The 56592-nt window shown below is 74.4% G+C and carries 48 protein-coding genes and 1 pseudogene (1 of these 49 cut by a window edge); 25 read left to right on the top strand and 24 right to left on the bottom strand.

From position 1 onward, the window contains the following. A protein-coding gene (locus OH807_RS06755; protein WP_406195116.1) for a DUF5753 domain-containing protein crosses the window boundary here: on the bottom strand, positions 1-194 show its 5' portion. 289 nt of this gene lie to the left of the window's left edge; only the first 194 of its 483 coding nucleotides appear in the window; it begins with the start codon at positions 192-194; its stop codon lies off the left edge, out of view. On the opposite strand from OH807_RS06755, the gene OH807_RS06750 reads away from it, so the two are divergent. After that, positions 108-458 (top strand): ATP-binding protein, encoded by a 351-nt coding sequence (locus tag OH807_RS06750; RefSeq protein WP_406195113.1) that lies wholly within the window; start codon positions 108-110, stop codon positions 456-458. The genes OH807_RS06755 and OH807_RS06750 overlap by 87 nt on opposite strands. Before the next feature lie 82 nt (positions 459-540). Here the strand turns inward: OH807_RS06750 and OH807_RS06745 are convergent, their stop codons facing one another. Together OH807_RS06745 and OH807_RS06740 are read right to left on the bottom strand one after the other, a co-directional pair. After that, on the bottom strand, positions 541-1920 hold the full coding sequence (locus tag OH807_RS06745; protein ID WP_406195109.1) for an MFS transporter: 1380 nt from the start codon (positions 1918-1920) through the stop codon (positions 541-543). Continuing rightward, positions 1917-2720 (bottom strand): glycerophosphodiester phosphodiesterase, encoded by an 804-nt coding sequence (locus OH807_RS06740; protein ID WP_406195107.1) that lies wholly within the window; start codon positions 2718-2720, stop codon positions 1917-1919. The genes OH807_RS06745 and OH807_RS06740 overlap by 4 nt, the downstream gene beginning before the upstream one ends. Positions 2721-3505: 785 nt before the next feature. Between OH807_RS06740 and OH807_RS06735 the strand changes: the two genes are divergently transcribed. Next, positions 3506-5593 (top strand): transglycosylase domain-containing protein, encoded by a 2088-nt coding sequence (locus tag OH807_RS06735; protein ID WP_406195105.1) that lies wholly within the window; start codon positions 3506-3508, stop codon positions 5591-5593. Positions 5594-5599: 6 nt separating this feature from the next. Here the strand turns inward: OH807_RS06735 and OH807_RS06730 are convergent, their stop codons facing one another. The 3 genes from OH807_RS06730 to OH807_RS06720 are packed head-to-tail and all read right to left on the bottom strand — an operon-like array spanning position 5600 to position 9839. After that, positions 5600-6604: an ROK family protein gene (locus OH807_RS06730; RefSeq protein WP_406195103.1), complete on the bottom strand. Its 1005-nt coding sequence runs from the start codon at positions 6602-6604 to the stop codon at positions 5600-5602. Beyond that, positions 6601-8799 carry a beta-galactosidase gene (locus OH807_RS06725; RefSeq protein ID WP_406195101.1) on the bottom strand — a complete coding sequence of 733 codons (2199 nt, stop codon included), beginning with the start codon at positions 8797-8799 and terminating at the stop codon, positions 6601-6603. The genes OH807_RS06730 and OH807_RS06725 overlap by 4 nt, the downstream gene beginning before the upstream one ends. After that, on the bottom strand, positions 8796-9839 hold the full coding sequence (locus OH807_RS06720; RefSeq protein ID WP_406195099.1) for a zinc-binding dehydrogenase: 1044 nt from the start codon (positions 9837-9839) through the stop codon (positions 8796-8798). The genes OH807_RS06725 and OH807_RS06720 overlap by 4 nt, the downstream gene beginning before the upstream one ends. Before the next feature lie 132 nt (positions 9840-9971). Here OH807_RS06720 and OH807_RS06715 point away from each other — a divergent pair, with 132 nt between their 5' ends. Next, complete coding sequence (locus OH807_RS06715) at positions 9972-10787, top strand: SDR family oxidoreductase (RefSeq protein ID WP_406195097.1); 816 nt, start codon at positions 9972-9974, stop codon at positions 10785-10787. A gap of 34 nt (positions 10788-10821) precedes the next feature. Here OH807_RS06715 and OH807_RS06710 read toward each other — a convergent pair whose 3' ends face one another. The 3 genes from OH807_RS06710 to OH807_RS06700 are packed head-to-tail and all read right to left on the bottom strand — an operon-like array spanning position 10822 to position 14988. Next, positions 10822-12090, bottom strand: a complete 1269-nt coding sequence (locus OH807_RS06710; RefSeq protein WP_406195095.1) for a hypothetical protein — start codon at positions 12088-12090, stop codon at positions 10822-10824. 31 nt (positions 12091-12121) lie between these two features. Further along, entirely contained in the window at positions 12122-13030 is a 909-nt protein-coding gene (locus tag OH807_RS06705; protein ID WP_406195093.1) for an inositol monophosphatase family protein, read from the bottom strand. Beyond that, positions 13027-14988, bottom strand: a complete 1962-nt coding sequence (locus OH807_RS06700; RefSeq protein ID WP_406195090.1) for an aminotransferase class III-fold pyridoxal phosphate-dependent enzyme — start codon at positions 14986-14988, stop codon at positions 13027-13029. Before OH807_RS06700 ends, OH807_RS06705 begins: the two co-directional genes overlap by 4 nt. 214 nt (positions 14989-15202) lie before the next feature. On the opposite strand from OH807_RS06700, the gene OH807_RS06695 reads away from it, so the two are divergent. The 3 genes from OH807_RS06695 to OH807_RS06685 are packed head-to-tail and all read left to right on the top strand — an operon-like array spanning position 15203 to position 17693. Beyond that, positions 15203-16093 (top strand): PfkB family carbohydrate kinase, encoded by an 891-nt coding sequence (locus OH807_RS06695; RefSeq protein ID WP_406195087.1) that lies wholly within the window; start codon positions 15203-15205, stop codon positions 16091-16093. Next, positions 16090-16809 carry an HAD family hydrolase gene (locus OH807_RS06690; protein WP_406195085.1) on the top strand — a complete coding sequence of 240 codons (720 nt, stop codon included), beginning with the start codon at positions 16090-16092 and terminating at the stop codon, positions 16807-16809. Before OH807_RS06695 ends, OH807_RS06690 begins: the two co-directional genes overlap by 4 nt. Next, positions 16806-17693, top strand: a complete 888-nt coding sequence (locus OH807_RS06685; RefSeq protein ID WP_406195082.1) for a glycosyltransferase — start codon at positions 16806-16808, stop codon at positions 17691-17693. Before OH807_RS06690 ends, OH807_RS06685 begins: the two co-directional genes overlap by 4 nt. A 59-nt stretch (positions 17694-17752) precedes the next feature. Here the strand turns inward: OH807_RS06685 and pntB are convergent, their stop codons facing one another. The 3 genes from pntB to OH807_RS06670 all read right to left on the bottom strand — a co-directional run bounded on the left by pntB (position 17753) and on the right by OH807_RS06670 (position 21928). After that, the gene (gene pntB, locus OH807_RS06680; RefSeq protein WP_406195079.1) at positions 17753-19219 is read right to left on the bottom strand and encodes a Re/Si-specific NAD(P)(+) transhydrogenase subunit beta; all 1467 of its coding nucleotides are present in this window, start codon (positions 19217-19219) and stop codon (positions 17753-17755) included. 5 nt (positions 19220-19224) lie between these two features. Next, entirely contained in the window at positions 19225-20793 is a 1569-nt protein-coding gene (locus OH807_RS06675) for a Re/Si-specific NAD(P)(+) transhydrogenase subunit alpha (RefSeq protein ID WP_406195075.1), read from the bottom strand. A 526-nt stretch (positions 20794-21319) separates the two neighbouring features. Continuing rightward, the gene (locus OH807_RS06670) at positions 21320-21928 is read right to left on the bottom strand and encodes a hypothetical protein (RefSeq protein ID WP_406195072.1); all 609 of its coding nucleotides are present in this window, start codon (positions 21926-21928) and stop codon (positions 21320-21322) included. A 228-nt stretch (positions 21929-22156) separates the two neighbouring features. On the opposite strand from OH807_RS06670, the gene OH807_RS06665 reads away from it, so the two are divergent. Then, a complete protein-coding gene (locus OH807_RS06665) occupies positions 22157-22681 on the top strand; it encodes a hypothetical protein (protein WP_406195069.1) in 525 nt (174 codons plus the stop codon). 180 nt (positions 22682-22861) lie between these two features. Beyond that, complete coding sequence (locus tag OH807_RS06660) at positions 22862-24067, top strand: PAS domain-containing protein (RefSeq protein ID WP_406195066.1); 1206 nt, start codon at positions 22862-22864, stop codon at positions 24065-24067. Positions 24068-24122: 55 nt separating this feature from the next. Here the strand turns inward: OH807_RS06660 and OH807_RS06655 are convergent, their stop codons facing one another. The 3 genes from OH807_RS06655 to OH807_RS06645 form a co-directional block, all read right to left on the bottom strand. Then, the gene (locus OH807_RS06655) at positions 24123-24896 is read right to left on the bottom strand and encodes an FAD:protein FMN transferase (RefSeq protein WP_406210760.1); all 774 of its coding nucleotides are present in this window, start codon (positions 24894-24896) and stop codon (positions 24123-24125) included. A gap of 30 nt (positions 24897-24926) precedes the next feature. Next, on the bottom strand, positions 24927-25427 hold the full coding sequence (locus tag OH807_RS06650) for an FMN-binding protein (RefSeq protein ID WP_406195064.1): 501 nt from the start codon (positions 25425-25427) through the stop codon (positions 24927-24929). Between the two features lie 144 nt (positions 25428-25571). After that, positions 25572-27014 carry a ferric reductase-like transmembrane domain-containing protein gene (locus OH807_RS06645; RefSeq protein WP_406210757.1) on the bottom strand — a complete coding sequence of 481 codons (1443 nt, stop codon included), beginning with the start codon at positions 27012-27014 and terminating at the stop codon, positions 25572-25574. 192 nt (positions 27015-27206) lie between these two features. On the opposite strand from OH807_RS06645, the gene OH807_RS06640 reads away from it, so the two are divergent. The 3 genes and pseudogenes from OH807_RS06640 to OH807_RS06630 all read left to right on the top strand — a co-directional run. Continuing rightward, positions 27207-27923 (top strand): response regulator transcription factor, encoded by a 717-nt coding sequence (locus OH807_RS06640; RefSeq protein WP_406195061.1) that lies wholly within the window; start codon positions 27207-27209, stop codon positions 27921-27923. Positions 27924-27952: 29 nt separating this feature from the next. After that, positions 27953-29440: a sensor histidine kinase gene (locus OH807_RS06635; protein WP_406210754.1), complete on the top strand. Its 1488-nt coding sequence runs from the start codon at positions 27953-27955 to the stop codon at positions 29438-29440. A gap of 97 nt (positions 29441-29537) precedes the next feature. Further along, positions 29538-29738, top strand: a pseudogene (locus OH807_RS06630) (multidrug ABC transporter permease); the annotation flags it as partial. A gap of 173 nt (positions 29739-29911) precedes the next feature. Here the strand turns inward: OH807_RS06630 and OH807_RS06625 are convergent. The 3 genes from OH807_RS06625 to OH807_RS06615 form a co-directional block, all read right to left on the bottom strand. Beyond that, on the bottom strand, positions 29912-30301 hold the full coding sequence (locus OH807_RS06625; protein ID WP_406194293.1) for a transglycosylase family protein: 390 nt from the start codon (positions 30299-30301) through the stop codon (positions 29912-29914). Positions 30302-30782: 481 nt separating this feature from the next. Continuing rightward, on the bottom strand, positions 30783-31511 hold the full coding sequence (locus OH807_RS06620) for a Sua5/YciO/YrdC/YwlC family protein (protein ID WP_406195057.1): 729 nt from the start codon (positions 31509-31511) through the stop codon (positions 30783-30785). Continuing rightward, on the bottom strand, positions 31508-32926 hold the full coding sequence (locus OH807_RS06615; RefSeq protein WP_406195055.1) for a 2-isopropylmalate synthase: 1419 nt from the start codon (positions 32924-32926) through the stop codon (positions 31508-31510). The genes OH807_RS06620 and OH807_RS06615 overlap by 4 nt, the downstream gene beginning before the upstream one ends. A gap of 847 nt (positions 32927-33773) precedes the next feature. Between OH807_RS06615 and OH807_RS06610 the strand changes: the two genes are divergently transcribed. Beyond that, a complete protein-coding gene (locus OH807_RS06610) occupies positions 33774-34685 on the top strand; it encodes a hypothetical protein (RefSeq protein ID WP_406195052.1) in 912 nt (303 codons plus the stop codon). Positions 34686-34725: 40 nt separating this feature from the next. On the opposite strand, the gene OH807_RS06605 is transcribed toward OH807_RS06610, so the two are convergent. Further along, a complete protein-coding gene (locus OH807_RS06605; RefSeq protein ID WP_406195049.1) occupies positions 34726-36423 on the bottom strand; it encodes a serine/threonine-protein kinase in 1698 nt (565 codons plus the stop codon). A gap of 315 nt (positions 36424-36738) precedes the next feature. Here OH807_RS06605 and OH807_RS06600 point away from each other — a divergent pair, with 315 nt between their 5' ends. The 3 genes from OH807_RS06600 (at position 36739) to OH807_RS06590 (ending at position 40161) form a co-directional block, all read left to right on the top strand. Beyond that, positions 36739-37293, top strand: a complete 555-nt coding sequence (locus OH807_RS06600) for a TetR/AcrR family transcriptional regulator (RefSeq protein WP_406210751.1) — start codon at positions 36739-36741, stop codon at positions 37291-37293. 380 nt (positions 37294-37673) lie between these two features. Continuing rightward, on the top strand, positions 37674-38846 hold the full coding sequence (locus OH807_RS06595) for an agmatine/peptidylarginine deiminase (RefSeq protein WP_406195047.1): 1173 nt from the start codon (positions 37674-37676) through the stop codon (positions 38844-38846). A gap of 109 nt (positions 38847-38955) precedes the next feature. Continuing rightward, the gene (locus OH807_RS06590) at positions 38956-40161 is read left to right on the top strand and encodes an agmatine/peptidylarginine deiminase (protein ID WP_406195044.1); all 1206 of its coding nucleotides are present in this window, start codon (positions 38956-38958) and stop codon (positions 40159-40161) included. Positions 40162-40527: 366 nt separating this feature from the next. On the opposite strand, the gene tatA is transcribed toward OH807_RS06590, so the two are convergent. After that, positions 40528-40833: a Sec-independent protein translocase subunit TatA gene (gene tatA, locus OH807_RS06585; RefSeq protein WP_406195042.1), complete on the bottom strand. Its 306-nt coding sequence runs from the start codon at positions 40831-40833 to the stop codon at positions 40528-40530. 73 nt (positions 40834-40906) lie between these two features. Further along, the gene (locus OH807_RS06580; RefSeq protein WP_406195040.1) at positions 40907-41515 is read right to left on the bottom strand and encodes a TetR/AcrR family transcriptional regulator; all 609 of its coding nucleotides are present in this window, start codon (positions 41513-41515) and stop codon (positions 40907-40909) included. Positions 41516-41781: 266 nt separating this feature from the next. On the opposite strand from OH807_RS06580, the gene OH807_RS06575 reads away from it, so the two are divergent. From OH807_RS06575 to OH807_RS06540, 8 genes are all read left to right on the top strand, one after another. After that, the gene (locus OH807_RS06575) at positions 41782-42954 is read left to right on the top strand and encodes an agmatine deiminase family protein (protein ID WP_406195038.1); all 1173 of its coding nucleotides are present in this window, start codon (positions 41782-41784) and stop codon (positions 42952-42954) included. A 92-nt stretch (positions 42955-43046) separates the two neighbouring features. After that, positions 43047-44060 carry an agmatine/peptidylarginine deiminase gene (locus OH807_RS06570; protein ID WP_406195036.1) on the top strand — a complete coding sequence of 338 codons (1014 nt, stop codon included), beginning with the start codon at positions 43047-43049 and terminating at the stop codon, positions 44058-44060. Between the two features lie 168 nt (positions 44061-44228). Next, on the top strand, positions 44229-45905 hold the full coding sequence (locus OH807_RS06565; RefSeq protein WP_406195034.1) for an ABC transporter substrate-binding protein: 1677 nt from the start codon (positions 44229-44231) through the stop codon (positions 45903-45905). Beyond that, complete coding sequence (locus OH807_RS06560; RefSeq protein ID WP_406195031.1) at positions 45902-46861, top strand: ABC transporter permease; 960 nt, start codon at positions 45902-45904, stop codon at positions 46859-46861. Before OH807_RS06565 ends, OH807_RS06560 begins: the two co-directional genes overlap by 4 nt. After that, on the top strand, positions 46858-47712 hold the full coding sequence (locus OH807_RS06555; protein WP_406195029.1) for an ABC transporter permease: 855 nt from the start codon (positions 46858-46860) through the stop codon (positions 47710-47712). Before OH807_RS06560 ends, OH807_RS06555 begins: the two co-directional genes overlap by 4 nt. Next, complete coding sequence (locus tag OH807_RS06550; protein WP_406195027.1) at positions 47709-48686, top strand: ABC transporter ATP-binding protein; 978 nt, start codon at positions 47709-47711, stop codon at positions 48684-48686. The genes OH807_RS06555 and OH807_RS06550 overlap by 4 nt, the downstream gene beginning before the upstream one ends. Before the next feature lie 43 nt (positions 48687-48729). Beyond that, positions 48730-49527: an ABC transporter ATP-binding protein gene (locus tag OH807_RS06545; protein ID WP_406195024.1), complete on the top strand. Its 798-nt coding sequence runs from the start codon at positions 48730-48732 to the stop codon at positions 49525-49527. Between the two features lie 195 nt (positions 49528-49722). Further along, complete coding sequence (locus OH807_RS06540; protein WP_406195022.1) at positions 49723-50913, top strand: agmatine deiminase family protein; 1191 nt, start codon at positions 49723-49725, stop codon at positions 50911-50913. Between the two features lie 5 nt (positions 50914-50918). Here OH807_RS06540 and OH807_RS06535 read toward each other — a convergent pair whose 3' ends face one another. Then, positions 50919-51644 carry a TetR/AcrR family transcriptional regulator gene (locus OH807_RS06535; protein ID WP_406195018.1) on the bottom strand — a complete coding sequence of 242 codons (726 nt, stop codon included), beginning with the start codon at positions 51642-51644 and terminating at the stop codon, positions 50919-50921. A 158-nt stretch (positions 51645-51802) separates the two neighbouring features. On the opposite strand from OH807_RS06535, the gene OH807_RS06530 reads away from it, so the two are divergent. Next, the gene (locus OH807_RS06530) at positions 51803-53020 is read left to right on the top strand and encodes an agmatine/peptidylarginine deiminase (RefSeq protein ID WP_406195015.1); all 1218 of its coding nucleotides are present in this window, start codon (positions 51803-51805) and stop codon (positions 53018-53020) included. Between the two features lie 115 nt (positions 53021-53135). On the opposite strand, the gene OH807_RS06525 is transcribed toward OH807_RS06530, so the two are convergent. Continuing rightward, a complete protein-coding gene (locus OH807_RS06525) occupies positions 53136-54743 on the bottom strand; it encodes a ricin-type beta-trefoil lectin domain protein (RefSeq protein ID WP_406195013.1) in 1608 nt (535 codons plus the stop codon). A gap of 91 nt (positions 54744-54834) precedes the next feature. Continuing rightward, positions 54835-55332: a gluconokinase gene (locus OH807_RS06520; protein WP_406210748.1), complete on the bottom strand. Its 498-nt coding sequence runs from the start codon at positions 55330-55332 to the stop codon at positions 54835-54837. 199 nt (positions 55333-55531) lie between these two features. Between OH807_RS06520 and OH807_RS06515 the strand changes: the two genes are divergently transcribed. Continuing rightward, positions 55532-56497 (top strand): 2-hydroxyacid dehydrogenase, encoded by a 966-nt coding sequence (locus OH807_RS06515; protein ID WP_406195012.1) that lies wholly within the window; start codon positions 55532-55534, stop codon positions 56495-56497. Positions 56498-56592: the final 95 nt, after the last annotated feature.

Here is a 56592-nt window from a genome sequence, read left to right as displayed (position 1 = left end):
TGCATGCCCTTGCGGCCGCCGAACTGCATCCGCAGAACTGCTTCGTGCACAACGGCGACGTAGTTGGGCGGATCGTCACCGGTGAGCACTTGCCGGCGTTCCGTCCGATGAGCGAGTCGCAGGCCGACCTCATGCTCGGGCAGCGGTGGGAACACCGCCCGGAATACGGCGAGGGCGTGGTCCGAGGTCTGCAACAGCCCTGGAACGTGGACGGTGTCGGTGGTGCGGAGTCGCTTCGCGCGTGCTTCGAGCTCGTCCTCTGGATCGCCGACGGCCACTGCTGGCTGGCCGTTTCCGACCCGGGGGCCGGCCGGCCCGTCCTCGTCGACCCGCGCCCGCAGGAGTGCGGCGGGCGGGGTCTGTTGCTGGTCGACGCGCTCTGCGACATCTGGGCCGTCGTGCCCCGGCGGACCTGCGGCAAGTCCGTGGTCGCGGGGGTCAGACTCCACGCGGCCTGACGAAACGTCAAAAACAATCGGCTGCACCGCCGGAGGGGACGGTGCAGCCGCTCGTGGTGCTCGCTGTCGTGGGCGAAGGGCGCTACAGGCGTTCGGGGACGGGGTTGCCGACGGCCTCGATGGCGCGGCGCAGCGGCACCTTCGTCAGCAGGGCGAAGCCGATCACGAAGAACACCAGCAGGGAGATGATCGCCGAGCGGTAGCTGCCGGTGATCTGGTAGGCGAGGCCGAAGACCAGCGGGCCCATCCAGCTGGTGCCACGGTCGCTGACCTTGTAGAGGCTGAAGTACTCGGCCTCCCGGCCGGCCGGGATGAGGTGGGAGAACAGCGAGCGGGAGAGCGCCTGGCTGCCGCCCAGTACCAGGCCGATCATGCAGGCCAGGGCGAAGAACCAGACGGGCTGGTGGGCGGGCATCAGGTACCCGAGGGCGAGGGTGATCACCCAGCCGACCAGTGAGCCGAGGACGGTCCGCTTGGCGCCGTACCGGCGGGCGATCCGGCCGAGCAGCAGCGCGCCGCCGATCGCGACGATCTGGACCATGAGCACGGCGGCGACCAGCGAGGTCTGGTCCATGCCGAGCTCCTCGCTGCCGAAGAGCGAGGCCTGCGAGACGACGGTCTGGATGCCGTCGTTGTAGCAGAGGAAGGCGCCCAGGTAGAGCAGCGTGAGCGGGTACTGGCGCATGCCGCGCAGGGTGCGGGCGAGTTCGCGCAGGCTGCTGGTGGTGGGCCGGCCCGGCTCGGCCGCGGCGCGTTCGGGTGCCACCCCGGCCCGGGAGGGCAGCCGCAGCAGCGGGACTATGGTGAACAGCGCCCACCAGAGGCCGGCCGAGGCCAGGCAGATCCGCACGGCCGTGCCGGAGGAGACGCCGAGTGCGTCGTGGCCCTCGAACAGCGCCAGGTTGGCGATCAGCAGCAGGCCGCCGCCCGCGTACCCGTACGCCCAGCCCTTGGAGGAGACGGCGTCGCGCTCGTCGGGGGCGGCCAGACCCGGCAGGTAGGCGTAGGAGAGCGCGACCGACACCGCGTAGGCGATGTTCGCGACCACCAGCAGTGCGCCGCCGAGGAGGTAGCGGTCGCCGCCGAGGAAGAACATCCCCATCGTGGCGGTCGCGCCGACGTAGGCGAAGCCGCACATCAGCTCCTTGTGCCGCCCGGTGCGGTCCGCGATCGTCCCGGTCAGCAGCATCACCGCGACCGAGAGCAGCACGGAGAAGGAGACCGTGTACGGGAAGAACGACCCCGCGCGGACCGAGAGGCCGAGCGGGTGCACATTGCCGGCCGGGTCGGCGGCGTCCTTGGCGATCGACGTCAGGTACGGCCCGAGGAACACCGTCAGGACGGTGGCGGAGAAGGCGGCGTTCGCCCAGTCGTTGATGTACCAGCCGAACTGCATCCGGCGCAGGGCGCGGTCGTCGGTGGTGCCCGCCAGGTGGTCCGGCGGGTGGGCGGTGGTGGTCATGAGGCTCCTGCCACGGTGTCGGAGCCGGTGCTGCTGTCGGTCCAGCAGCCGCGCTCGCCGAGGACGTCCCGCAGGACGTCGATGCGATCGGCCATGATGCCATCCACACCGAGGTCGAGGAGAGCCCGGATCCGGGTGGGATCGTCCACGGTCCAGACGTGCACCGGCAGGCCGAGGCGGTGGGCGGCGCGGACGAAGGCCCGGTCGACGACCGGGACGCCCCGGTGACGCTCCGGCACCTGCGCGCACACCCCGGCGAACGGCGCCCCGCGCCCCCGCAGCAGCGGTCCGGCCAGCGAGCGCAGCCGCAGCCGGGCCACCTCGCGCGGGCCGAGCGAGGTGGCCAGCCGGGGGCCGGCGGCGGCGCGGACGGCCGCGAGGCGGCTGTCGGAGAAGCCGCCGACGCAGACCCGGTCCCAGGCGTTCGTCCGGCGGACGGCCTCGACCAGCGGTCCGACGGCCGGGGCGGCCTTGACGTCGATGTTGAAGCGGGCCGCCGGGAACGCGTCGAGCAGTTCCTCCAGCAGCGGCACCGGCTCGGTGCCGCCGATCCGGGCCTGCCGGACGGTGGCCCAGGGCAGTTCGGCCACCGCCCCGGTGCGGTCGGTGACCCGGTCGAGGCGCGAGTCGTGGAAGGCCACCAGCACGCCGTCGCTCGTGGCGTGGACGTCCGTTTCGAGGTAGCGGTACCCGAGGGCCACCGCGGCGGCGAAGGCGGCGAGCGAGTTCTCCGGGTGGCCGAGTTCACCGCCCCGGTGCGCGAAGGCGAGCGGCCCCGGCTGGTCGAGGAAGGGGTGCATGTCGTGCTCCGAGCTGCAGGGGGAGGGATCCGCCGGCCCGCGAGGCGCTGCCCGCTCCGACGGCGCCTCCGGGTGGCGCGCGTTACATTATTACGCGCCCTGTCAAGCAGTAACGCTCGGTGCTGCCGTGGGCGGGCTGTCGATGGCCGGCCGCGTCTACGGGCGGGCGAGCGCCCCGTCGAGCGCCCCGTCGAGCACCCCGTCGGGCACAGCGTTGAGCACCCCGTCGGGCACAGCGTCGAGTACCCCGCTGGGCACAGCGGTCGGACCGATGGCCGGATCGGGCACGATCGGTGGGCGTGTGCAACCTTTCGCCCGACTCGGGGCATCCAAGTGGTGTCAGGGGCGTGAAGGGGGAGGGGAGGGGGCGTACGCGAAGCCGCGGGCGCGCAGCTGCGCAGCCGGCGCCGGCCCGAACGCACCGGCGGCCGATGTCCTCGGCGGATCCCCCGACAGGTCTCGCCGGCGGATTCCTCCGCGGATTCTCCGGCGGATTTCGCGCGGTTCCCCAGCGCGTCAGGGAAATGGGTTCATGGACTGGGTGTGAATTCCCCGCGCGCATACGATCCGTATACGATTCGCCCTTGCAGGGCAACCTTCCGGCTCTGTTGCAAGGCTGTGACAGCCCTGCGCGGCCAGGCGCCCGAATGTCCGTTCGTACGGGCTAGCATTTCGCCATGGAATCGAATCTCCCGCCGATATGGAATTCAGCCGACGCGGCGGATGCCCCGCCGTCCCGTAATTCTCGGCTCCGGCCGGTCCGCCACGGTGCGACCTTCCTGGGGGTGAGCGTGGTGTCCGGTGCGTTGCTCGCCGGCCTCGCGCTCCCCGCCGCCGGGGCGCTCGGGCTGACCGCCAAGGGCACGGTGGAGGGCTTCGACGACATTCCGGCCGACTTCAGGACACCGCCGCTCACCCAGGCCACGCAGATCTTCGACGCCAAGGGCGCGCTGATCGCCAAGGTCTACGAGCGCGACCGCACCGTCCTCACCCCCGAGCAGATGTCCCCCCTGATGCGGCAGGCGCAGGTCGACATCGAGGACGCCCGCTTCTACGAGCACGGCGCCGTCGACCTCAAGGGCGTGCTGCGGGCGCTCGGCAAGAACGCGGAGAGCGGCACCGCCTCGCAGGGCGCGTCCACCCTGACCCAGCAGTACGTCAAGAACGTCAACGTGGAGAACGCCGGCGACGACCTGGCCGCCGTCCGCGAGGCCCAGCGCAAGACCCTCGGCCGCAAGATCCAGGAGCTGAAGGTCGCGATCAAGCTGGAGGGCGAGCTGACGAAGGACCAGATCCTCACCAACTACCTGAACATCACGTACTACGGCAACGGCGCCTACGGCGTGGAGGCGGCCTCCCAGCGCTACTTCGGCAAGAGCAACAAGGACCTCACCGTCGCCGAGGCCGCCACCCTCGCCGGGCTGGTGCAGAACCCGTCGGCCTACGACCCCAAGCTCCACCCGCAGGCCGCGCAGACCCGCCGCGACACCGTCATCGACAAGCTGCTGGAGAACAAGCACATCACCGCGGACCAGGCCAGGGAGGCCAAGGCCGCCCCGCTGGGCCTGAACTACCGGGAGCCGCAGAACGGCTGCATCACCGCCAAGGCGGGCATGGGCTTCTTCTGCGACTACGTCCGCCACGTGGTCAAGCAGGACCCTGCCTTCGGCGCGACCGCCGCCGAGCGGAAGAAGTTCTGGGACCAGGGCGGCCTGAACATCCAGACCACCCTCGACCCGGACAAGCAGGACGCCGCCCAGAAGGCGGTGAGCGGCAACGTGCGCGTCACGGACAGCGTCTCCGCCGCCGCCACCATGATCGAACCGGGCACCGGGAAGATCCTGGCGATGGCCCAGACCCGCCCCTACGGGCTGGACAAGGACCACAACCAGACCGTGGTCAACCTCAACGTCGACCAGGCGATGGGCGGCGGCAACGGCTTCCAGCCAGGCTCCACCTTCAAGCCGGTCGTCGCGGCCGCGGCGCTGGAGGAGGGCGTGCCGGCGACCCGGGAGTACTCGGCGCCGAACAAGCTGGAGTACCCGACGATGAAGACCTGCGCGGGCACGTGGAAGAACACCGGCAAGCCCAAGACGGTGGTGCCCAACGAGTCCGCGAGCGAGAAGGGCCCCTACCAGCTGAAGAAGGCGATGGCCCTCTCGGTCAACACGTACTTCGTGCAGATGGAGCAGGAGATCGGGCTCTGCTCCGTCAAGCAGATGGCCAACAAGCTCGGCATCACCGCCAAGGCCAGTGGCAAGCCGCTGGAGGAGGTCCCCGCGATGGCCCTGGGCGTCGAGGAGCTGAGCCCGCTGACGATGGCGAACGTCTACGCGACCTTCGCCGCCGAGGGCAAGTCCTGCACGCCGGTCGCGATCAACCGGATCACCACGGTGGACGGAAAGGACGTCCCCGCCCCGGCCGGCCACTGCGAGCAGGCGTTCTCCGCCTCCACGGCGCAGGCGATGAACACTGTCCTGAACGGCGTGACCGCCGAGAACGGGACGGGCGCGGCGCTCAACCTGGAGGGTGACCGGCAGATCGCCGGCAAGACCGGCACCTCGGACCAGAAGAAGGCCGCGTGGTTCAGCGGCTACACCCCGCAGCTCGCCACCGCCGTCTGGCTCGGCGGCCCCAACGGGGGAGTCGAGATGCGCAACATCACCATCAACGGGAAGTACCACGGCGAGGTGTTCGGCGCCGACGGCCCCGGGCCGATCTGGCGGGACGCCATGAACCAGGCCTTGCGCGGCGCACCCAAGCAGCCCCTGCGGATGGCCGACATCCCCGACCCGGCGCCGAAGCCCGACCCGAACGCCACCGAGACCGGTAGCGCCCCGCCGGCCTCCACCCCGCCCGGCCCGCAGCGCTGACAGCTCTCACCGCCGCGGGCCGGGCCGGCCGTCGTCCGGGAGCCGGTCGAGCGCCAGCAGGGCGGCGCCGATCGCGCCCGCGTCGTTGGCGAACCGGGCCGTCAGCACGGGCACGGGCGGGCGGTCCCCGGGTGAGTGGAGCCGGCGGGCGAACGAGGCGCGCGCGGGTGCGAGCAGCAGTTCCCCGGCGGAGACCGGACCGCCTCCGACGATCAGAACGGACGGGTCGAACAGGTTGGCCAGCGCGGCCAGTCCGGTGCCGGTGAGCGTTCCCACCCGGTCCAGGATCTCCAGGGCCTGCCGGTCGCCGCCGCGGGCGGCCTCGGTGACGGCCTCTCCGGCGTCGGGGGAGCCCCGGTCGATCAGGCGGCCCAGCAGCGATGCCGGGCGCGCCGCCGCAGCCTGTCGCCCGAGCCGCGCGATGGTGGCGCCGGACGCGGACACTCCCCAGCACCCGCGGTTGCCGCACTCGCACAGGGGCCCGCCGGGTTCGACCGTCAGGTGGCTGGCCTCGGCCGCGAAGCCGTGCGAGCCGCGCAACAGGCGGCCGGCGACGACCACGCCGCAGCCCAGACCCGTGCCCAGGGTCACCAGCACCAGGTGGTCGTGTCCGCGCCCCGCGCCGAGGCGGTACTCGGCCCACGCGGCCGCGTTCGCGTCGTTGTCGGCCACCACCGGGAGCCCCACCGCCTCCGCGATCAGTGCGCGGAGCGGAGCCCGCGCGAAGGCCAGGCCGGGCCCGAAGGCCAGCGCTCCGGTGCGGGCGTCGACCATGCCGGGCAGGCCGACACCGACCGCGGTGACCCGCTCGCCGCGCACCTGCGTCACGAGGTCGCCGACGGCACCGACGAGCGTGTGCGCGGTGCCGCGCGGGGTGGCACGGCGGGCCCGCGCCACGACCGTGCCGTCGGCCGACACCCGCACCGCCGCGATCTTCGTGGCGCCGACGTCGACGCCGACGGCCTCGGCCGCCGTGGTGACCGGACGCGGTGCCGAGGACGACGGCGTCATGGCCCCTCCGGCAGGTGTATGCGGGCCTCGCCCCGCCCACCGGCGGTGCGCAGGTCGAAGCCGCCCGGCCGGCGGACGGCGGAGAGGTCGCACGGCCGGTCGGTGGTCAACACGTCGTGGCCCACCCGCACATGGACGGGTGCCCCCGCGCCGCTCTGCTCGTTCAGCCCCTTCACGTAGCAGGCCGCCAGCCGTCCGTGCGACACCCGCAGGGCGGCGCAGCCGCTCCCGACGAGGTCGACGGTGACGAGCTGCTCCCCGCAGGTGGTGCGCGCCCGCAAGGGTGCGCCGGAGCGGTTGAAGAGGAAGACGAGCGCGTCCTCGGGGCCCGCGACGGTCCTTCGCAGTTCGAGCCACGCCCCCGGCCTGGCGCGCGGCGGCGTAGCGGGGTCCGCACCGAGCCACTCCTCGACGGCCGCTCCGACGGACCGCCCGCCGAGGGCCACCGCGCGCACCCGGGCGGCCCCGCGCGGTGGCGCGGTGCACCGCCGCACGGCGTCGGCCAGCTCGGTGCAGGGGCGCAGGTGCTCGTCCAGGTGGGGGAGTTCCCCCAGGAGCAGCAGCGACCCGCCCTGCTCGGCGAACCGAGCGAGCCGCTGTTGCAGGGCCCGCTCCATGAAGCGGGCCGACACCGTGACCAGTGGCCCCGCGCCGGTGCCGAGTGCGGTCCGGTGGGTCAGCTCCTCCACCTGGAACGGCAGGTTGCGCCGCAGGCAGTGGGCGACGAAGGGCCGCAAGGTCCGATCGGCCGTGGGCACCGGTCCGTCCCCGTCCCCGTTGCCGCGCCGGCCCGTCTCCCGGCACCACGCACCGACTGCCGCGTACGCCGGATGGACGCCCCACCGCACGCCGGGCTCCGGGCGGGAGACGGCCAGCACCTCCTGTTGGCCGGCCAGGAAGTGCGTCAGCACCCTCAGGGTGGCGAAGGCCGGGCCGGGGCCGCCGTCGACCAGGACCGGGGCGGCGTCCCCGTAGGGCGGATCGAACCGGGCGGCGTCACCGGCCGCCCCGGCGGGCCGGGAGCGGTCCACCGCGAGGTGGTCGCCCCAGCCCGCGGTGGCGCAGGCCGGGTAGACGCTGATGCCGGTCGCGCCGCACGCCACGCCGAGCAGGGTGTGGTGGACCGGCACCACCGGGAAGGCACAGCCCGGGTCCGCCCAGCGGAGCCCCCAGTTCTCCTCGATGTTCGGGCCGCGTCCGCCCTTGGCCGCCAGGACGTAGTTCACCAGCGCCTCGTCGTCCGTCAGGACGTTGCCCGTCCAGCTCGTGTAGGCGCGGGGCAGTGCGCTGGGCGCGCCGACCCTGTTCCTCGCCAGCCAGGCGTCGTACCGCCCGGCCGCCCGGCCGGGGTCGCGGTCGGCCCTGGCGGGCGGCGAGTACGTGGTGAGGACGGGGATGTCCGGCCCGAGCGCTTCGGCCAGCCCCGCCATCCCGGCGGTGAGCGCCTCGGCCGACCACGCCCCCCAGCGGACCAGGGAGAGCAGCCCGTTCGGGGAGGGCGGGGTGCCGGTCTCCACGGGGGTGCCGGTCCGCACGGGGGCGTCGACGCCGGGCGCGAACCGGGCGAAGGCGGCGGCGCCCGGCGGCGAGTAGTCGAGTGCGTCGATCGGCAGGGCCGTCTCCCCGTAGTGCCCCTCGTTGCCGATCTGGACGGCGACGACCGGCCCCCGCGGATGCACGAAGGGCCGGACGAAGCGGCCGACGGCGCGGAGCCAACCCGTCGCGTCCGCGAGGAACCTCGGGTCCAGTGCCGACGGAAGCTCGAACTGCCGGCAGGGCAGTGGCCGGCCGTCGGCCGACCGGGCGGCGTGCCGGTCCGGATCGAGGGTGGGGCTGACCCGGTCGGGCAGCCCGCCGAAGGGGAGTTCGGCGTGGACGTAGGGGCCCGGCTTCGGCAGCGCGAGCAGGCCGGCCGCCGCGATCAACTCCAGGAAGGCGGCCAGGTCGCGGTTGCCGTCGCGGTCGAAGCACCAGCTTCGGCCGCCGTCCCGGGTGATCTCGTGGTGCCGCCAGGGCACGTAGCAGGTCACCACCTCGATGCCGGCGTCGCGCAGGGCGCCCAGCTTGGCCGCCCAACGCCCGGGGTCGTCCCGGTAGTAGGGGTACTCGCCGGTGATGAGGAAGCGGGGGAGCCCGTCCAGCCAGAGCGTTCCGTCCGCGAACGCCGGACGGGCACCGCTTCGTCCGGCGCTCACGGGGTGGGGCTCCCGTCCGGGGCGAGCAGGACCTTCATCGCGCGGTATTCGCCGGCGGGTGACCGGCCCGGCCCGTCCGGTGCGACCGCCAGCAGCGCCAGGGCCTCGGCGTACCGTGCGAGCGGCAGCACGTGCGTCACCAGTTCGTCGAGCGGTAGATCCCGTGCGAGGTCCACCGCCAGCTCGAAGTCCGCCGGCCGGTACGGTCCCGCCCCCGTCAGCCGGATCCCTCCGGTCACCAGGGGCCGCAGGCGGACGGTGGCGACGCCGGCCTCCCGCTCGCCCATCACCACGACCGTGCCGCCGGCCGCCACCGTGCCCAGGACGTCACCCGGTAGCGACCCCGTGGTGTCGACGACGACGTCGGGCGCCGGGCGGCCCGGCCCGGCCGCCTCCTCCGGGGCCAGCACCCGCACCGTCCGCGGCAGCAGCAGGCGGGCGATCTCCGCCCTCCCGGGGTCGCGCTCGACCAGCGCGACCCGGGAGCCGCGCCGGGCCAGGACCATCGCGCACAGCGCGCCGACGGGACCGGCACCGATCACGAGCACCTGGTCGTCCCAGCGCGGCCGAGCCGCCCTCAGGTTGTTCAGTACACAGGCGAGCGGCTCCACCAGGGCGCCCCGCCGGTAGGACACCGAGGCGGGCAGCCGGTGGACGAAGTGCTCGGGCACGACGGCGAAGTCGGCCATCGTCCCGTCACGGTCGACGCCGACCTCCCGGCCCGCCTTCGCCGCGCAGTGTGCGGGCATCCCCCGGCGGCAGGGGCGGCACCGGCCGCAGTAGTACGTCGGGTTGATCACCACCCGGTCACCCGGTGCCACCGAGCTGACGCCGGATCCGGTCGCGGCGACCGCGCCGACCGCCTCGTGCCCCAGCACCACACCGCGCCGCGCCGGGAACTCGCCCAGCAGGATCGCCCGGTCCGTGCCGCAGATGCCGGTGGCGGCCACCTCGACCAGGACGTCGCCGGCGTCGCAGGAGGGGACGGCGCGGTCGTGGAGGCCCGCCAGGCCCACGTCCTCGAACACGACGGCCTTCATCGCAGCCTCCCACGGATGTCTCGTCAGCGGTGTCATAAAGTCCCCGGTATGAGCCTGTTCCGGCAGTCCGACGGAGGTCACTTCCCGTCGCGCGGGTGTGACCTCCCTCCGAGCTCGCGGTCGAGGATCCTGTTGCTCGGCGCGTCGGGGTTCGTGGGCGGCGGCCTCTGGACGTACCTGACGCACCGTCACGACGTCGTCGGCACCTTCGCCACCCGGCCGGTCGCCGGGCTGGTCCGGGTGGACCTGCGCGACGAGCGCCGACTCGCGGAACTGGTGGCCGACGGCTTCGACCTGGTCGTCCACGCGGCCGGTCTGGTGCCCCTGGAGGCGGCGGAAGCCGACCCGGAGCTGGCCCACCGTCTCAACGTCCGCCCCGTCGAGGTGCTGCTGGACGCCGTGCGCGGCACCGCGGCGAAGCTGGTCCTGCTCTCCAGCGACAACGTCTTCGACGGCACCCGCCACCAGTACACCGAGGAGGACCGGCGCCGCCCCGTCAACGTCTACGGACGGACCAAGGTGGCGGCCGAGGACCTGCTGCTCGCCGAGGGCGGCCACCTGGTCGTGCGGATTCCCCTCGTCTTCGGGCGCGGCCCCTGGTCGAACAGCTTCCTGGCGCGGCTGGCGGGGCCGACGACCACCGCCCGCACGGATCTGGTCTGCGCCCCGGTGTACCTGCCCAGCCTCGGCCCGGCGCTGGCCCGGCTCTGGGACCGCACGGGTGTCGTGCACTACGGCGGCAGCGATGTGGTGACCCGGTTCGAGTTGATGTCCGGCGTCCAGCAGGCCCTGGACCTGCCCACCCGGGTGGTGGCCACCAGTGGGCAGGAGGCCGGCGCCGGCTGCCGCCGCCCGCCGCGGCTGGTGCTGCGCAGCACCCGGCACCCGCTGCTGGGCCCCGCGCTCGGCCCCGCGCTCGCCCACCTGGCGGGCCTGCCGCGCACCTGACGGCCGGCCGCGGGCGTGCGGGCGGGCTGCCACGTCACCCACCGGGGAGGTGGTCGGCCACCAGGGCGAGGTGGCTCCCGGCGTCCACGCGCCCGGCCCGGTCGAGCTGCCCGGCGAGATCGTTGATCAGCAGGGTGCCGAGCAGGTAGTGGCCGAGCGCGAGTTCCGCGGGAGCGGAGTCCTTCCCCAGCAGGTCGGGCTTGGGCTTGCGGTCCGAGAGCCGGCACGGCGCCTCCGCCAGGACGTGCAGGTCGTGGGTGAGCAGCAGCCGCTGCAGCCAGCCGGGATCGTCGCGGAACAGGACCGCCAGGCCCTCGCAGGACTCCAGGTGCGGCAGGAACCGGTGGATCGCCGCGCGGTAGCCCGGAAAGGCCGGCTGCCGGAACCCGACCTCGTACCCCACCCGTCGGCCGGGCCGGCCCGACCTGCGCACCGAGAAGCCCAGCCGCAGCGCGGGATCCCACACGGTGAGGCTGAAGAGCGTCTTCGCCAGGTCGTAGACCGGATCCCACGGCTCGGTGGAGCCGCGCGGATCGATGAGCCGGAAGTCCACCGCGGCCGCGTCGGGGCGGGCGGACAGCAGCACGTTGCGCGTGTTGGCGTCCCCGTGGGCCGGGGCCATCAACCTGGGCGGCGCCAGCGGGGCCAGCCGGTCCGTCAGGCGTTCCAGCACGACGTGCGGGTGCTCGCACGGCACGCCGTTGACCGCGAACCGCCCGGCCGCCGGCAGGTCGGCGGGCAGCGCCTCCCGCAGCGCCGGCAGCCGGCGCAGGAACCGGCCCACGACGGTCTCCGCCACGTACCCGGCCGGGGCGGGGTGGGACTGCGCGGCGTACCCGTCCAGGACGAGGGCCCGGGTGACCGCCGTGTACCGTCCGAAGAACTCCCGGGTGCCCTGCGCCGACTCCCGCAGCGGGGCCGCGAGGTCCACCGAGTCGTAGAACGGCGTCGTACAGGCCGACCACCCGTCGCCGTCGAGGGAGTGCGTGATCGGCAGGTAGTGCGCAGCCAGGCGCGGTGCCACGGTGCGCAGCAGCTCGATCTGGTGCACCTTGCGGCGGAAGGACACCAGGTCGTGGCCGTCCACGGCGCCCCGCGCGGGTACCAGGACCTTGACCGCGAGGTCCTCCCCGGCCGCGGTGGTGGCCCGGTAGACCCGGGCCGGGGACCCTCCGTCCAGGATCTCGTACGCGACCCGGAGGCCGAGGGTTTCCGTGACGGCCGCCAGGGCCGTCCGGTCGGTCCACCCGCCGGCCGCCGGGTGGGCGGGCACGGCCGGCTCGTGCCGGCGATCGGTGACCACGAGCGTCTCCTCCCTGGGCTCCGCCGCCCGCCTACCAGCGGATCGAGTCGATCAGTCCCGCGTGCAACTGCGCCGTGCAGGCGGCGATGCACGACCGCTGGTTGAGCGGCCCGATGTCCAGCAGCAGGGTGTCGTGCAGCGACTTGCCGTAGGCGTCGGTGATGGTCACCCCGGCCCGCTCCGCCAGGAAGACCGAGGCGGCGATGTCGTACGGGAACAGGTGGAGGATGCTCCCGTGACCGACCCGGCGGAAGTCCGTCTCGGTGGCGGGACGGTCGCGGAGCAGCCGGTTGCCGATGTCGACGTAGGCGTCCATCTGCCCGGTGATGATCCGTGAGATGGAGAAGGAGGCGCTGTTGAACACGTACACACCACCGGTGTTGGCCGAGGCGTCGATCAGGTGGCCGTAGGCACCGGTCATCAACGCGGCCGGGTGGCCGTTGAACTCCAGCGACCAGAACATCCGGTCCAGGTCGGTGGCGGACGAGAGCCGGGGCACCGCGACGGGAAAGCCGCCGGACTCGATCCCTACCCCTGCGGTGTCGGCGTAGAGCCAGTTCCCGGATTTGATCTCCTGGAGCATCGCGTACCGGATGTCCCCGATGACGGGGGCCTCGCCGAAGGGGGCCGCGGCGATGGAGACGCAGGCCATCTCCAGGTCGGCGGCGGCGCCGCGGGTGCCGTCGATCGGATCGATGATCAGGACGTACGCGGGACTGCGGCCGATCGTGCGCAGCCCCTCGCTCTCGGTGTAGACGGCGACGGGCTCGTCCCGCTCCTTCAGGAAGTCCCAGGCGGCGCGCTCGGCGAGCACGTCGACCGGGAACTCGGCGTCTCCCCCCTTCGCCGTGCCCTCCACGTAGCGGCTGCCGACGTCGTGCAGGCCGGCGCGGACGGCCGCCCGGATCCGTCCGGACAGCTCCTGGACGAGGCCCCTCATGAGACCGAGAGGAAGAGTCGTTCCAGCAGATCGCACATCTCGTCCGCCTCCTGACGGGTCATGATCAGCGCCGGGCGGACCTTCAGCACGTTGCCGTGTCCGTACAGCGAGGTCCGCAGCAGGAGCCCGTGCTCCATGCCGAGTTCGGCCAGGTGATTGGTGAGCCGGGGGTCGGGCCGGCCCTCCCGGTCCACGATGTCGATGCCGATCATCAGCCCCACTCCGCGGACCTCGCGGACGAACGGCACCTTCGTGGCCAGGTCGCGCAGCCGGTCGAGCACGTGCGCACCGACGGCCCGCACGTTCTCCAGGAACCCGGGGCGGCCGATGATCTCCAGCGTCTTCAGGGCGGCCGCGGCGGCCAGGACGTTGCCACCGAAGGTCGAGTTGATGTGGTGCCCCTCCACGCCGGCCAGCCGCTCCTCCGTCAGGATGCCGGCGATGGGCATCCCGGAGCCGCCGAGCCCCTTGCCGAAGGTCATCATGTGCGGGGCGACGCCGAAGTGGTCCGCGGCGAACATCCGGCCGGTGCGGCCGAACCCGGTCTGGATCTCGTCGAAGACCAGGACGATGCCGCGTTCCTCGCACAGGTCCTTGAGCGCCTGGAGGTAGCCGTCGGGCGGGACGACGTTGCCGCCGTTGCCGCTGATCGGCTCCAGCACCACGCAGGCCACCCGGCCGGTGCTCGCGTAGTCGATGAAGTCGTTGATCCGGTCCACGCAGAGCAGGCCGCAGGTGGCGCGCTCCTGCCCGTAGAAGCAGCGCAGGCAGTGCGGATCGGGGACGTGCACGACACCGGGGAGGTGCGAGGGGAAGGGCGTGCGCCGGAACGCGGCGCCGGAGGCACCGATCATGCCGAGGGTCTGGCCGAGGTGCCCTCGGAAGAGCGTGATCACGTCGGAGTTCCCGGTGTGGACCTGGGCGATCTTGACGGCGCTCTCGTTGGCGTCGGAGCCGCTCGCCGACTTCAGGTGCACCCGGGTGAGGTTCGGCGGGGATATCTCGGCCAGCTTCGACACCAGCGCGTTCAGCGGTCCGGTCTGGAACTTCGAGGTGACGTGGATGAGTTCGCCGGCCTGTTCGCGGACGACGGCCACGATCTCGGGGTGGGCGTAGCCCAGGCTCAGGTTGAACGTCCCCGAGGAGCAGTCGAGATAGCGCCGACCGTCCTCGGCGTAGAGGTGGACGCCCTCGCCGCCGACCACCCGGAGTTCGTCCGGAAGGTAGTAGTAGTGCCGGAGGACGCCGGCGACGTCCGGTGCGGTCGGCGGCCTCGGTGCCGCAGTGCTGACGTGTTCCATCGGTTTTCCTCCGAGAATTCCTGGCAGATCGATCTGCTCGAACGATTCGAAACGCAGATCCGCCTCGTGGAGATCGAGCGAGGCGGTCATCGAGTTCGGTACGACGACGCATCGGATTCCGGCCCGTTTCGCCGCGAGCACACCGCTCGGAGAATCCTCGAATGCCACCGCCCGCCCGGCCGGAATTCCCAGGGAGGCGAGTGCCGCGACGTACAGGTTCGGTTCGGGTTTCGCGTTGGTGCAGTCTCCGTCGGCGCACTGTAGTGTGCTCCACCCTTCGGCGATGTTGCATTGCCGGGCGTATCGGGAAATCCATTCCCGGGTCGAGTTGCTGACGATCCCGCGGGCGATTCCCAGCGCGTCGACCGTCCGCAGGATCCGCTCCACTCCGGGTCGGCTCGACAGGCCGCCGAGCAGCTCCTGCTGCCGGAAGCGGACCCGCTCCTGCACCTCCCGCCGGTCCACCGTGCGCCCGGTGAGCCGTTCGAGGTGTGTCCACAGGTCGAACCCGATGGTGCCGACGAGCGACGACCACACGTCCATCGGGAGTTGATGGCCGGATTCCAGGAAGATCTCCGCATGGGCGCGGAATATCTCGGATTCCGGATCCCACAGCGTCCCGTCGAAGTCGAAGAGGACAGCATGCACTTCGTTCACGTACACCTCCGTCGGGCGCGCTCCCACCGTGCGGCCACCAGGTGGTGCACGGAGCTGAAACGCCCAGGTGTCATCATTGCGGAACTCGTACCGGCCCGCCATTCATGGTTCGTTGACGCACCCTCGACCGGAGTAGGCCGCGCGGCGCGGACGGACGGACGGTGATCGACTTGGGGCGGCGCCGGCGAAGGGCCGGCCCGAAAGCCGAGGAGCCATGGACGAAGACATCCGCCCCGCCGGTGCGGCGGCTCCCGCGGGCAGGCCGCGGGTGGCCGTGGTGGGACACGTCGAGTGGACGACGATCGCAGGCCTCGACCAAGTGCCCAGCGCCGGTGAGGTGATCCACGCGGAGCGCCTCTGGCGCGGCCCCGCCGGCGGTGGCGCGGTCGCCGCCGTCCGGCTGGCCGAACTGACCGGCGGTTGCACCTTCTTCACCGCCCTCGGCGACGACCACGCCGGGCGGCGCTCGCGCACGGAGCTGGAGCACCGCGGCGTCCGGGTGCTCGCCGCCTCCCGGGCCGGTCCCACCCGCGCGGCGGTGAGCATGGTCGACCGGTCCGGCGAGCGCACCACGATCACCCTGGGCGAACGCCTGCAACCCGCCGCGGCCGATCCGGTCGACTGGGGGGAACTGGCCTCCTTCGACGCGGTGTTCTTCACCGCCGGGGACGCCGCCCTGCTGCGCCGGGCCCGCCGGGCCAGGGTGCTCGTGGTGACGGCGCGTGAGTTCACCACCGTGCGGGAGTCCGGTGTCAGGGTCGACGCGATGGTGGGCAGCGGCTGCGACCCGGCCGAGCGCTGCGATCCGGCGCTGCTGAGCAGGCCACCGGATCTGGTGGTCAGCACCGAAGGCCGTCACGGCGGCGTGTTCAGCTGCGGCGGCCGGCCCCCTCGGCGCTACCGGCCCGCCCGCGCCCCCGGCCCCCTGGTGGACACCTACGGGGTGGGGGACAACTTCGCGGCCGTCCTCACGTACGCGCTCGCCACCGGCTCGGCCGCGGCCGCGGCACTGGACCTCGCCGCCAGGCACGGTGCGGCCTCCACCGCGCGGCGGGGCCCGTTCGCGGCCGGGCCCACGCCACCGCGACGGGCGGCCGGGACATGAGGCGGATCCTCCTCCTGTGGGACATCGACGGCACGCTGATCGACGACGGCGCCGTCGGCGAGACCGTCTACCCGCTCGTGTTCGAACGGCTCACCGGGAGGCCGGCCCGCCATCGGGTCGCGACCGCGGGCCGCACCGAACTGGACGTGATGGACGAGCTGTTCGCCCGGCACGGTGTCGACGCGGTCGAACCGGGCCGGGTCGCCGCCGAGCTGGCCGCGCAACTGCGCCGGCTGGCCACCGAGCTCCGGACGGCCGGACGGATCCTCCCCGGGGCGGTCGAGGCCCTGCGGGCGCTGCGGGCCCGGCCCGACGTGACCCAGTCCGTGCTGACCGGGAACCTCCGGGCCAACGCCGCCCTGAAACTACGGCTGTTCGGGTTGGCGGAGTTCGTGGACCTCGGGGCCGGCGCGTACGGCGACGACGCACGCGAGCGGGCCGCGCTGCTCCCGGTGGCCCGGCGGCGCGCGGCGGCCGTGCACGGGCGCCACTTCGACTCCGGCCGCACCGTCCTGATCGGCGACACTCCGCAGGACGTGCGCGCGGGCGTCGTCGGTGGGTCGCGGGTGGTCGCCGTGGCCTCGGGCGCGAGCAGTGCCGAAGCGTTGCGAGCGGCCGGGGCCGATGCGGTCCTGGCGGATCTGCGCGACACCGCCGCGGTGATCCGCGCCGTCCGCGCACCGACCCCGACCCCGGCCGCGCGGAGCGGGCGATGAACGGGAGCGCTCCCCGGGTGGGCCTGGTCTCGGTCGTCATGCCTGCGCGGAACGCCGAGCCGACGCTGGCCGCGCAGCTGGAGGCCCTGCGCCGGCAGACCTATCCGGACCAGTGGGAGCTCGTCGTCGTGGAGAACGGATCGAGTGACGGCACCCCCGCGCTCCTGCGGTCCTGGCAGCGGCGGATGCCCCAGCTCAGGGTGGTCGACGTCGCCGGGGCCTGCGGCGTCAACGGTGCGCGCAACATCGGTTGCCGGTGCGCGCGGGGCGAGTTCGTGCTCTGCTGCGACGCGGACGACGTGGTGGCCCCCGGGTGGATGGCCGCCCTGGTCGACGCGCTGCGGACCAGCCCGGCCGTCGGAGGAGCGCTCGAACGCCGCCTGCTCAACACGCGGGTGGCCCTCGCCGCGCGCCCGCCGAAGGAGGCCGACGCCCTGCTCGACACCTTCGGCTTCCTGCCCTACCCGGCGGGTGCCAACTGCGGATTCCACAAGGAGCTGTGGGCCCGCCTGGGCGGCTTCGACGAGAGCTACCGCTACGGCGGTGACGATGTCGAGTTCTTCTGGCGTGCCCAACTGGCCGGGTACCGGCTGGCCTTCTCGCCCGACGCCGTCGTGCACTACCGGCTCCGCGGTGACGCCCCGGCCATCGCACGCCAGCTCTACCGCTACGGCCGCTCGCACCCCAAGCTCTACCGGGACTTCGCCGGCCACGGCATGCCCGCCTCGCGCCCGGGCGACGCTGCCCGGGCCTGGTGCCGGATGCTGGCACACCTGCCCGACCTGGCCGGCCGTGCGGACGGCCGCGCGGCCTGGCTGGCCCAACTCTCCCTGCGGGCCGGCCGGATGGCCGGCAGCGTCGGGCACCGGCGGTGGTACCTGTAGGCCGCCGGGGGTGGGCCGCCCGGGCCCGGGTGCCCGGGCGGCCCACCCCCGGCGCCCACCTAACCGGCCGCGGTCGGCTGGCGGACGGCCCGGGCGGGGGCGGTGTCCCGGTCCTCGCCGGGGAGGGCCTGCAGGATCGCGTCCACGCTCTGCTTGGCGTCCCCGAAGAGCATGCTGCTGTTCTCGCGGAAGAACAGCGGGTTCTGCACCCCCGCGTAGCCGGAGGCCATCGACCGCTTGAAGACGATCACCTGCTCCGCCTCCCACACCCGCAGGACCGGCATCCCGGCGATCGGGCTGGACGGGTCGTCCATGGCGGCCGGGTTGACGGTGTCGTTGGCGCCGATGACGAGGACGACGGAGGTCTTGGCGAAGTCCTCGTTGATCTCGTCCATCTCCAGGACGATGTCGTACGGCACCTTGGCCTCGGCCAGCAGCACGTTCATGTGCCCGGGCAGGCGGCCGGCCACCGGGTGCACGCCGAAGCGGACTTCGACGCCGCGCTCGCGCAGCCGCCGCGTCAGCTCCGCCACGGGGTGCTGGGCCTGGGCCACCGCCATCCCGTAGCCGGGGGTGATGATCACGGACTGGGCCTGCGCGAGCAGGCCGGCCGTCTCCTCCGCGCGGATCTCGCGGTGTTCCCCCTGTTCGGCGTCGCCGCCCGACGGGGCCTCGATGCCGAAGCCGCCGGCGATGACCGAGACGAACGAGCGGTTCATCGCCCGGCACATGATGTACGACAGGTAGGCGCCGGAGGAGCCGACCAGCGCGCCGGTGACGATGAGCAGGTTGTTGTTGAGCAGGAACCCGGCGGCGGCCGCGGCCCAGCCCGAGTAGCTGTTCAGCATGGAGACGACGACGGGCATGTCACCGCCGCCGATCGAGGCGACCAGGTGCCAGCCGAGGACGAGCGCCAGGACGGTCACCGCGATCATCAGCCCCAGCTGCGGGCTGACGGTGAACCAGACGGTCAGCCCCGCGAACGCCGCCAGCGCCCCCAGGTTGAGGCCGTTCTTGCCGGGCAGCGTCAGCGGGCGCGAGGCGATCCGGGCGGACAGCTTGAGGTAGGCCACGATGGAGCCGGTGAAGGTGACCCCGCCGATGAAGATGCCGATGAAGACCTCGGCGTGGTGGATGCCCAGCAGGTCGCCGGAGACCACCGTCTGCGCCGCGCCGTGGGCCTCGACCTCCAGGTAGCTGTTCCAGCCGACCAGGACGGCGGCGAGACCGACGAAACTGTGCAGGACGGCGATGAGTTCGGGCATCTGCGTCATCTCGACCCGGCGGGCCTGCCAGAGGCCCGCCGCACCGCCGAGCACCATCGCGAGGACGATCAGCAGGACGGCGCCGGCGGTGATGCTCTGCGCCGCCAGGACGACGGTGGCGACCAGGGCCAGCGCCATGCCGGCGATGCCGTAGACGACGCCCGCGCGTGACGTCCGGTGCTGGGACAGCCCGGCCAGGCTGAGGATGAACAACAGGGCGGCGACGAGGTCCGCGGCGTGGGATGCCGTCGTGGAAGTCATCGGGCTCAGCGCCTTTCGGGGGCAGTCGAGAACATGCTCAGCATGCGGCGGGTCACGGCGAAGCCTCCGAAGATGTTCACGCTGGTCAGCAGGATCGCCACGAACGACAGCGTGGTCACCACCCAGCTCCCGTGCCCGATCTGCAACAGGGCACCGATCACCACGATCCCGGAGACGGCGTTGGTCACCGACATCAGCGGGGTGTGCAGGGCGTGGTGCACCTTGCCGATGACGTAGTAGCCGATCACCACGGCGAGCGCGAACACCGTGAAGTTCTCGGCCAGTTGGGTCGGCGCGAAGGCGATCAGCAGGAAGAGCGCCAGCATCCCCAGGCCGATCAGGCCGAACCGCACCGCGGGGGTGAGCCGGGACGGCGTCGCCGCCACCGGTGCGACCGGGGCCGCGGGCGGCGCGGCCGGCGCCGCCGACACGGCCACCGGCGGTGGTGGCCAGGTCACCTCACCGGCCCGGACGACCGTCACGGCCCGCTGGACGACGTCGTCGAAGTCGATGACGAGCCGGCCGTCCCCGCCGGGGGTCAGCAGCTTCAACAGGTTCACCAGGTTGGTGCCGAACAGCTGCGAGGCCTGGGTGGCCAGCCGGCCCGCCAGATCCGTGTAGCCGATGATGGTGACGCCGTTCTCGGTCACCACGGCCCGGCCGGCCACGGTGCCCTCGACGTTGCCGCCCTGGGCGGCGGCCATGTCGACGATGACACTGCCCGGCTTCATCGCCGCCACGTCCGCGGCCGTGACCAGCCGCGGCGCGGTCCGGCCGGGGATCAGCGCCGTGGTGACGATGATGTCCACGTCCGCGGCCTGCCGGTGGTACAGCGCGGCGGCGGCGCGGTCGTAGTCGGCGGAGGTCGCCTTGGCGTAGCCGTCGGTGCTCGCCTCCTGCACGACGTCCACCGCCAGGTACTCGCCGCCCAGCGAGCGGACCTGGTCCGCGACCTCGGGCCGCGGATCGGTGGCCCGGACGATCGCGCCCAGGCTGGTCGCCGCACCGATGGCGGCGAGACCGGCGACGCCGGCGCCCGCCACGAGCACCTTCGCCGGCGGCACCTTGCCCGCGGCGGTGACCTGGCCGGTGAAGAACCGCCCGAACACGTGGGCCGCCTCGATCACCGCCCGGTACCCCGCGATGTTCGCCATCGAGCTGAGCACGTCCATCGACTGCGCCCGCGAGATCCGCGGGACGCCGTCCAGCGCGAGCGCCGTGACGCCGCGTGCGGACAACTCCTGCACCAGCTCGGGGTGCTGCGCCGGCGCGAGCAGGCCGACGACGGTGGCGTCCGCGCGCAGCCGGGCGATCTCGTCGTGCGACGGTGCGTTGACCTTGAGGACCACCTCGGCCGCCCAGGCGTCGCCGATGTCCGCGCCGGCCTCGGTGTAGGCCGCGTCGGTGAATCCGGAGGCCGTGCCGGCCTCCGACTCGACGACGACCCGGTAGCCGAGGCCGAGCAACTGCCGCACCGTGGCGGGAGTCGCGGCGACCCGGGTCTCCCCGGCGGTCGACTCGGCGACCACGCCGATGCGCTGGGGCGGGTGGTGGGTGGGGACCTGTGCAGACATGTCTGGTGTCTCTCTCGTCGGAGGCGCTGCTGACCGGGCATCTGCGGCAGCGGGGCGTGCTTCACCCGCTGGTCGCAGGAACGTACACCTCCCCCCACCTCCGGGCCGACACCGCGAGCCAGTGATTAGCCTCACGGAGTGAGGGGACGGGCGGACGCGGGGAAGGGCACCCCGGTCCTGCCTCCGGACCTCGCGCCCCGACCCCGTGCCTCGCCCCCGTGCCCCGCCCCGGCCTGCACCCTGAACTTGCGTCCTGCCCCTGCACCCTGCCCGTGCGCTCCGTCCGTACACGCCGTTCGTGCACCGTGTTCGTGCACCGTGTTCGTGCTCCTGGTGGGTGCACCGTGTTCGTCCGCATCGTTCGTTCGCCGTACTGGCTCGTCGTGCCGGTGCCGGTGCCGGTGCCGGTGCCGGTGCCGGTGCCGGTGCCGTCGGCCGGCCGGCCGGGCCCCGGGAACCACCGGGGCCGGAGGCGCCGCGGGGTGCGGTGCCTCCGGCCCGGGCGGGCGGGTCGGGTGGGCAGGGGTCAGGTGCGGGCCATCTGCCACGCGCCGACGAAGTCGCAGGCGTAGGAGCTGAAGACGGTGATGCGGTAGCCGGGCGGGATGGGCGATCCGGAGCAGGCCCAGATGCCGGGGTAGATCTGTTCGTGCAGCCAGCTGCCGATGCCGTTGCAGCCGGCGATGGTGTGCCTGGTCGCCACGTACCCGGCGACGATCGGCGAGCCCGAGCACGTCCACATGTTGTTGTGGACGATCTGGTGGTACCAGCCGCCGAGGCCGTCGCAGCCCCGGCTGTCGTAGTTGGTGATGACGTACCCGGTCACGATCGGCGAGCCGGAGCACGTCCAGATCCCGTCCTGGACGGGCTGCTGGTACCAGGAGCCGGCGCCGTTGCAGCCGCCGGTGTTGTGGCCGGTGATGACCCAGCCGGCGGGGACGGGTGCCCCCGAACAGGACCACTGGCCGGCGGGCCAGCGGAGGTCTTCGGTGGTCGTGGCGCCGGCGGTGGCGGCGGAGGCGCCGACGAGGAGGACGGACGCGAGCAGCGCCACCACTCCCGCCATCGCGGCGACCCGGCCGCGGACGACTCTCGTCGCGGCCCCGCTCCACAGTCGGTCGATGAGGCTCTTCATGGCACACCTGTCCTTTCGGCACGGTCGTTCGACGGCCCCCGACGGCAGAGCACCGCAGCGGGCCGGCCGTCGCGGGGCGACGGGTCCGGCCGGGTTGCGGCGATGCGGTGAAGACTGTCATATGCACGACAAGTCGAGCAGGGAGAATCCGGCCATTCGGCGGACGGCGGCCGTGGTGCCCGGCCCGGCTGACCGGTCGGCCACGGGCGCGCCGCCTAGCTTGGGCGGATGAACAGCCCAGCCGTCCCGCCCCGGGAAGGGGACAGTGCAGGACCGCCGGGGGCGGAGCGCACGGACTACGCGGGCGCGGTCTACGGCTCCCTGCTCGCGGCCTCGGTGGTGGCGACTGCCGGCGCCGTCGCCACGTATCCGCGGCTCCAGCTCGCCGTCCTGCTGATCGTCACCGGCCTGGTGTTCTGGGGCACCCACGTGTACGCGCAGCTCGCCGGCGAGCGGCTGGTCGGGCAGCCGATCACCTGGCAGGAGGCCCGGCACGTCGCCCGGCACGAGTGGTCGATCGTGGAGGCAGCGCTGCTGCCGACCGCCGCCGTGCTGGTCAGCCCGCTCCTGGGGCTGGACCTCGCCGGGACGGCCTGGCTGGCGCTGAGCGTCGCCGTCGCCCAGCAGGTCGCCTGGGCGGTCGTGGGAGCGGTCCGGGCCGGGGCGAGCCGGGGACAGGTGGCGGTCGAGGGGCTGGCCAACCTGGCGTTCGGCCTGGTGATCGTCGTGGCCAAGGCGGCGCTCGGGCACTGACCCCGTCGCCCGCGCGGCCGATCCTCCGGGCCCCGCCTCCCCGGCCCGGGCGGGCACGCCCCGTCCGGCATGCCCCGGCCCCGGCGAGTCGCGGAGTTCCCGGGGAGGCGATCCACCTGGGAGGGAACGCGGTCGGCGGTCGGCGGGCCCCAGGCCGGCCGGCCCCGGGAGGTGACGTCCGTGACGCGAGGCGAGCAGGACGCGCGAGGCGAGCAGGTCCGGGGCTCCGTCCCGGTGGGCGAGACCGGGCAGGCCCTGCTGGAGGCCCTGCTCACCGTCTCACCGGTCGGCCTGCACGTCCTCGACACCGAGCTGCGGGTGGTCCGGATCAACACGGCCACCCCCGCCATGCGCGGCGTCCGCGCACAGGACCTCCTCGGGCGCCGCCTGACCGAGGCGTACGGCCTGGTCGACCCGGACGGCATGGAGGCCCTCGCCCGCGGGGTGCTGGAGACCGGCCTCCCCGTCCTCGACCGCATCGTCCGGATCCGGCCGCCGGAGGAGCCGGACGACGAGCGCTTCCACTCGATCTCGGCCTTCCGCCTGGCGGACCGGCGGGGCCGGGCCCTCGGGCCGGCCGTCGCGGCGGTCGACGTCACCGACCGTGAGCGGGCGCGCGGCGGCCTGGCGCTGCTGGAGGCCGTCCACCGGGGCGTGGGCCGGACCCTGGACACCGTGGTGACCTGCCGGGAACTGGCGGACGTCCTGGTGCCCGCCTTCGCCGAGGTCCCGGAGGGCGGTGTCCTGGTCCTCGCCGGGCTCCCGGACGCCGACGGGGATCCGGCCGGTCCGCGGGGCGATGCACTGCCCGGGCCGCCGGACGGCGCGCCGCCCGGGCTCCGGGCGGCCCTCCGGAAGTCGCCGGTCGGCGGCGCCGGTCCCTTGCAGGACCTCTGCGACGAGATCGTCTACCGGCGGGACCAGGCGGCCGGCCGGGCGGACGGGGCGGTGCTCCTGCTCGCCCGCACCCGGGCCTTCCCCGCCGACCGGGTCGCCGCCTGGCCGCTGGAGGCCGACCTCGCGGCGGTCGCCGTCGCGCGCCGCCACGTCCGTGCCCGGCTGCGGGACTGGGGGGTGGACGAGGAGACGGCCTCCAACACCGAACTCATCGTCAGCGAGCTCGTCACCAACGCCGTCCGCCACGGCGCGCCGCCGCTGACCCTGCGGCTGATCCACGACCGGACGCTCACCTGCGAGGTCCGCGACCACAGCCTGGCCGCGCCGTTGCTGCGCCACGCCCGCGCGGCCGACGAGGGCGGGCGCGGGCTGTTCATCGTCTCCCGGCTCGCGCAGCTCTGGGGCACCTGCTTCGCGGCCGACGGCAAGACCCTCTGGACCGAAAAGTCGCTCCCGGCGCCGCCGGACCGAGCCGGCCCGCCGGCCTGACCGCCCGCCGTCCGCGGGCCCGCTGCCGCCCGGTCAGGCCGACCCGTCCGCCCGGTCAGACCGGCCCGTCCGCCCCGGCCGGGAGTGCCCGGTGCCAGTCGGCCGGGCCGCTCGGCGGGAGGTGACGGGGCAGGCCGTCGGTCCAGCGCTTGGTGCCGTCGGGCAGGACGGCGAGGGCCTCGACGCCGGGCCGGCCGGACACCCAGGCGAGCGCGCGGTCCGGGCCCATGGCGAAGGCGGCGGTAGCCCAGGCATCGGTGCGCGCGAGGCCGGTGCCCGGGCCGGTGACCAGGGTCAGCGAGGCCAGGCCGGTCGCGGGGAGCCCGGTGTGCGGGTCGCGGATGTGCGCCCCGCGCTCGGCGGTGCCGGAGGTGGCGACCGCGAGGCCGCTGCCGCCCAGGACGGCGGCGAGCCGGCCGGCCCGCAGCGGGTGGGCGACGCCGATCCGCCACGGGCCGCCCGAGGTCTGCACGTCCCCGCCGCCGCTGACGCAGAACTCCGTCGAGCCTGCGGCGCGGAGCAGCCGGGCCGCCTCCTCGACCGCCCAGCCCTTGACCCAGCCGCTGGGGTCGAGGCGGCCGTCGGGCCGGTCGGTGAAGTACCCGTCGGTCTCCGCGGCGACCTCGCGGCAGGCCGCCAGCACCGCGCGGACCTCCGGGGCGCAGGCGTCGGGGCGGAGTTCGGCGCGGTCCAGACGGCTGATGGCGCTGTCCGCGCGGTAGGGGGAGAACACCGCGTCGATGCGGTGCAGCCGGTCGGCGACGCGTCGGAGCGCCGCGGCGGTGTCCGGTCCGGGATCGCGGACCACGATCGAGAAGACGGTGCCCATGACGGGCTCGGCGTGGCGGAGCACGGCGGCTCAGCGCCCGGCCTGGTCGAGGGCGCTCTGCAGGGAGCGGATGTAGCCCTGGCTGGTGAAGGTCGCACCGCTGACCACGTCGATGGCGGCGCTCTGGGCGGCTATCGCCTCCTGGTTGAGCAGCGGCAGCGCGGAGCTGTTGATCTCCCGGTCCCGGCGGTCCTCCGTCGGGTACTTGATCACGTCGACGGCGCTGATCCGGCTGCCGGCGAGGGTGACCCGGACCTGCACCGGCCCGTAGCGGGTGTTCGCCGCGGTGCCGGTGACCGTCCGCGGGCCGGCGGCAGTGGCGCCGGCCCCGGTACCGGTGCCGGCAGTCGATGACGGCGCTGTCGCCCCGGACGGTGCGGAGGCGTCCGACGGCGCCGGCGCGGTGCCGGCGGCGTCGGTCCCGCCCGAGCCGATGACCGCGGCCGGTCCGGCGGCCTGGTGCGGTTTCAGGGAGAGCAGCAGGATGATTCCGGCCGTGGTGGCGGCGCTGCTGACGACGGCTCGGCGCATGGGGATGCTCCTCGGGAAACGGGACGGGTGCCGGTGACGGGGGCTCGGAACGGCGAACGGATCGGTGAACAGAACGGCGAACGGCCCGGTGGCCGGGCTCGGTGGCCGGGCCCGGTACTGGGCGCCGGAAGGCGTCAGAAAGCGTCAGAAGGTGAAGGACTCGCGGTGGATCCGGCCCCGCCGGACCCCGGCGGCCCGCAGCGACCGGACGGCCTCCTCGGCCATGGCCTCCGGGCCGCAGACGTACACCTCGTGCTCGGCCAGCCCGGGCACCAGCCGGGCGAGCGCGGTGCCGAGGTCCCCGACCCGCGCCCGCGGGCCGACCAGCTCGTGCACCCGCGCGCCGCGCCGCCGGGCGACCTCCGCCAGCTCCGCGCGGAAGAGGACGTCCTCCGGCCGGCCGGCGCGCTGCACCAGCGTCACCTCGCCCGGCATCGTCTCGAACAGGGCCCGCAGCGGGGTGATCCCCACCCCCGCCCCGAGCAGCAGCACGCGTCGGCGCCGCCGGGTCCGCGCAGTGAAGGCACCGTACGGGCCCTCGGCGCGGACGCGGGTGCCCGGACGCAGCGTGGCCACCGCCGCGCTGTGCCGGCCGAGGTCCTTGACGGTGAACCGCAGGAAGCGCGGGTGCGGCGGCGCGGACAGCGAGTACGGGTTGGCGGCCCAGCGCAGGCCGGGGGCGTCGAACTGGAGCCGGAAGAACTGCCCCGGCTCGGCGTGCAGTTCGTCGATCCGCTCGCCGCTCAGGAAGAGCGACACCACGCCGGGGCCCTCGGGCCGGACCTCGGCCACGGTGAGCCGGTGGCGGCGGTCGCGCAGCCACGGCCGGACCAGCCGGTACCAGCCGAGCAGGGCCGCCGTGCCCAGGTAGAGGGCGTACCAGGCGAGCCGGGCCGGGCCGTCGCCGAGGTCGGCACCGGTGGCCAGTTGGTGGCCGAAGGCGAGGGCGACGGCCAGGTACGTCGCCAGGTGCAGGTAGTACCAGGTCTCGTAGGAGAGCCGGCGGCGTGCCGCCCGGGCGGAGACCGCGCCGGTGCCGAGCATCAGGAGGGTGGCGAGCGCGGCCTTGAGCATCTCGGGGAAGTGGAACACGATCTCCACGCCCTCGCCGAGCAGGCCCCGGCCGTCCGTCAGGGCGTAGCCCCAGACGATCGTGAGCACGTGCGCCGTCACCGTGGTCACCAGCCAGCGGCCGCCGAAGGCGTGCCACCGGGCCAGGCGGTCGGCGCCGACCTCGCGTTCCAGCGGCGGCAGCCGGGCCATCAGCAGGAGCAGCACGGGTGCCGCGTACCCGGCGAGCAGGCCGGTGATCCGGCCCGCTCCGGTGAGCCAGCCGGCCGCGCCGGTCACGGCGGCGGTGTCGGCCCACCACCGGGCGAGGACGGCGAGTGCGCCCGCGCCGATCAGCGCGAGGGCAGCGGCCGGCACGGCGGCCCGCAGGCCGCCCGGCGCGGGCGGCGCGTTCGGTGGGGTGGCGGGGCGGCGTGGCAGCGCCCGCCGGGTCGGGCGTGCGGCGCGCGGCGGGGCGGTGCCGGCCATCGGGGTCTCCCTCCTTCCGGCGGTGCTGCCCGCCGGGGTGATCACGATGGCACTGCAAGCTCTCAGTTACCTCTGAACGCGGCACCGGCACCACCGCCCGGCGGCAGGCATCGGTGCAGGTCGGGGCCGGTTCTGCCGGGCCAAAGGGGGATCCCGGCGGGGCCTTCGGTCTCATGGCTTTCTCACCGTGGTGTGACCAGAATGAAAGCCGACGACTGCGTCGCACGCCGAGGGAGCACCATGGATGACACCGCCGACCCGTGCGCCTGGCGGATCCTCGTGGTGGACGACGAACCCGACCTGGTCGAGGTGGTCTGCGGCGCGCTCCGCTACGAGGGCTGGCAGGCCCTGGGCGAGACGAGTGGCCTCGCCGCCGTCCGGGCGGCGGCGGCCTGGCAGCCGCACGCCGTCGTGCTCGACATGATGCTCCCGGACCTCGACGGTCTGGAGGTGCTGCGCCGCGTCCACCAGGAGCAGCCCGAAGTCCGGGTGCTGTTCCTCACCGCCCGGGACGCCGTCGAGGACCGCATCGCGGGCATCGCCGCCGGCGGCGACGACTACGTGACCAAACCGTTCAGCCTGGCCGAGGTGGTCGTCCGGCTGCGCGGGTTGCTGCGCCGCGCCGCACCGCCGGTGGCGGCGCAGGCCCCGCCCCCGCACGCGCTGGTGCTCGGCGACCTCGTCCTCGACGAGCGGGCCCGCGAGGTGACCAGGGGCGGCGACACCGTCGAGCTGAGCCCCACCGAGTACGCGCTCCTCGCGTACCTGGTGCACCACCCGCGCCAGGTGCTGAGCAAGGCGCAGATCCTGGACGCCGTCTGGTCCTACGACTTCGGCGGGCAGGCGCACGTCGTCGAGCTCTACATCAGCTACCTGCGCAAGAAGCTGGACGCCGGCCGGGCGCCGATGATCCACACCGTCCGCGGGGCCGGTTACCTGATCAAGGCGGCCCCGTGACCGGCGTACCACGCGGCCGGGCCGCCGGACTGCTGCGCGGCCGGTCGCTGCCGCGTTGCCAGGCCCTGCGCCCGCGGGTGCTGCCGCGGACGCTTCGATCCCGGCTGATCGCTGGGCTGGTGGTGCTCCTGGTGGTGACCTGCGCCGCCGTCGGGTTCGCCACCACGGCGGCGCTGCGCCACTTCCTGGTGGACCGGTTGGACCAGCAGCTCGCCGATTCGGGCGGGCGGTACGCGGCCAGCCTGGAGCACGGCGGGCAGGGCGGCGACACCCGGGCCCAGGCACCCGGTACCTTCGGCGCCCGGCTGCTGGACGGCCGGGTGACCGCGGCCGGCGTGGTCGACGGCGACGCCGACGACGCGGACGACCCCAATGACGACGACCGGGTGGCGCTGTCGCCGGCCGGCCGGCGCGCTCTTGCCGCCCTCCCGGCCGGCGGGCCGGCCCGCACCGTCGACCTGGGCGGCGCCACCGGCCCCTACCGGGTGCGCGCGGTGGCCGGCCGGGACGGCGACGTGCTGGTCAGCGGGCTGCCCCTGCGCCAGGTCGAGGACACGGTGGACCGGCTGGTGACGCTGGAGCTCACGGTGTTCGCGCTGGCCGCCGCCGGGGCGGGGGTCGCCGGCGCGCTCTGGGTCCGCTGGTCACTGCGTCCGCTGGACCGGGTGGCGCGGACGGCCGAGCAGGTCGCCGCCCTGCCGCTGGCCAGCGGCGCCGTCACGCTGGCGGCCCGCGTCCCGGACGACGACCCGCGCACCGAGGTCGGCCGGGTCGGCGCCGGCCTCAACCGGATGCTCGACCACGTGGGGGCCGCCCTGGCCCGGCGGCACGCGGTGGAGGAGCGGTTGCGGGCGTTCGCCGCCGACGCCAGCCACGAGTTGCGGACGCCCGTCGCGGCGGTTCGCGGCCACGCGGAGCTGGCGTTGCGGCACCCCGGCGAGGTGCCCGGGCCGGTGCGTCACTCGCTGGAGCGGATCAGTGCGGAGGCGGGCCGGATGGGCACGATCGTCGAGGACCTGCTGCTGCTCGCGCGGCTGGACGCCGGCCGCCCGCTGCTCGACGAGGAGGTCGATCTGACCCGGATCGCGCTGGACGCGCTGGCCGACGCCAGGGCCGCCGGACCGGAGCACCGCTGGCGCCTCGCCCTGCCCGAGGAGCCCGTGCTGGTGCGCGGGGACACGCTCCGGCTGAGCCAGGTGGCGGCCAATCTGCTGGCGAACGCCCACCGCCACACCCCGCCCGGGACCGAGGTCGAGCTCGGTCTGGCGTGCGCCGGAGAGCTGGTCCTGATGACCGTCGCCGACAACGGTCCGGGCATTGCACCCGAGTTGGCCGAGCGGGTGTTCGAGCGCTTCGTCCGCGGCGACCGGGCCCGCTCGCGCGCGACCGGATCGACCGGGCTCGGCCTGTCGATCGTGCGGGCGGTCGTCCGGGCGCAGGGCGGCGAGGTGGAGCTGCTGAGCGGGCCGGGGCGCACCGTGTTCGCGGTCCGGCTCCCGGCCGCGCCCCCGGCCTGACCGGCGGGCGCGTCCGCCGGTTCGGTCGGTCGGCCGGCTGCCTGCCGCGTCCGCCGGTCAGCCGCCTGCCGTGCCGGGGCGGACCCGGCCGCCGTACGCCCTCTACCCGGTGGCCCTGATGCCGGGCTGGCTCCAGGCGGTCAGCAAGGTCAACCCGCTCAGCTACGAGGTCGACGCACTGCGCGGCCTGCTGATCGGCACCCCCGCGCACCTCCTGCTGGACTTCGGGGTCCTCGCCCTGGCGACGGCCCTCGGCATCGCCGCGGCCTCGTCGCTGCTCGGCCGCCTCGCGCGCTGACGGCTGCGCCCCCCGGGGCTTGTGCGCTTCCTGGAATGCCACGACGCCGCTGGACCGGTCCGGGGTTTCCGGGCGGTGCAGCGGCGTGGTCGTGGTGCGGGGTGGTGCGGGCGCGGGGGTGGTGCGCCGGTGTGGTGGTGCTGGTGGCCCGGGGCGGTGTGTTGCTCGGGGTGTTACTTGGTGAGGCCGGCCTTGACGGAGCAGACGGGCCAGGCGCCGGGGCCCTGGGCGGCGAGGACCTTTTCGCCGATGGTGATCTGCTGGGCCTTGGTGGCCTGGTGGGCCTGGGGGGCGTAGGCGGTGCCGCCGAAGGCGGCCCAGGTGCTGGAGGTGAACTGGAGGCCGCCGTAGAAGCCGTTGCCGGAGTTGATGGCCCAGTTGCCGGTGGCTTCGCAGGCGGCGACCTTGTCCCAGACGCCGGCGGGGGCTGCGGAGGCGGCGTTGGCCGTGACGAGTCCGGCCACGGGGAGGGCGACGAGCGCCCCGGCCATCAGTGCGGTGCGGACGCGGTTGCGGCGCTTGGCGGTGGTGGCGGTGGCGGTGGTCTCGTTACGGAGGGTCATGCGGGTCCTTTCGGCGGGGGGTGCGGGCGTGCGGAACCAGGCCCTGGGGTGGGCCTCGGTTTCTGCGGGGGTGTCGCTCGCGGGGTGGGGCACCGTTCGCGTTCCCGGGGCGGTGGGGCCCTGGTGTGCGGTGTGCTCGGTGCAACGGGTTCGAAGTTACGGGGGTCGGGCCGGGGGTTTCAAGGATTCGTAGGTTTGGGCATGTCAGGGGGCTGTTACCTGAGGTATGGATCAAGCTTTTGGGTTGTTTTGGCCCGTTTTTCGCCCATTTTCTTGGTCGTTGGGGTGGGGGAAGTGGTCCGGGCCACAGGGAAAGTGGTGTGAGGCCGGGCACATCGTCGACGGTGGGTGACGGGCCGTCGGCGGGGGGTGCCGGTGGTGGGGTGCCGGGGTGGGGGTGCGGGTGGCCCGCACCACAGCCCTCACCCGCTGCCCGCCGGGCCCGCACGCTCCGTCACCGAACGGGCCCCGGACGCGGCGCTCAGGCGTAGCTGCGGAGCAGGTGCGCGAGGTAGTCGGCGGCGACGCCGGGGTGGCCGGCGTCCTGCGCGCCGTGGCGGTGCAGCTCCAGCCCTCCGTCGGGGTGCAGGCGCACGGTGGTGGTGGCCCGTCGCGCGTCCGGGCCGAGCTCGGCGGCCGGTCCGTCGGGGTCGGCGAGCACGGGAACGGCGGGCGCGAAGACCGCGGCGGCCTGCGCGGCGGTGGCGCAGGGCGGCTGCCCGGTCCGGTTGGCGCTGCTGACGTAGAGCAGCGGGAACGCGTCCAGCAGCGGCCGCAGGCCCGGGCGGCGGGCGCCGAACAGGAGGGCCCAGCCGTCGCGCGAGGCCGGGCCGAGCCACCCGGGCGGCGTCCGGTCGCCCCGCAGCGGGACGAGCAGGGTGAGGAGCTCCTCGGCCAGCAGCCGGCGGGCCAGCCGCAGGCCGGCCGGCTCGAGGTCGAGCAGCCCCGCGAGCCGGCCGACGGTGTCGGGGTGGTGGGCCCACAGCGCGACGGCCTGACCGGGCGGGCGCTGCTTGGCCGCGTTGACAGCGGCGGGATCGGTGCCGGCGACCACACAGGTCAGCGGCGCGGGATTCGGCAGCACGACGGCCGAGCCTCCGGCGAGGGCCAGCCGCACGGCGGCCGCGTCGGAGGTGGCGCCGCCGTCGGCCGCTCCGGTGGAGGTGGGCGCGGATCCGGCGGGTTCGTCGGGGGCGGGGGCGCTGTTCACGGGCGGACCTCACTGCCGGGGGTGGCGGTCGCGGGCCGGGTCGGCGAGGGCAGCGCGGCCGGGTACTGGGCGTCGGAGGGCTGCGCGGCCGAATGCTGCGCGGACGGGGGCTGGGCGTCAGAGGGCCGAGCGTCGGGGAGTCGGGTGGCGCCGGCTGCCGCGAGACCGTCGAGGTAGCCGCCGAACGCCTGCTCGTCGACCTCGGCACGGCCGGTCCGGTAGGCGCGGGCCTTGACCCACGTCATGGCGGCTCGCGCCTGGGCGGCGTCCAGCCGGTGGCCGAGCCCGGCCGCCACGGCGGTGACCACGCGGGCACTGGCCAGGTGGGTGAGGACGACACCGGGTTCGATCCCCAGCAGCGCCTTCGGGTCGTAGGGCTGGAAGAGGTCCGGGCGGACGAAGGGGGTGCCGGTGGAGATCGATCCGACACCGGTGCCCACCACCGGCGTCGTGACGGTCAGCGGCACCCCGGTGTGCTCGGAGACCATGGCGGCGATGGCGGGCAGCCGGGTCAGGTCCGGCGCCGTCCACCAGAGGCCGCCCCCGTCACCGCCCCCGGGCGGGAGGCCGTCCGTCCGGCCGGCCGGCGGGCCGAGCAGCAGCGCCGCGCGGCCGGGGTCGTGGGCCAGCAGGAAGAGCAGCTGCTCGGTGGCGACCATTCCGGAGCGCTCGGCGATGCCCAGCCAGGAGGACGAGGTCACCCGTACGCCCGCCCGCAGCGCCTCCAGGGTGTTGGCCAGGCCCAGCCCGAGGTCGTTGTGCAGGTGCGACCCCAGCACCACCCCGGCGCCCGCACCCGCGCCGACCTCGGCGAACATCGCGGCCGCCTCCCCGGGCAGCTGGCGGCCCACCGTGTCGGCGAGCAGCACCACACCGGCCCCGGCCGCCGTCATCGCCGCCGCGGCCTGCGCCATCGCGCCGTGGTCGGCCCGGGAGGCGTCGGCCAGGCACACGTCGACGGCCACGCCGTTGTCCGACTCCCTTGCCGCCCGGACGAGTTCGACGCCCTCCGCGAGCGCGCGGCGGGCGTCCCGGTGCACCATCACGCCGGCCATCGCCTCCGACGCGGGCACCACCAGCATCACCCGGGCGTGCGCCGTCCCGCGGACGGCGGCGACGGCCTGGGCCGCGTCCGCCCGGGTGCCCCGGCAGACGGCCGCCACGCTGACCGCCCCTTCGGCCTCGACGGCGACCTTCCGGACGGCTTCGAACTCCTCGGTGCACACGGCCGGGAACCCGGCGGCGAACACCACGTGCCGCGGCCCGTCCGCGCCGAACGCCTCGCCCTGCGCGCGGGCCAGCCGCACCCGGAACCCGGCCGGCATCAGCGTCTTGGCCTGTGCTCCGTCCCGCGCCGACTCCTCCCACACCACCAGCCGCCCGGCCCGGGCCGACTCCCGCACCACGTCCTGCATCGCGCCCCCCATCACTCCCGGCCTCCGGACGGCCGTCGGCCCGCACGGTAGCGACGGGCGGCGTCACCGCGTCGGGCCCGGCCTCTTGCGGGGAGATTCGGTGAAGGGTCCGCGGATTTTCCGGGGAGTCCGGCCCTGGTCGGCCGATCGGCGCTACAAGGCGCCGTCGTGCGGTGGGCCCGGCCGCCGAGGGGGGACGACGACCGGGCCCGTACCGGGACGGTGGCGCTCCGGGGGCGGAGGGGGGATTCCGCCGGCCGGAGCGTTCGGCCGCCCGAACGGCGTCTGACCGCTTTCGCGTCCGGCAAACCTCTCGGATCCGGCGAGTCCTGCGCCGGGCCGAGCCCGTCAGTCCGGTGGTTCCGTCGGCTGCGGGCCGGCGGGGCGGGGCCCGGCGGGCTCGGGCCGGGGTGGTTCCGGTGGCGGCAGCGGCGATCCGGGCGGCGCGGGAGGGTCCGGCAGCAGCGGGGGCGGGGACGGCTCGGGTGCGGCGGGCAGGGGGGCCGCGCCGCCGGGGACGCCGCGGACGCCGGGGGAGGGGTGTGCTTCTCGTTCGGTCATGGGCCCCGTATCCCCCCGATCGCCGGCGGCATTCCCCCCTTTGCGCAGGCCACGGCAGCTGTGCGGTGGGTCGGCACCCGGGCACCCGGCCGCCCGGGCGGTGGGAGGCCGGTCGGCGCGGGGCCACGGCGGAGCGGAGGACTTTCCGTTATCCGGGGCGCCCCGCCCCGGTCTCCTGTCCGGTGGGGCCGTGGCCCTCCCGCTCCGCTCCGCACCCGACCGGTCCGACCCGGCCGGCCACCGCTCCACGCGCCTCCCGGCGCCCTCACGAGGTGAAGACCTGCCGATGTTCGCTTCCCGCCGTTCGACCTCCCGCACGTGGGCCCTGGTGTCCGCGGTACCCGTGCTGCTGCTCGTCGGGCTCTTCGCGGGTGGCTCGCCCGCACCCCCGGGGGGCACCGGCGCACCGGGCGCGGGGCGCGCGGTGCAGGTCTCCGGCAGTGCGGGCGGGCCCGGCGTGCCGGCCGTCCCGGAGCTGTCGGCGGACGCCGTGGGCCTGGCCGCCGAACGGGACGGCTACCGGCTGGACACGGCCGTCACCGAGCTGCCCGCCGGCCGGGCGGTGGAGTACCCGTTCACCGTCACCGGCCCGGACGGCCGGCCGGTGACCGACTTCGCCGTGCACCAGGCCGAGAAGCTGCACTTCTACGCCGTCCGCGCCGACCTCACCGGCTTCCAGCACCTGCACCCGACGATGGCCGCCGACGGCACCTGGACGGCCGCCCTGGCGGCGCTCGCCCCGGGCCGCTGGCGGCTCTACGCCTCCTTCGTGCCGGTCGCCGACGCCCGGCAGGGGAGCGAGATCGTACTCAGCCGCACGGTGACGGTGCCGGGCACGAGTGCGGAGCTGCCACTGCCCGCCCCGGCCGGCAGCACCACGGTGGACGGCTTCACCGTCGCACTCCGGGTCGAGCCGAAGGCCGGTGCCCACCACCTCACGGCCACCATCGGCAGGGACGGCCGGCCGGTCACGGACCTCCAGCCGTACCTGGACAGCTACGCGCACCTCACCGCCTTCCACGAGGGGGACCAGGCGCTGGCCCACCTGCACCCGATGAACGAGGTCGACGGCGACCGGGGAGGTCCGGTGCTGGACTTCTACGCGCTGCTCGGCCGGGCCGGGAACTGGCGGGTCTTCCTGCAGTTCCGGACGGCCGGGCAGCTGCACACCGCGGAGCTGACGCTGCACATCGCGTGAGGCGCGGCCGCCGGGCGCGGCGTACCGGGCCCGGCCGGGCTCAGGCCGTGCGGCGGTAGTAGGTGACGGTCACCCGGACCGGGCCGTCGTCCGGGCCGGTGGTGAGCGCGCGGACGACGGCGAACTCCCGGCCGCCCTTGGCACGGACGCAGAAGCTCCGGTCGGTGCCGACCGTGCCGAAGGGCAGGGTGGACGCGGGCTGGGTCTCGACGCCCTTGACGCAGTCCGGCAGGGTCAGGTCGGCGCCGGGCGCGAGGTAGGCGTCGCTGTCCTCGGGGATGTAGAACTCGCCGTTGTGGCGGCCCAGGTACCAGGCGGAGGTGTCCTGGGCGGCGACCTTCCCGGTCCTGAGGTCGAACTCGTAGGAGTGGTCGGGGGAGGTGAGTTCGAGGTTGCTGTAGACGGCGGTGAAGCCGGGGAGGGTGGTGGCCGGCGGGGGCGTGGTCGCGGTCGAGGGCGCCGCGGGAGCCGGCGCGGCGGTGGCGGCGGTGGACGGGCCGGGGCTGCCGGTGGCAGCGACGTTCTGGTCGTCGAGGTCGTCGAGGTAGCCGGGATCGAGCAGGAGGAACGCCCCGGCGGCGCCGACCAGCAGGGCGGCGGTGGTCAGCACGGCAGTGCGGGCGCCGCGGCGCGCGGTGGCCGCGGCTCTGCGTCTGCCCGTGCCCGGCTCCCCGCCCGGGCCTCCGCCGGTGGCCGGGCCCGTGTCGGTGACCGGCGCCAGCCGGGTGGCCGGTGCGGCGGGGACGAGCGCGGTCGGGGCGTCGGCGGCGGCCCGGGCCCGGTCCAGGGCGGTGGCCGGCGGGGGAGTGCCGGCCGGCAGGTCGGTGTGGCGGTGGATCTCGGTGCTGACCTGCCGGGGCAGCCAGTCGTCGGAGAAGCGGAGCTCGCCGCCGGTGGCCGGGTGGTTGCGGGCGGCCTCGATGAGCCGGGCGGTGTCCGGCCGGTCCCCGGGGTTCTTGGCCAGGCAGCGCCGGACCAGCTCGTGCAGCCCGGCCGGCAGCCCGGAGACGTCCGGCTCCTCGTGCACCGCCCGGTAGAGCGAGGCCGGTTCGGGGCCGTCGCCGAACGGCGGGGTGCCGGAGCCGACGTAGGCGATCAGGGCGCCCAGCGCGAAGACGTCGGTGGCCGGGGTGGCCCCGCCGCCGACGACCTGCTCGGGGGCCATGTAGCCCGGTGAGCCGATCCGCAGGCCGGTGCCGGTGAGCGGGCTGGCATCGGCGGCCCGGGCGATGCCGAAGTCGATGACGCGCGGCCCGTCGGCGGCGATCAGGACGTTGCCGGGCTTGAGGTCGCGGTGGACGACGCCTGCCGCGTGGATCGCCTGGAGGGCCTCGGCGATGCCGGCCAGCAGCAGCAGGGCGGTCCGCTCGGGCAGCGGGCCGTGGCGGTGGACGACCTGCTGGAGGGACGGCCCGGGCACGAAGGTGGTGGCCAGCCAGGGGGTGGCGGCGTCGGTGCCCGCGTCGACCACCTGGGCGGTGTAGAGGCCGTGGATGCGCCGTGCGCTGGCGACCTCCTGGGCGAAGCGGTGCCGGAACTCCGGGTCCTCGGCGAGCTCGGGGCGGACGACCTTGAGGGCGACCGGGCGGCCCCCGGGGGTGTGGGCGAGGTAGACGCGGCCCATGCCGCCCGCGCCCAGCCGGGCGCGGAGGCGGTAGCCGCCGACCTCGCGGGGGTCGTCCGGGGTCAGCGCCTGGAACGCCGTGGGCGACGGGGCGCCGAAGGGCTCTGCGGTCATGCTGGCTCCCAGCGGGTCGAGCGGGCGGGGCGGGCGGGTGCGGGCCGCCCTGGGCGGACGATCCGGACGGCCGGTGGTCCGGACGGCCGGCCGGCCGGGGACGCGGCGGCTGCCGGCGCGCGGTGCGCGCCGCCGGTGGGGTGGCCACGCGGGCATGCCGGCGATCCGATGCGGAGGCGATCCGATTCGGAGGCGATCCGATTCGGACCGGAGCATACCCCGACTGGAGTTTCAGTCAGGATCGGGACCGCTGCGTCCGTTCGGGCGGTCCTGCCGGTAGGGTGATCGCTTGTGGCTGACCGTCGAACCCTGATCATGGAAGCGGCCGCGCGGGTCATTGCCCGGCGCGGTGTCCGCGGGCTGCGCGTGGAGGAGCTGGCCGCGGAGGCGGGCGTCTCCACCGCGCTGATCTACTACCACTTCAAGGACCGCACCGGGATCCTCCGCGCGACCCTGGAGTTCATCAACGACCGGGCCGAGCGGTACACGACCGAGCGCGCCGAGGACGAACCGCCCCTGGACGCCCGGGGCGAGCTGGAGCAGACGCTGCTGCTGGAGTTCCAGGACACCCCGCAGGTGCGGGAGAACAGCACGGCCTGGGGTGAGCTGCGGGCCAGCGCGGTGTTCGACCCCGAGCTCCGGGAGGACCTGGCCCGCGCCACGCTGGTCTGGGTGCAGGAGGTCGCGGAACTGCTCGGCCAGGTCCGGCCGATGAGCGGTGCGGCCGCGCTGGCCGCCTCCGCCGAGCGGCTGACCGCACTGCTGGAGGGTCTGAGCGTCCGCTGGCTGAGCGGCAGCGTGCCGCTGAGCCACGCGCGCGAGCTGATGGCCGGCGCGATCGACAGCGAGCTGGAGCACCTGAGCGGCTGACGCGCGGGCAGGGCAGGACGGCGGGTTCCGGGGTTCCCCGGGGCCCGCCGTCCTCGTCCGGGGGCGCTTTCCGGGCCCGGGGTACGCAGCTCTCGGGTACGCAGCCCTCGGGTACGCAGCTCCCTCGCCTTGACTGAATTTTCAGTCAGTGCGAGAGTGAGGGCACGGCGCCGCACGACGCTTCCGTGATGCCGGGCCGGGCCGGGCCTGCCGCCTGCCCGGCGGGGCCGCGAGCGACGAACCGCTCGCGGGCAGCACCGCACGAGGCCGCCGCACCGTACCGACGGGCCGCCCGTCCCGCGGGCACCGTCCCCCTCGGGGAGGCCGCCACCCCGCGCCCCGGTACGGCCCGGTGGGCCATACTTGATTCGGAGATCCGCATGAGCGACCCCTACCGCGACGACAGCTCCCTGTTCGGCCGGCTCTTCGGCGCCGAGTCGTCCCGCAGGTCGGTGCTCGGCGCCGCCGCAGGCCTGGGCGCGGCGGGGATCGCGGCTGGCGCGGCACCGGCCTACGGGGCGTCCGCCAGCCGGGCCGACGGCCCGCTCCCGCGCTGGTGGGTCGACCGCGACGACGTCCCGCACGCCCGGACGTGGATGTCCTGGCCCTCCCGGTCCTCCGTCTGGGGCCGCCAGCTGAGCGGGGTCAAGGAGGACATCGCGCTGATCGCCCGGACGATCGCCCTCTACGAGCCGGTGATCCTCTGCGCCCCCGACGACTACAGCGTCCGGGAGGCCCGGTCGTACACCGGCCCCACCGTCGACGTGATCGGCTCGATCGGCACCGACGACCTCTGGATGCGCGACATCGCCCCGGTGTTCCGCCGCGACGGCCGGGGCGGCCTCGACGCCGTCGGCCTCAACTTCAACGGCTGGGGCAACAAGCAGACCCACCGGTGGGACGCCGAGGTCGCCCGCCACGTCGCCGACTGGTCGCGCGTCCGGTTCGGCCGGGCGGACTTCGTCGGCGAGGGCGGCTCGATCGAGACCGACGGCGACGGCACGCTGATGGCCACCGAGAGCAGCCTCGTCAACAAGAACCGCAACCGGGGCATGAGCCGCGACGAGATCGAGGCCGAAGTCCTGCGCGTGTACGGCGCGGACAAGATGATCTGGGTCCCCGGCATCAAGGGCGAGGACATCACCGACGACCACATCGACGTCACCTCCCGGTTCGTGCGGCCGGGCGTGGTGCTGGTCCAGCTGCCGCCCGAGGACCGCAACGACATCTGGGCCCGGGACGCCCGCCAGCAGTACGACATCCTGTCCCGCGCCACCGACGCCCGGGGCCGCCGGCTCCAGGTGATCCGGGTGGACGGCCCCGACACCGTGCGGTCGAAGGACCCGAAGTTCGTCGACTCCTACCTCAACTTCCACGTCGTCAACGGCGCGGTGATCGCGACCCAGTTCGGGGACCGGGTGAAGGACGAGGCCGCCCGGCGCACCCTCGCCGCGGCCTTCCCCGGCCGGGAGGTGGTCCAGCTCGACGTCGACCGTCTGATGGCCGGTGGCGGCGGCATCCACTGCTCCACCATGCAGGAGCCCCTGCCGTAACCGCCCCGCGGCCCGGCGCGACCGCCGGGCCGCGGCGCCCCTGCCGATCCGGGTCCGGGCGCGTCCCGCCGTGTCCCACCCGTCCGCCCTCTCCCGCCGGAGTGCTCCCGTGCCAGAATCCACCTCCCCCCGTCCCTCCCCGTCCCGCCGGACGGTGCTGCGCGCGGCGGCCGGCGCCGGTCTGCTGACCCTCGGGGCCGTCGCCTGCTCCCCGTTCGACGACGATGACGACCCGGCCGCGCCGGAGGCGACGCGCCCGCCGGCGCCCGGCGAGACCGGCGCCACCGGGGCGACGCCCGGGCGGCGGTTCGGCGCCGAGTGGGAGAGCCACGCCCGCACCTTCATGGCCTGGCCGGCCTCCACCGGCATCTGGGCCGACCAACTGCCCGACGTCCGCGCGGACATCGCCCGGCTGGCCCGTGCCGTCGGCGGCTACGAGCCGGTGGTGATGTTCGCCCGCCCGGCCCAGGTGGACGCGGCGCAGAGCGCCTGCGGCAAGGACGTCGAGGTCGTCCCGCTGCCCGTCGACGACCTGTGGGCGCGCGACACCGTCCCGGTCTTCGTCGAGGACGGCAGCACCCTCAAGGGCGTCGACTTCAACTTCAGCGGCTGGGGCAACAAGCAGAAGGAGCACGGGAACGACACCGCGCTGGCCGCCGCGGCGCTCGGCAGGTACGGGATCGAGCGGGTCCGCACACCGGTGGTCGCCGAGGGCGGCTCCTTCGAGACCGACGGCCAGGGCACGCTGATGGTCACCGAGAGCTCGGTGGTCAACGAGCGGCGCAACCCGGGCAAGAGCCGGGACGAGATCGAGGCCGAGCTCAAGAAGGCCCTGGGCGTGACCAAGGTGATCTGGTTCGCCGGCGTCCGCGACCAGGACATCACCGACGCGCACGTGGACTGCCTGGTGCGGTTCGCCGCCCCCGGGGTCGTCCTGCTGGACCAGCCCTTCCCCGGCGCACCCGCCGACGTCTGGTCGCGCTCCGCCGCCCAGGCGCGCGAGGTGCTCAAGAGCGCCACCGACGCGCACGGCAAGCCGCTGCGGGTGATCGACCTCCCGCAGCCCGACCCGGACCGGATCACCGGGCGCGGTGACGCCTTCGTCTCCTCGTACATCAACTTCTACGTCGCCAACAAGTCGCTGTTCCTGCCGCGCTTCGGGGACGCCAAGGCCGACGACCGGGCCCAGCAGATCCTGCGCGACCACTTCCCCGGCCGGGACATCGTGCCGGTGAAGATCGACAACATCGCCTCCGGCGGCGGCGGGATCCACTGCTCGACGCACGACCAGCCGGGCAAGCCGGCCGAAGGCTGATCCGCACCCACCCCGACCGGTCCCTCCCACCGGCGAGCCGCTCCGTTCCGGCCCGCCGACCCCGTCTCCCGCCACCGGCTGTACTTCCTCCGGCCGGACGCGGGTGCCGCGTCCCTCCTCGGGGCGGACGCGGACAAGGCCTCCGAGCTCCCGGGCTCGGAGGCTTCGGCGTTCCCGTGGCCGGGCGGGGCCGGGCGGGGCCGGGCGCGGCCAGGGCGGGCCGCATCGGATCAGGACGGGTCCGGGGACAGCTCCGGGGCCGGGGCGTGCGGCGGCCGCCCGGGCCGGGCAGCGGAAGACCGCCGGGCGGGGCGACACCGGAGTGTCACCCCGCCCGACGGCGGTGGCAGGTGGGGCGGGCGCTGCTCAGACCGTCCGGTCCGGCCGGACGGGAGTCTGCGCCGCGGCCGCGGTGTGCGCGGCCGGGGCAACGGACGGCGCAACGGGCGGAGCGGCGGTGTGCGCGCCGTCCTGGGCGGGCGCGCCCGCCCCCGCACCCGCGGGCTCCGGCGGGGCGTCGCCCTCGCGCATGGCTGCCGTCTCGGCCTTCAGGATGCGCATCGACTTGCCGAGCCCGCGGGCCATGTCGGGCAGCTTCTTCGAGCCGAACAGGAGGACGACGACGGCGATCACGATCAGCAGGTGCCAGGGTTCCAGACCGTTGCGGAGCATCGCGGCTCACCGTGCCTTTCGCGAGGGGGAGCGGTTCGGTGGGGGAACCGCCAGTCTCGCATTGACTGAAATATCAGTCAACAGTGATGCCGGCCGGCTGGAGCTCCGGGTGGCGGCCGCCGAGCTCCGCGGCGATCGCCCCGCCGAGCAGCCGGCGGGCGTGCTCCCGCGGCAGCGAGCCGCTCAGCCAGCGGACGCTCAGCCCCTCCAGCAGGGCCGTGAGGCGCTCCGCGGAGGCGGCGTGGGCCGGCGCCGTCCCGGTCGGCTGGGCGCGGCCGAGCAGCTCGGCGATCTCGTGGACCCAGGTGTGGGTGGCCTTGGCGAGATCCACCCGGAGGTCGGCGTCGAAGACCGCACTGGCCCTCAACTCGCCCCAGGCGGTGCTGTTCTCCCGCACCTCCACGGTGTCCTGGAGCTCCAGCAGGAGGACTTGTGCCAGCTCGGTCAGGGGGTTGTCCGCCGCTTCGCCGGGGTCCCACTGTGCGGTGTAGCGGTCGGCCCGCTCGCTGATGAACTCCAGGGTCTCGCGGAGGATCCCGGCCCGGTCGGTGAAGTGGTAGTAGATCAGTGAGGTGGACACCCCGGCCTCGGCCGCCAGCTCGGCCACGCGGAGCCCCCGCACGCCGCGGCGGGTGATGACGCGCGTGGCGGCTCTGAGTATTTCTGTTCGACGGTCTGACACGAGCGTTCACTGTACTCGCACAAGCGGGAGTCGACGAGCTATTTCCTGATCAGATCTTCAGGCTCTGTCTGGCGGGGATCGATTCAGGACATCCCTGCTCAGCAAGGTTTTGGGCGTGTCCATGGCGTCTTCCGGTGGTGTCGCAAGGGGGAACCGCCCTCCGCTCGGGCCGGGGAGGATCAACCCATCCCAGCATCTTGACTGAATTTTCAGTTCAGAGCAGGATGTGGGTCACCCCACACCTCCCGACCCCTCCAGGGAGCCCCATGAACACGCCCGTCCCCACCCGGCGCAGCCTGCTCAAGTTCGGTGCGGCGGCCCTGCCACTGACCGCACTCGGCGCGGCCCTCCCGGGGATCGCCCTCCCCACCAGCGCCGCGGCCGCCACCGCCCCCTCCGGTGCCACGCTGCGGATCCCGGCGGAGACCGACCGGCACACCCGGACCTTCATGGCCTGGCCGGCCCTCCGCCCGGTCTGGCAGGACCAGCTCTCGGCGGTGCGCCGCGACATCGCGAACGTCGCGTACGAGATCTCCCGGTACGAGCCCGTCGTGGTGCTGGCCCGCCCCGAGCAGGCCGCCGACGCCCGCTACACCTGCGGTTCCGGTGCCTACTACTCCATCGAGGTCGAGGAGATCGCCAACGACGACCTCTGGATCCGCGACTTCGGGCCCACCTTCGTCGTCGCGCCGGGGGCGATCGCCGGCGTCGACACCAACTTCAACGGCTGGGGGAAGACGGGCACGTCCTACTTCCAGCCGTTCGGCAACGACGCGGCGGCGGCCGCCACGCTGCTGGGCCGGTACGGCGTCGACCGCGTCCGGGCCGGCTTCGTCGGCGAGGGCGGCTCGCTGGAGACCGACGGGCAGGGCACGCTGCTGGCCACCGTCAGCTCGCTGGTCAACCCCAACCGCAACCCGGGGATGAGCCAGGGCGAGGTCGAGCGGGCGCTCAAGGCCTCGCTCGGGATCGACAAGGTGATCTGGGTCCCCGGGCTCGCCGGCCAGGACATCACCGACTGCCACATCGACTGCCTCGCCCGGTTCACCGCCCCCGGCAAGGTCCTCCTGGACCAGCCCGGCGCCGGGGCGGACGCCAAGTGGGTCGCGGTCTACAACGAGGCGAAGCAGGTGCTCCAGAACGCCACGGACGCCCAGGGCCGCCGGCTGGAGATCACCGAGATGCCGGGGCCGGACCGCCGGCTGATCCGCGGCCGCGGCAAGGAGTTCCTCTCCAGCTACAGCAACTACTACACCGTCAACGGCGCCGTCATCGCCCCGCAGTTCGGTGACGGCTACGCGGACGGCCTCGCCTACGCGATCCTCCAGGCCGCGTACCCGGACCGCCGGATCGTCCAGGTGAACATCGACGGCATCGCGAGCGGTGGCGGCGGGATCCACTGCGCCACGCAGTCCCAGCCGGTGGTGCCCGCCGCCTGAGCGGGCGCGACCCGGCCCGCGGGGGCGGCCGGAGACCAGGCGTATCCGCCTTTCTATTACTGACCGAATTTTTGAACAGGAGACATGTCACCATGACTTTCCGTATGCCGGCCGAGTGGACCGAGCACGAGGGCTGCCTGATGGCCTGGCCCACCAGGGCCGAGCTCTGGGGCGAGACGCTGGACGAGGCGAGGCGGGAGTACGCCGGCGTCGCCCGGGCGATCTCCGCGTTCGAGCCGGTGACGATGGTCGCCTGTCCCGGTCAGGGCGAGGAGGCCCGGGCCCTGTGCGGGGACGGCGTCGAGGTGGTCGAGCTGCCGATCGACGACTCCTGGTTCCGCGACTCCGGCCCGATCTTCGTCCTCGGCCCCGACGGCGAGCGCGCCGGGGTGGACTTCCGCTTCAACGCCTGGGGGCAGAAGCACCACCCGTTCGACACCGATGACAAGATCGCCGCCCTGCTGCTGGAGCGTCTGGACGTCGAGCGCATCGACTCCCGGATGATCCTGGAGGGCGGCGCGATCACCGTCGACGGCGAGGGCACGCTGATCACCACCGAGCAGTGCCTGCTCCACCCCAACCGCAACCCGGGGATGAGCAAGGAGGAGATCGAGGCCGAGCTGGTGGCCCGGCTCGGCGTCACCACGGTGATCTGGCTGCCCTACGGCGGGCTGCTGGACACCGAGACCGACGGCCACGTCGACGGCGTCTGCGCCTTCGTCGCCCCCGGCAAGGTGGTCGTCCAGCTCCCCGGCGACCCGGACCACCCGGACTACGAGCGGATGCGCGCCAACCGCGCCGTGCTGGAGGCCGCCGTCGACGCCCGGGGCCGCAAGCTGGAGATCATCGACCTGCCGCAGAGCGCCTTCGTCGAGGTCGACGGCAAGCAGACCGAGGTCGGCTACCTCAACTTCTACATCGCCAACGGCGGCGTCGTCGTCCCGACGGCCGGCGTCCCCGAGGCGGACGAGGGCGCGCTCGCCGTGCTCGCGGCGGCGCTGCCCGGCCGCAAGGTCGTGGGGGTGCACTCCCGGGTGATCGCCTACGGCGGCGGCGGCGTCCACTGCATCACCCAGCAGGTACCGGCGGCCCGCCCCACCGCGTGACCGCCGGGGCGCGCCCCGCCGCCGGCCCCGGCAGGCGCGCCCGGCACCGAGCACCTCGCAGCAGGACCGGCGGGCCCGCACCCCCACGCATCCGCGGCCCCGCCGGCCCGGCCCCTCGCCACCCCCGTCCCGCACGGATCCCGTCACGCACGGAAGAGAGCCACCCTCATGCCAGACCCCCGCACCAGCTCAGGAACCCGCAGATCCCCGCGCCGCCGGCGCTCCCTCCCGGCCGCCGCGCTGGCCGCCGCCACCCTGGCGTCCTTCACGCTCGCCACCGCCTGCTCCGGCCCGCCGAAGACCGGTGGCACCGACGGCGCCGCGGCCTACCGGCTGTCCGCCGGCACCCCGGCCGCCAAGGGCGGGCTGGAGTCCTTCACCTGGGCGGTGTACGCCGAGCCGCCGACGCTGGACTACATCTCCGCCTTCGACTACCCGCAGAACACCGTGCTCTCCAACGTCTGCGAGAGCCTGATGCGGTGGACCCCGCAGCTGACCCTGGCCCCGGGGCTGGCGGAGAAGGCCTCCAACCCCGACCCGACCACCTGGGTCTACGACCTGCGCCCGAACGTGCACTTCCACGACGGCGGCGTGATGACCGCCGACGACGTGGTCTACAGCCTCGGCCGGCAGACGAACCCGGACAACGCGGCCGCCTGGGCCCAGCAGTTCCAGAACGTCAGCAGCATCACCAAGACCGGCCCGCTCCAGGTCACCGTGAAGCTCACCCAGCCCGACTCGCAGTTCAACCAGTACCTGGCCACCGCCGCCGGCGTGGTCGCCTCGAAGGCGGGGATCGAGGCGGCCGGCAAGGACTACGGCACCGGCGGCAGCCTCGCCTGCACCGGTCCCTTCAAGCTCGGCTCCTGGACCAAGGGCCAGTCGATCGAGCTGCAGCGCTTCGACGACTACTGGGGCACCAAGGCGAAGTCGGCCAAGGCCGTCTTCCGCTTCCTCACCGACCCGTCGGCCCGCGTCAACGCCATGCTCAGCGGTGAGGCCGACGGCGGCTACCTGATCCCCACCGAGAGCTACGAGCGGCTGCGCACCGGCGGCACGGGCTCGCTCTACTTCGGCGAGGGCCTCAGCACCGTCAACGTCAACGTCACCAACATGCAGGGCGCGCTCGGCGACGTGCGGGTCCGCAGGGCGCTCTCGCTCGCGCTCGACCGCTCCGGCTTCGTCCGCACCGGGCTCGGCGGGGCCGGCAGCGTCACCGGCTCGCTGACCACCCGCGCCGCGTGGGCCGCCGCCCCCGAGCACGTCCGCACCGAGGCCTTCGAGGGGCTCACCCCCACCGCGCCGGACCTCGAAAGGGCCAAGGCGCTGATCAAGGAGGCCGGCGCCACCGGGAAGACCCTCACCGTCGCCACCAGCCCGATCGGCCAGGACGTCTCGCTGCTCGCGACCGCCGTGCAGTCCGCCGGGGCGAAGATCGGCCTGGACATCCGGCTGAAGACCATCGCACCGAACGCCTTCACCGCGCTGTTCACGGACCCGAAGGCCCGCGAGGGCATCGACATGTTCCCGGAGACGTACTACGACTCCATCACCGACCCGCTGGACCTGCTGGGCAACTTCCGGACCGGCGCCTACCAGAACTTCGCCTCCTACAGCGACCCCGGCTACGACGACCTGGTCAAGAAGGCCGCGGCCGCCACCGACTCCACCGAGCGCTTCACGCTGGAGGCGCAGCTCCAGAAGACCGCCTCCGAGCAGTTGCTCTGGATACCCGTCGCCGAGTGGCCCACCGCGGTCTTCCTCAACAAGCGGATCACCGGCGCGCCGACCACCATCTCGTACCTGTACTACCCGTGGGCGGCCGACGTGGGGGCGGCCCAGTGAGTTTCCTGAGATTCGCCGTCCGGCGGCTGGCCGAGATGGCCGCCACCCTGGCCGGCGCCTCGTTCGTGATCTTCGGGGCGATGTACCTCGCGCCGGGCAGCCCGGCGAGCTTCCTGCTCGCCGGCCGCTCGGCCTCCCCGGAGGCCCTGCGGGCGGTCAACGCCCAGTACCACCTGGACGACCCCTTCCTGCTGCAGTACCTGCGCTGGGCCGGGCAGATCCTGCACGGCGACTTCGGCCGCTCGATCACGTACCGGACGGACGTCTCCCGGCTGCTCGCCGACCGGCTGCCCGCCACCCTGCTGCTGGTCGTGATGGCGCTCGTCCTCGTCCTCGCCCTCGGCCTGCTGCTGGGCTGGATCGGCGCCGTCCGCGGCGGCGCCGCCGACTCCACCATCCTGGTCACCACCACGGTGGCCGTCGGCACCCCCTCCTTCGTCGCCGCCGTCCTGCTCCAGGGCCTGTTCGCGGTGAAGCTGGGCTGGTTCCCCACCGGCGGCACCGGCGACGGCCTCGGGTCGATGCTCTGGCACCTCGCCCTGCCCGCCCTGGCCCTCGCGCTGTACCTGATCGGCATGCTCGCCCGGGTCACCCGCGCCGCGATGGTCGACGTGCTCGGCCACGAGCACGTCACCGTCGCCCGCAGCCGCGGCGTCGGCGAGCACCACGTGATTCGCCGGCACGTCTTCCGCAATGCCCTGGGCACCGTCCTGACCACCGGCGGGCTCATCGTCTCCACGCTGCTGGTCTGCACCGTCCTGGTGGAGACGGCGTTCAGCGTCGGCGGCATCGGCCAGCTCCTCGAACTGTCCACCACTACCAAGGACTTCCCCACCGTGCAGGCCATCTCGCTGATCATGGTCGGGCTGTTCATGGCGGTGAACCTGGTCGTCGACCTGCTCCACCCGCTGGTCGACCCCCGGGTCACCCTCGGAGCGAGAAAGGCAGCCGGATGACCGTCACCCTGCTGCGCCGGCCCGGCCTCGGCCGGGTCCGCACCGCGCGCGCCCCGCTCCAGCTGCTCTGCCTCGGCTTCGTCGTCCTGGTCGTCCTGGCCGCGCTCCTCGCCCCGTGGATCGCCCCCGCCGACCCGAACGCCGTCGACCTGGGCAACGCCCTCGCCGGACCCTCCGGTGACCACCTGCTCGGCGTCGACGCCTCCGGGCGCGACACCCTCTCCCGCCTGGTCACCGGCGCCCGGACGTCCCTGCTCGGACCGCTCGGCGTGGTCGCCTTCTCGACCCTGGCCGGCGTCGCCGTCGGCGTCACCGCCGCCTGGCGCGGCGGCTGGCTCGACTCCGTGCTCTCCCGCAGCACCGAACTGGTCTTCGCCTTCCCCGGCATGCTGCTGGCGATCCTGATCGTCTCCGTCTACGGCGAGGGGCTGCTCGCCCCGGTCGTCGCCCTCGCCGTCGCCTACCTGCCCTACGTCAGCCGGCTCACCCGCTCGCTCGTCCTCGCCGAACGCTCCCGCCCCTACGTCGAGGCGTACCAGGTCCAGGGCCACTCCGGCCTGCAGATCTGCCTGCGGCACGTCATCCCCGGCATCGCGCCGGTGGTGCTGGCGCAGTCCACCATCAACTTCGGCTACGCCCTGATCGACCTGGCGGGCCTGTCCTTCCTCGGGCTCGGCGTCCCCGCGCTCACGCCCGACTGGGGCCGGATGGTCTTCGACGGCCAGTCCGCCGTCCAGCACGGCTACCCGCTGTCGGCCGTCCTGCCCTGCGCCGCGATCGTGCTGACCGTCGTCGCCTTCAACGTCGTCGGCGAACGCTGGGCCGACCAGGTCGCCAGGAGGGACCGATGACCACCCTCGACATCCAGGCCTACCGCCTGCGCCTGCCCAACACCGCCCGGCCCGTCCTGGCCGGCGTCGACCTCACCGTCGACGCCCGGGAGACGGTCGCCCTGGTCGGCGAGTCCGGCTCGGGGAAGAGCCTCACCTCCCGCAGCGTCCTCGGCCTGCTCCCCTCCGGCGCCGCCACCGAGGGCACCGTGCGGGTCAACGGCGAGGACGTCCTCACCATGACGCCCGAGCAGCTGCGCCGCCTGCGCACCGGCACCGCCGCGATGATCTTCCAGGACCCGCGGGCGGCCATCAACCCGCTGCGCCGCCTGGGGGACTTCCTCACCGAGAGCGTGCGCCTCAACGGCGGCCTGGGCGCCGAGGCCGCCTCCGCGCGGGCCGCCGAGATGCTGGACGCGGTGGGCCTGCCCGCGTCGGTCCTCGGCCGCTACCCGGGGCAGGTGTCCGGCGGCATGCTCCAACGCGTCATGATCGCGGCCGCCCTGATGGGCGATCCCGCGCTGATCCTCGCCGACGAGCCCACCACCGCCCTGGACGTCACCTCGCAGGCCGAGGTGGTCGCGCTGCTCGGCGACCTCCAGGAGCGCTTCGGCACCGGCCTGCTCTTCGTCACCCACGACCTGGGCCTGGCCGCCGCCATCAGCGACCGCGTCTACGTGATGTACGCCGGCCGGATCGTCGAGACCGGCCCGGCCGAGGCGCTGTTCGAACGGCCGCGCCACCCCTACACGGCCGCGCTGCTCGCCTCGACCCCGCGCCTGGACGGCCCGCGCGGCAGGCTCGCCGCCATCGAGGGCCGGCCGCCGAGCCTGCGCGACGAACCGGCGGGCTGCCCGTTCGCGCCGCGCTGCCCGTACGCGACCTTCCTCTGCACGCAGGAGGAGCCCGTCCTGCTGCCCGTCCCGGCCGAGCCCGGCCGGCTGACCGCCTGCCACCACAGCGACCGGACGGGGGAGGGGAGCGCCGATGCGTAGCCCGGACCTCGGGGCCGCGGCCCGTTCGAAGGAAGTGCCGCCGATGCGCAGGACCGTCCTGGAGGCGGTCGGCCTGCACCGCGCCTACGGGGGCGTACAGGCCGTCGACAACGTCTCCTTCGCCCTGCCGGAGGGCGGGTCGCTGGGCATCGTCGGCGAGTCCGGCTCCGGCAAGACCACCACCGCCCGGATCGTGGTCGGGCTGGAACGGGCCGACTCCGGCCGGGTGCTCGTCCACCGCCGGGACCGGACCGAGCAGCGGCGCGGCCGGGCCCACCGGCTGGCGCGGGCCCGCGAGGTCCAGATGGTCTTCCAGGACCCGTACCTGTCCCTGGACCCGCGCACCACGGTGGGCGCGGTGCTGCGGGAGACCCTCCGGCTGCACTTCCCCGGGGCGGACCACGCCCACCGGATCGCCGAGCTCCTGGAGCAGGTCGGTCTCGGCGAGCGGGAGGCCGGCGCACTGCCCCGGGAGCTCTCCGGCGGGCAGCGCCAGCGCGTCGCGATCGCGCGGGCGCTGGCGGTCGAGCCGGCCGTCCTCGTCCTCGACGAGGCGGTGGCCGCCCTCGACGTCTCCGTGCAGGCCCAGATCCTGAACCTGCTCGCCGACATCCGGGAGGCGACGCGCATCGGTTACCTCTTCATCACCCACGACCTCGGTGTCGTCCGCGCCGTCACCGACGACGTCATCGTGATGCGGCACGGGAAGATCGTGGAGTCCGGCCGGACCGCCGACGTGCTGGCCCGCCCCCACCACCCCTACACCCGGCTGCTGCTGGACTCCGTCCCGCGGCCCGGCTGGGATCCGCGGTCCATCGCGGACGCCCGTCGTGCCCTGTAGGGGCGGCTCCCGTACCCGGGCCCGGACCGTCGACGGGTCCGGGCCCGGACCGTCGACGCCCCCACGGCGGTGGTCCGGGCCCGCCCCGATTCGCCCGATCGGCGGCGCGCGGGCTCACCCGCACGGCCCCCGGCCCCCTCTACTGTCGGATATCGCCCGTTCCGGGGTGCATTCGGACGAACGAGGGGATCTGCCGTGAGAGACCGCTTCCTGTCCCGCCGGGCCGTGCTGCGCTCGGGGGCGGCCGCCGCGGCGCTCGCCCTGCTGGAGGGCTGCAGCTCCGACGCCACCCCCTCGGGCGGGGCCGACGAGTCCTCGGCCTCCCCGGCGGGCTCGGCCGCGCCGTCCACGTACGCGATGCCGGCCGAGTCGCGCCCGCACACCAGGACCTTCATGGCCTGGCCGGCCCTCGAAGAGGTCTGGGGGGACCAGCTGCCGGCCGTGCGCCAGGACATCGCCCACGTGGCACAGGCCGTCGCCCGCTTCGAGCCGGTGGTGCTGATGGCCCGCCCGGACCAGAGCGCCGCGGCGCGGCAGTTGGTCGGCTCCGACGTGGAGGTGATCGACCTCCCGGTCGACGACCTGTGGGCCCGCGACACCGGCCCGACCTTCGTCACCGGCCCGGGCGGCATCGCCGGCGTCGACCTCAACTTCAACGGCTGGGGGAACAAGCAGACCCACGCGGAGGACAGCCAGGTCGCCCGCAGGCTCCTCGACCACTACGGCATCCGCCGGATCCAGGCGCCGGTCACGGGTGAGGGCGGCGGCATCGAGGTGGACGGCGAGGGCACCCTGATGGCCACCGAGAGCTCGTGGGTGAACGAGAACCGCAACCCGGGGAAGACCAGGGACCAGATCGAGGCCGCCTTCAAGGACCTGTTCGGCGTCCGCAAGGTCATCTGGTTCACCGGGGTGGCCGGGCAGGACATCACCGACTGCCACATCGACGCCCTGGCCCGGTTCGCCGAGCCGGGCGTGGTGGTGATCCACCGCCCCGGGCCGGACACCCCGCCGGACATCTGGTCCCGCGCCTCCGACCAGGCGCTGGAGGTGCTCCGCGGGGCCACCGACGCCGCGGGTCGCAGCCTGCGCGTCGTCGACCTCACCGAGCCCGACCTCGCCGCCCTGCCGGATCGCGGAAAGGACTTCCTGGCCACCTACCTCAACTACTACGTGGTGAACGGGGCCGTCATCATGCCGCGGTTCGGGGACAAGGCGTCCGACGACCGGGCGGCGGGCATCCTGGCCGACCTCCACCCCGGGCGGGAGGTCGTGCCGGTGGGCATCGACGCCATCGCCGCGGGCGGCGGCGGTATCCACTGCTCCACCCAGCAGCAGCCCGCACTGCCCGCTGCCTCGCCGTCCGCGGCCCCGGCCGGCCCGTGACCGGGTCAGGCCCCGGCCGCTCCGGGCGCGTCGGCGGCTCCGTCAGCCCCAGCAGCTCCGGCAGCTCCGGCAGCTCCGGTCGCGCCGGCGGCGAGGCCGAGGACGAGGGCCCGCATCACCGGGGCGGAGTCGATCCGCGCGCCGAGGGACTGGAGCGCCGCGAGCCCGTCCGTCCCGGCCGCCGCCGCCTCGGCCAGCGGCCGGGGGTCGAACCCGCCGCCCTGCTCGTCCGCCAGGGTCCGGTACAGCGCGACGAAGCACTCCCGCCACCGCCGGTACTCGCCCTCCAGGCTCTCCCGCACGCGCTCGTCCCCGGCGGCGAACCAGTGCAGCGCGGAGTGCAGCCGGGAGAGGTCGCCGGCCTCCGGCTGCGCCAGCATCGCGACGACCCGCTCGGCCCGTTCGGCGAACGTGCCGGGGCCGGCCACGGCCTCCTCCAGGGGCGTGATCCACTCCGGCCGGATGCTCTCCACCACCGCGACGATCAGGTCGCTGCGGTTCTGGAAGTGGTAGTGGCACATGCCGTGGGTCACCCCGCCCAGGGCGGCCACGTTGCGGGTGGTGAAGGGCACCGTGCCGTCCCCGGCGAGCAGTTCGCGGGCGGCGGCGAGCAGTCGCGCCCGGGTCTGCTCGCCCTTCGCCGAGGCGCGGGGGCGCTTCGGGCCGGCGCCGGCCGCGGTCTCCCGGGCCGCCGGGTCGGTGGGGTCGAGGTCCTCGGTGCGCGTAGCCATCCGGAAACTCTAGCGATCTCGCACCGGTGACGGAGCGGCAGTTCGGCGCAAGCGGATCCGACAAGCCTTGCGAAAAGTATTGACCGAGCGCTTGGTCAGTTTTACCGTCATGGCCATCACGTGGATGGACCACGAGGAGCAGAAGAGGAGGCCGAGAGATGAACGGTCACAGTGACCCGCACGTCTCGTCCGGCAGAGCACCGGGCGCGCTGGGACGCAGGAACTTCCTGGTCGCGGCCGGGCTGGTGACGGCGGGCAGCGCCGTCGCGGGCACCGGCGCGGTCTCCGCGGCGGCCGCGGCGGGCCGCGCCGCCACCGCGGCCGCGGGCACCTTCGCGGTGCCGATCGACACGGTGACCCACACCCGGACCTGGATGGCCTGGCCCGACGACCCCACCATCTGGACCGGCCGCCGCGGCGGCCGGCGCGGCGGGACGACGCCCTCGGTGGCCCAGATCCAGGCCAACATCGCCCTGGTCGTCAACACCATCGCCAAGTACGAGCCCGTGTACCTGTGCGCCAACCCCGCCGCGGCCGCGGCCGCCCGGCGGGCCTGCCCGGGCGCCAACGTCACGGTGATCACCACCATCCCGGTCAACGACTGCTGGATGCGCGACTCCGGCCCCGTCTTCCGCACCGACGGACAGGGCGGCCTCGACGCGATCGGCCTCAACTTCAACGGCTGGGGCGGCAACCAGACCTACACCAACGACGGCAAGGTCGCCGCCCGGGTCGCCGCCTACGTCGGGGTGCCGTTCACCGCCGCGGGCCTGGTCGGCGAGGGCGGCGCCATCGAGACCGACGGCGCGGGCACCCTGATGGCCACCCGGAGCAGCATCCTCGTCTCCAACCGCAACCCGGGCATGTCACAGACCCAGGCCGAGAACGCGATGAAGGCCGCGTACGGCGCCACCAAGGTGATCTGGTTCGCCGGGGTGGCCGGGCAGGACATCACCGGCGACCACGTGGACGCGACCTCGCGCTTCCTCACCCCGGGCAAGGGTCTCGTCCAGCAGCCGAACGCCACCGACGACCCCTCCGACGTCTGGACCAAGGACGAGATCAACCAGTACAACGTGCTGGCCGCGGCGACCGACGCCCGCGGCGTCCGCATCCAGGCCACCAAGCTCGGCGGCCCCGACTACTACACGATCCGGCAGAGCGACCCCGCGTTCGTCGGCTCCTACGCCAACTACTACGTCTGCAACGGCGCGGTGATCGCCGCCCAGTTCGGGGACTCCCGGGCCGACGCCGCGGCGAGGGCGAAGCTCCAGTCGCTCTTCCCCGGCCGGGTCGTCGAGCAGCTGAACATCGACTACATCGGCCTCGGCGGTGGCGGCATCCACTGCGTCACCCAGCCGCAGCCGATTCCGTAGGTCCGGCGCCGGCCGGACGACCGCAGGCCCGGGGGGCGGTGCCCCTCCGGGCCTGCGGCGCACCTGAGGCAGACGCGTGGCCGGTACCTGGCCGGTACGTGGCGGGTGCCGGCGGTCAGGCTGCCGAGTACCAGACCTGGGCGCCCGTCCCGTTGCACGTCCAGAGGTTGAGCGGGACGCCCGGGACGGCGGTGGACCGCGGATCGTCCAGGCACAGGCCGGACGCCGGGTTGAGCAGGTAGCCGGTCGGCGACAGCAGCCACTGCTGCGCCGCGGTGCCCGCGCAGGGGGCGAGCAGGACGGTGCTGCCGGCCGTACCGGCGCTGCCGGCGTCCAGGCAGGCCCCGGTGGAGACGCGCAGGGTGCCGTCCTTGACGAGCTGCCAGTTCTGCGGCGGCGTGGTGGTGCCGGCGCAGGTGTGCAGGCTGACCGAGGTGGGGTTCTCGACCCCGCCGCTGAGGCAGTAGTTGGTCACCTTGTTGGTGAAGGCGCTCCAGAGCGGCTGCCCGCTGTACGGGAGGCGCCAGTCCTGCCCGCTCGCGCCGCAGCTCCACAGGACCAGCGCGGTGCCGTCGGCGGTCGACGCGCCGGGGTCGGTCAGGCAGCGGCCGGACTGCGGGTTCAGCAGCCCCTTGGCGTTCTGCGTCCACACCTGTGAGCCGGTGCCGTTGCAGGGGTACAGCTGGACGGGGGTGCCGTCGGTGGTGCCGCCGCCACTGACGTCGAGGCACTTGCCGAGGGCCTTGAAGGTGCCGTCGTTGCCGACCGTCCAGGCCCGGTCCGGCGTGGTGGCGCAGCCCCGGACCTCCACGGGCGCGGCGGAGGCCTCCGGTCCGGCCGCGTTGCTCCCGGCGTCGAGGCACTTGCCGGGCACGCCGGAGGTCACGCTGCCGGTCGGCAGGCCCGCCGCGGGCTGGTAGGAGAAGGAGTTGGTGGCCAGGCCGGCGCCGCCGTTCCAGATCTCGAAGCCCGCCTGCACGGAGCAGAGCTGACCGTTCGCGGGGACGAACCCGCGGACCACCGCGTCGGCGGTGACGGCCCGCAGGTTCAGCGCGTAGACCGAGGTGGTCGGCGTGGTCATCAGGTAGCTGATGACCTGCCGGCCACTGGCGGCGTCCTGCCACTGGTGGACCTGGTACGTCCGGCCGCCGAGGGTGACCTGCTGGGTGGCCGCCCCCAGCGGGACGGGCCCGCCCTGCCGCCCGAGCCAGATCATCAGCTCGTGCGAGGTGGTCGGACCGCACCCGGCGGCCGTGTCCGCGTACCAGAGGTCGTACGCCGTGTTGTACTGCCCCGGGGCGCCGCCGGTGGTCCGCCAGCCGGTCAGCGTGTCGCCCATCGTGGCCACCGGCATGGGGAGTTCACCCGGCCGCGGCACGTACTCGATGCGCGCGTAGGCACCCGGTGCGCCGGGCCTGGTGTTGGTGGCGCTGCTGAGCGCACTGCTGGTGACGGTGAAGTTCGCACCGCCGTCGCTGCTCATGCACAGCTCGGCCGAGGAGTTCCACTCGTCCGGCATGATCCGGTACCGGCCGCCGCCGACGGTCGCCGAGCCGAACGGCCCGTTGACGGAGGTGCACAGTGACACCGCCGGGTCCGCCGTCGCCACGTCGGCCAGTCCGCCCTGCACCGCGCCGGCCAGCGCGAGCGTCACGACGACGGACCGTGCCCGCCGCCAGAAGGAGTGGCGGCCCGGGCGGGCGCGCCGCTGATGAAGCGTCATGTCTGTTCCCCCTGTGAGCGCCGGGTGCGTCCCGACGGGATCAGACTGTAGTGCGAGCGGACCGGTCCACCCCGCGAGGCCCGGCGGGCGGTCAGCCGGCCGGCCGGTGCTCGACGCGGGCGAGGGCGGCGAGGGCCCGGTGCAGGCAGGCGTCGGTGCCGGCCGTCGCATCCAGGGTCAGGCCGGGCTCGTCCGGCCGCAGCGGCTCCAGCGCGGCGTACTGGGAGTCGAGGAGGGCGAGCGGCATGAAGTGCCCGGGGCGGTGCGCGATCCGGGCCGCCGCGGTGGCACGGTCGAGGGTGAGGTGCAGGAACCAGACCGGCCCGGCCGCGCGGAGCTCGTCCCGGTACTCCCGCTTGAGGGCGGAGCACGAGAGGACGGCGCCCTGCCGGGCCCGGGCGGCCCGGTGGACCACCGCGGCCACGGCGTGCAGCCACGGCGCGCGCTCCGCATCGTCCAGGGGGTGCCCGGCGGTCATCCGGGCGATGTTCGCCGGCGGGTGGAGGTCGTCGCCCTCCGTGAACGGCACGCCCCGGCGGTCGGCGAGCAGCCGCCCGAGGGTGCTCTTGCCGGACGCCGAGACGCCCATCACCACCACGATCGCGGGTGCCTGTACAGAGGTCTCCACCGTGCTCCCGGGTCCGCTGGGGTCGGCTGCTCCGGGTGAATCCTGCGAGCCGCGCCGCCCGCCCGGCGCTCGCGACGCCGTCCGGCCGGGCGCGCCCACCCGGATGGCCCAGGAGCGGCGCGTGGTTGCCGCGCCGGGCGAGCGCTGCTGGGATCGGACCATGAGCCTCTCCCAGCCCCACGAGTCGCCCGGCGGTCCGGTGCCCAGGATCCTGCTCCCGTACCCGCCCGACCTGATCGGCGGGCTGCCGCCGGTGCCGGTGGCGGTCTGGGACGGTGAGGGCGGGGCGCCGGCCGAGCGGGTGATCCGGGAGACCGAGTTCTTCGTCCTCCCCTACGGGCGCACCACGGCGGCACTGCCGCTGCTGGAGCGGATGACCCGGCTGCGGGTGATCCAGAGCCTCTCCGCGGGCGTCGACAACCTGCTGCCGTTCCTTCCGCCCGGGGTGATGCTCTGCAACGCGCGTGGGGTGCACGACGCGAGTACGGCCGAGCTCGCGGTCGCGCTCGTGCTGGCGGCCCTGCGCGGCATCCCGGGCTTCGTCCGGGCGCAGGACACCGGGACGTGGCGCGGCGGGTCGTTCGCCTCGCTCGCCGACCGCACCGTCCTGGTGATCGGGTACGGCTCGATCGGGTCGGCCGTCGAGGAGCGCCTCACGCCTTTCGAGTGCCGGATCCTGCGGGTGGCCCGCACCGGCCGGCCCTCGGCCCGGGGGCCGGTGCACGCCATGGCGGAGCTGCCCCGCCTGCTGCCGCAGGCCGACGTGGTGGTGCTGACCGTCCCCCTCACCGAGCAGACCCGCGGGCTCGTCGACGCCGGCTTCCTGGCCTCGCTCCGGGACGGCGCCCTGCTGGTCAACGTGGCGCGCGGCCCGGTCGTCGACACCGACGCCCTGCTGGCCGAACTGCGCAGCGGGCGCCTCGCCGCGGCGCTGGACGTCACGGACCCCGAGCCGCTGCCCGCCGGCCACCCCCTGTGGTCCGCCCCCAACACGCTGATCAGTCCGCACGTGGGCGGCAACTCCTCGGCGTTCCTGCCGCGGGCCCTGCGGCTGGTCCGCGCCCAGCTGACGCGCTACCTCGGGGGGGAGCGGTTGGAGAACGTGGTGGCCGGGCCCGGCAGGTGAGCTCCGGCCCCGGGCCGGGACGTCACGGCCGGGCCACTGCTCCGCCGGAGGGACATCGCCGGCCGTCGCCGCGTGCCGTCGCCGCCCGCCCGTGC

It is taken from the genome of Kitasatospora sp. NBC_01560 (assembly GCF_045208415.1).
Classification (GTDB): Bacteria; Actinomycetota; Actinomycetes; order Streptomycetales; family Streptomycetaceae; genus Kitasatospora.
This window is presented reverse-complemented; position numbering and strand designations above follow the sequence as displayed.

Excerpts from the sequence above, each read along its gene's own strand:
- OH807_RS06545 (WP_406195024.1), top strand. The coding sequence starts at position 48,730 with ATGCGCAGGACCGTCCTGGAGGCGGTCGGCCTGCACCGCGCCTACGGG.
- OH807_RS06570 (WP_406195036.1), top strand. The coding sequence starts at position 43,047 with ATGACTTTCCGTATGCCGGCCGAGTGGACCGAGCACGAGGGCTGCCTG.
- OH807_RS06550 (WP_406195027.1), top strand. The coding sequence starts at position 47,709 with ATGACCACCCTCGACATCCAGGCCTACCGCCTGCGCCTGCCCAACACC.
- OH807_RS06640 (WP_406195061.1), top strand. The coding sequence starts at position 27,207 with ATGGATGACACCGCCGACCCGTGCGCCTGGCGGATCCTCGTGGTGGAC.
- OH807_RS06685 (WP_406195082.1), top strand. The coding sequence starts at position 16,806 with ATGAACGGGAGCGCTCCCCGGGTGGGCCTGGTCTCGGTCGTCATGCCT.
- tatA (WP_406195042.1), bottom strand. The coding sequence starts at position 40,833 with ATGCTCCGCAACGGTCTGGAACCCTGGCACCTGCTGATCGTGATCGCC.
- OH807_RS06670 (WP_406195072.1), bottom strand. The coding sequence starts at position 21,928 with ATGAAGAGCCTCATCGACCGACTGTGGAGCGGGGCCGCGACGAGAGTC.
- OH807_RS06745 (WP_406195109.1), bottom strand. The coding sequence starts at position 1,920 with ATGACCACCACCGCCCACCCGCCGGACCACCTGGCGGGCACCACCGAC.
- OH807_RS06720 (WP_406195099.1), bottom strand. The coding sequence starts at position 9,839 with ATGAAGGCCGTCGTGTTCGAGGACGTGGGCCTGGCGGGCCTCCACGAC.
- OH807_RS06650 (WP_406195064.1), bottom strand. The coding sequence starts at position 25,427 with ATGCGCCGAGCCGTCGTCAGCAGCGCCGCCACCACGGCCGGAATCATC.
- OH807_RS06750 (WP_406195113.1), top strand. The coding sequence starts at position 108 with ATGAGCGAGTCGCAGGCCGACCTCATGCTCGGGCAGCGGTGGGAACAC.
- OH807_RS06530 (WP_406195015.1), top strand. The coding sequence starts at position 51,803 with ATGAACGGTCACAGTGACCCGCACGTCTCGTCCGGCAGAGCACCGGGC.
- OH807_RS06695 (WP_406195087.1), top strand. The coding sequence starts at position 15,203 with ATGGACGAAGACATCCGCCCCGCCGGTGCGGCGGCTCCCGCGGGCAGG.
- OH807_RS06600 (WP_406210751.1), top strand. The coding sequence starts at position 36,739 with ATGGAAGCGGCCGCGCGGGTCATTGCCCGGCGCGGTGTCCGCGGGCTG.
- OH807_RS06665 (WP_406195069.1), top strand. The coding sequence starts at position 22,157 with ATGAACAGCCCAGCCGTCCCGCCCCGGGAAGGGGACAGTGCAGGACCG.
- pntB (WP_406195079.1), bottom strand. The coding sequence starts at position 19,219 with ATGACTTCCACGACGGCATCCCACGCCGCGGACCTCGTCGCCGCCCTG.
- OH807_RS06705 (WP_406195093.1), bottom strand. The coding sequence starts at position 13,030 with ATGAGGGGCCTCGTCCAGGAGCTGTCCGGACGGATCCGGGCGGCCGTC.
- OH807_RS06625 (WP_406194293.1), bottom strand. The coding sequence starts at position 30,301 with ATGACCCTCCGTAACGAGACCACCGCCACCGCCACCACCGCCAAGCGC.
- OH807_RS06535 (WP_406195018.1), bottom strand. The coding sequence starts at position 51,644 with ATGGCTACGCGCACCGAGGACCTCGACCCCACCGACCCGGCGGCCCGG.
- OH807_RS06740 (WP_406195107.1), bottom strand. The coding sequence starts at position 2,720 with ATGCACCCCTTCCTCGACCAGCCGGGGCCGCTCGCCTTCGCGCACCGG.
- OH807_RS06615 (WP_406195055.1), bottom strand. The coding sequence starts at position 32,926 with ATGCAGGACGTGGTGCGGGAGTCGGCCCGGGCCGGGCGGCTGGTGGTG.
- OH807_RS06730 (WP_406195103.1), bottom strand. The coding sequence starts at position 6,604 with ATGACGCCGTCGTCCTCGGCACCGCGTCCGGTCACCACGGCGGCCGAG.
- OH807_RS06675 (WP_406195075.1), bottom strand. The coding sequence starts at position 20,793 with ATGTCTGCACAGGTCCCCACCCACCACCCGCCCCAGCGCATCGGCGTG.
- OH807_RS06515 (WP_406195012.1), top strand. The coding sequence starts at position 55,532 with ATGAGCCTCTCCCAGCCCCACGAGTCGCCCGGCGGTCCGGTGCCCAGG.
- OH807_RS06655 (WP_406210760.1), bottom strand. The coding sequence starts at position 24,896 with ATGGGCACCGTCTTCTCGATCGTGGTCCGCGATCCCGGACCGGACACC.
- OH807_RS06520 (WP_406210748.1), bottom strand. The coding sequence starts at position 55,332 with ATGGGCGTCTCGGCGTCCGGCAAGAGCACCCTCGGGCGGCTGCTCGCC.
- OH807_RS06575 (WP_406195038.1), top strand. The coding sequence starts at position 41,782 with ATGAACACGCCCGTCCCCACCCGGCGCAGCCTGCTCAAGTTCGGTGCG.
- OH807_RS06610 (WP_406195052.1), top strand. The coding sequence starts at position 33,774 with ATGTTCGCTTCCCGCCGTTCGACCTCCCGCACGTGGGCCCTGGTGTCC.
- OH807_RS06595 (WP_406195047.1), top strand. The coding sequence starts at position 37,674 with ATGAGCGACCCCTACCGCGACGACAGCTCCCTGTTCGGCCGGCTCTTC.
- OH807_RS06690 (WP_406195085.1), top strand. The coding sequence starts at position 16,090 with ATGAGGCGGATCCTCCTCCTGTGGGACATCGACGGCACGCTGATCGAC.
- OH807_RS06605 (WP_406195049.1), bottom strand. The coding sequence starts at position 36,423 with ATGACCGCAGAGCCCTTCGGCGCCCCGTCGCCCACGGCGTTCCAGGCG.
- OH807_RS06555 (WP_406195029.1), top strand. The coding sequence starts at position 46,858 with ATGACCGTCACCCTGCTGCGCCGGCCCGGCCTCGGCCGGGTCCGCACC.
- OH807_RS06525 (WP_406195013.1), bottom strand. The coding sequence starts at position 54,743 with ATGACGCTTCATCAGCGGCGCGCCCGCCCGGGCCGCCACTCCTTCTGG.
- OH807_RS06565 (WP_406195034.1), top strand. The coding sequence starts at position 44,229 with ATGCCAGACCCCCGCACCAGCTCAGGAACCCGCAGATCCCCGCGCCGC.